The 55446-nt window shown below is 63.6% G+C and carries 61 protein-coding genes (2 of these 61 running past the window's edge); 43 read left to right on the top strand and 18 right to left on the bottom strand.

The features are described from left to right. From FHP91_RS06115 to FHP91_RS06015, 21 genes are all read left to right on the top strand, one after another. Nucleotides 1-1207 carry the 3' portion of a hybrid sensor histidine kinase/response regulator gene (locus FHP91_RS06115; RefSeq protein WP_222105126.1) on the top strand. It extends 278 nt beyond the left edge of the window, so the window shows 1207 of its 1485 coding nt (coding positions 279-1485); the start codon falls outside the window, past its left edge; its stop codon occupies nt 1205-1207. Next, nucleotides 1204-1845, top strand: a complete 642-nt coding sequence (locus FHP91_RS06110; RefSeq protein WP_144308752.1) for a response regulator — start codon at nt 1204-1206, stop codon at nt 1843-1845. The genes FHP91_RS06115 and FHP91_RS06110 overlap by 4 nt, the downstream gene beginning before the upstream one ends. A gap of 189 nt (nt 1846-2034) precedes the next feature. Then, entirely contained in the window at nt 2035-3768 is a 1734-nt protein-coding gene (locus FHP91_RS06105) for a GGDEF domain-containing protein (RefSeq protein ID WP_186301458.1), read from the top strand. Between the two features lie 65 nt (nt 3769-3833). Then, a complete protein-coding gene (locus FHP91_RS06100; protein WP_144308750.1) occupies nt 3834-4481 on the top strand; it encodes an HAD family hydrolase in 648 nt (215 codons plus the stop codon). A 97-nt stretch (nt 4482-4578) separates the two neighbouring features. Then, nucleotides 4579-5352 (top strand): glucose-1-phosphate cytidylyltransferase, encoded by a 774-nt coding sequence (gene rfbF, locus FHP91_RS06095; protein ID WP_144308749.1) that lies wholly within the window; start codon nt 4579-4581, stop codon nt 5350-5352. Then, a complete protein-coding gene (gene rfbG / locus FHP91_RS06090) occupies nt 5340-6455 on the top strand; it encodes a CDP-glucose 4,6-dehydratase (RefSeq protein ID WP_144308748.1) in 1116 nt (371 codons plus the stop codon). The genes rfbF and rfbG overlap by 13 nt, the downstream gene beginning before the upstream one ends. After that, a complete protein-coding gene (locus FHP91_RS06085; RefSeq protein ID WP_144308747.1) occupies nt 6452-7039 on the top strand; it encodes a dTDP-4-dehydrorhamnose 3,5-epimerase family protein in 588 nt (195 codons plus the stop codon). The genes rfbG and FHP91_RS06085 overlap by 4 nt, the downstream gene beginning before the upstream one ends. Next, nucleotides 7036-8262, top strand: a complete 1227-nt coding sequence (locus FHP91_RS06080) for a class I SAM-dependent methyltransferase (protein ID WP_144308746.1) — start codon at nt 7036-7038, stop codon at nt 8260-8262. The genes FHP91_RS06085 and FHP91_RS06080 overlap by 4 nt, the downstream gene beginning before the upstream one ends. After that, nucleotides 8259-9176, top strand: a complete 918-nt coding sequence (locus tag FHP91_RS06075; protein WP_144308745.1) for an NAD-dependent epimerase/dehydratase family protein — start codon at nt 8259-8261, stop codon at nt 9174-9176. Before FHP91_RS06080 ends, FHP91_RS06075 begins: the two co-directional genes overlap by 4 nt. After that, entirely contained in the window at nt 9176-9904 is a 729-nt protein-coding gene (locus FHP91_RS06070; RefSeq protein WP_144308744.1) for a cephalosporin hydroxylase family protein, read from the top strand. Before FHP91_RS06075 ends, FHP91_RS06070 begins: the two co-directional genes overlap by 1 nt. A 23-nt stretch (nt 9905-9927) precedes the next feature. Next, nucleotides 9928-13677 (top strand): glycosyltransferase, encoded by a 3750-nt coding sequence (locus FHP91_RS06065; protein WP_144308743.1) that lies wholly within the window; start codon nt 9928-9930, stop codon nt 13675-13677. A gap of 283 nt (nt 13678-13960) precedes the next feature. Next, entirely contained in the window at nt 13961-14755 is a 795-nt protein-coding gene (locus tag FHP91_RS06060; protein WP_144308742.1) for a flagellin N-terminal helical domain-containing protein, read from the top strand. 67 nt (nt 14756-14822) lie between these two features. Further along, on the top strand, nt 14823-15617 hold the full coding sequence (locus FHP91_RS06055; RefSeq protein ID WP_144308741.1) for a flagellin N-terminal helical domain-containing protein: 795 nt from the start codon (nt 14823-14825) through the stop codon (nt 15615-15617). Nucleotides 15618-15675: 58 nt separating this feature from the next. Then, nucleotides 15676-16470, top strand: a complete 795-nt coding sequence (locus FHP91_RS06050) for a flagellin N-terminal helical domain-containing protein (RefSeq protein WP_144308740.1) — start codon at nt 15676-15678, stop codon at nt 16468-16470. 95 nt (nt 16471-16565) lie between these two features. Further along, complete coding sequence (locus FHP91_RS06045; protein ID WP_144308739.1) at nt 16566-16985, top strand: flagellar protein FlaG; 420 nt, start codon at nt 16566-16568, stop codon at nt 16983-16985. A 14-nt stretch (nt 16986-16999) separates the two neighbouring features. Then, nucleotides 17000-18346 (top strand): flagellar filament capping protein FliD, encoded by a 1347-nt coding sequence (fliD, locus tag FHP91_RS06040; RefSeq protein ID WP_144308738.1) that lies wholly within the window; start codon nt 17000-17002, stop codon nt 18344-18346. A 36-nt stretch (nt 18347-18382) separates the two neighbouring features. Continuing rightward, nucleotides 18383-18793, top strand: a complete 411-nt coding sequence (gene fliS, locus FHP91_RS06035; protein ID WP_144308737.1) for a flagellar export chaperone FliS — start codon at nt 18383-18385, stop codon at nt 18791-18793. Between the two features lie 11 nt (nt 18794-18804). Then, nucleotides 18805-19116: a flagellar protein FliT gene (locus FHP91_RS06030; protein WP_144308736.1), complete on the top strand. Its 312-nt coding sequence runs from the start codon at nt 18805-18807 to the stop codon at nt 19114-19116. A gap of 60 nt (nt 19117-19176) precedes the next feature. Then, nucleotides 19177-20256 (top strand): flagellar hook-length control protein FliK, encoded by a 1080-nt coding sequence (fliK, locus tag FHP91_RS06025; RefSeq protein WP_144308735.1) that lies wholly within the window; start codon nt 19177-19179, stop codon nt 20254-20256. Next, nucleotides 20253-20552, top strand: coding sequence for an EscU/YscU/HrcU family type III secretion system export apparatus switch protein (locus FHP91_RS06020; protein ID WP_144308734.1), 300 nt, complete (start codon nt 20253-20255; stop codon nt 20550-20552). The genes fliK and FHP91_RS06020 overlap by 4 nt, the downstream gene beginning before the upstream one ends. A 75-nt stretch (nt 20553-20627) precedes the next feature. Next, the gene (locus tag FHP91_RS06015; RefSeq protein ID WP_144308733.1) at nt 20628-21401 is read left to right on the top strand and encodes a flagellar brake protein; all 774 of its coding nucleotides are present in this window, start codon (nt 20628-20630) and stop codon (nt 21399-21401) included. A gap of 66 nt (nt 21402-21467) precedes the next feature. Here the strand turns inward: FHP91_RS06015 and FHP91_RS06010 are convergent, their stop codons facing one another. Continuing rightward, nucleotides 21468-23267: a methyl-accepting chemotaxis protein gene (locus FHP91_RS06010; protein WP_144308732.1), complete on the bottom strand. Its 1800-nt coding sequence runs from the start codon at nt 23265-23267 to the stop codon at nt 21468-21470. Between FHP91_RS06010 and FHP91_RS06005 the strand changes: the two genes are divergently transcribed. The 7 genes from FHP91_RS06005 to FHP91_RS05975 all read left to right on the top strand — a co-directional run bounded on the left by FHP91_RS06005 (nt 23260) and on the right by FHP91_RS05975 (nt 28895). After that, nucleotides 23260-23796, top strand: coding sequence for a DUF938 domain-containing protein (locus FHP91_RS06005; RefSeq protein WP_246116233.1), 537 nt, complete (start codon nt 23260-23262; stop codon nt 23794-23796). The genes FHP91_RS06010 and FHP91_RS06005 overlap by 8 nt on opposite strands. 86 nt (nt 23797-23882) lie before the next feature. Next, nucleotides 23883-24485: a cytochrome c oxidase subunit 3 family protein gene (locus FHP91_RS06000; RefSeq protein ID WP_144308730.1), complete on the top strand. Its 603-nt coding sequence runs from the start codon at nt 23883-23885 to the stop codon at nt 24483-24485. A 9-nt stretch (nt 24486-24494) separates the two neighbouring features. Continuing rightward, on the top strand, nt 24495-24776 hold the full coding sequence (locus FHP91_RS05995) for a cytochrome C oxidase subunit IV family protein (protein ID WP_144179709.1): 282 nt from the start codon (nt 24495-24497) through the stop codon (nt 24774-24776). A gap of 28 nt (nt 24777-24804) precedes the next feature. Further along, a complete protein-coding gene (locus FHP91_RS05990) occupies nt 24805-25602 on the top strand; it encodes a CbbQ/NirQ/NorQ/GpvN family protein (protein ID WP_144308729.1) in 798 nt (265 codons plus the stop codon). 65 nt (nt 25603-25667) lie between these two features. Next, nucleotides 25668-26066: a hypothetical protein gene (locus tag FHP91_RS05985; RefSeq protein WP_144308728.1), complete on the top strand. Its 399-nt coding sequence runs from the start codon at nt 25668-25670 to the stop codon at nt 26064-26066. A gap of 1 nt (nt 26067) precedes the next feature. Beyond that, nucleotides 26068-27051, top strand: coding sequence for a 4Fe-4S binding protein (locus tag FHP91_RS05980; RefSeq protein ID WP_144308727.1), 984 nt, complete (start codon nt 26068-26070; stop codon nt 27049-27051). After that, on the top strand, nt 27051-28895 hold the full coding sequence (locus tag FHP91_RS05975; RefSeq protein ID WP_144308726.1) for a nitric oxide reductase activation protein NorD: 1845 nt from the start codon (nt 27051-27053) through the stop codon (nt 28893-28895). Before FHP91_RS05980 ends, FHP91_RS05975 begins: the two co-directional genes overlap by 1 nt. A 233-nt stretch (nt 28896-29128) precedes the next feature. Here the strand turns inward: FHP91_RS05975 and FHP91_RS05970 are convergent, their stop codons facing one another. The 3 genes from FHP91_RS05970 to FHP91_RS05960 are packed head-to-tail and all read right to left on the bottom strand — an operon-like array spanning nt 29129 to nt 31207. After that, on the bottom strand, nt 29129-29812 hold the full coding sequence (locus FHP91_RS05970; RefSeq protein WP_144308725.1) for a GNAT family N-acetyltransferase: 684 nt from the start codon (nt 29810-29812) through the stop codon (nt 29129-29131). 36 nt (nt 29813-29848) lie between these two features. Beyond that, nucleotides 29849-30694 carry an alpha/beta hydrolase gene (locus FHP91_RS05965; RefSeq protein WP_144308724.1) on the bottom strand — a complete coding sequence of 282 codons (846 nt, stop codon included), beginning with the start codon at nt 30692-30694 and terminating at the stop codon, nt 29849-29851. 30 nt (nt 30695-30724) lie between these two features. Beyond that, on the bottom strand, nt 30725-31207 hold the full coding sequence (locus FHP91_RS05960) for a YbaK/EbsC family protein (protein WP_144308723.1): 483 nt from the start codon (nt 31205-31207) through the stop codon (nt 30725-30727). Nucleotides 31208-31407: 200 nt separating this feature from the next. Here FHP91_RS05960 and FHP91_RS05955 point away from each other — a divergent pair, with 200 nt between their 5' ends. Together FHP91_RS05955 and FHP91_RS05950 are read left to right on the top strand one after the other, a co-directional pair. Continuing rightward, nucleotides 31408-32730: a sulfite oxidase gene (locus tag FHP91_RS05955; RefSeq protein WP_144308722.1), complete on the top strand. Its 1323-nt coding sequence runs from the start codon at nt 31408-31410 to the stop codon at nt 32728-32730. 3 nt (nt 32731-32733) lie between these two features. Next, complete coding sequence (locus FHP91_RS05950) at nt 32734-33078, top strand: hypothetical protein (protein ID WP_144308721.1); 345 nt, start codon at nt 32734-32736, stop codon at nt 33076-33078. Between the two features lie 107 nt (nt 33079-33185). Here the strand turns inward: FHP91_RS05950 and FHP91_RS05945 are convergent, their stop codons facing one another. The 9 genes from FHP91_RS05945 to FHP91_RS05905 form a co-directional block, all read right to left on the bottom strand. After that, nucleotides 33186-33608 carry a VOC family protein gene (locus tag FHP91_RS05945; protein ID WP_186301457.1) on the bottom strand — a complete coding sequence of 141 codons (423 nt, stop codon included), beginning with the start codon at nt 33606-33608 and terminating at the stop codon, nt 33186-33188. A gap of 73 nt (nt 33609-33681) precedes the next feature. Beyond that, complete coding sequence (phnE, locus tag FHP91_RS05940) at nt 33682-34470, bottom strand: phosphonate ABC transporter, permease protein PhnE (protein WP_222105125.1); 789 nt, start codon at nt 34468-34470, stop codon at nt 33682-33684. Next, nucleotides 34470-35288 carry a PhnE/PtxC family ABC transporter permease gene (locus FHP91_RS05935; RefSeq protein WP_144308720.1) on the bottom strand — a complete coding sequence of 273 codons (819 nt, stop codon included), beginning with the start codon at nt 35286-35288 and terminating at the stop codon, nt 34470-34472. Before FHP91_RS05935 ends, phnE begins: the two co-directional genes overlap by 1 nt. Next, complete coding sequence (locus FHP91_RS05930) at nt 35285-36094, bottom strand: phosphonate ABC transporter ATP-binding protein (protein WP_144308719.1); 810 nt, start codon at nt 36092-36094, stop codon at nt 35285-35287. Before FHP91_RS05930 ends, FHP91_RS05935 begins: the two co-directional genes overlap by 4 nt. 6 nt (nt 36095-36100) lie before the next feature. Continuing rightward, entirely contained in the window at nt 36101-37015 is a 915-nt protein-coding gene (locus FHP91_RS05925) for a putative selenate ABC transporter substrate-binding protein (protein ID WP_246116232.1), read from the bottom strand. A 112-nt stretch (nt 37016-37127) separates the two neighbouring features. After that, nucleotides 37128-37580, bottom strand: coding sequence for an RDD family protein (locus tag FHP91_RS05920; RefSeq protein ID WP_186301456.1), 453 nt, complete (start codon nt 37578-37580; stop codon nt 37128-37130). Continuing rightward, complete coding sequence (locus tag FHP91_RS05915) at nt 37577-38008, bottom strand: DUF3106 domain-containing protein (protein WP_144308718.1); 432 nt, start codon at nt 38006-38008, stop codon at nt 37577-37579. The genes FHP91_RS05920 and FHP91_RS05915 overlap by 4 nt, the downstream gene beginning before the upstream one ends. Then, complete coding sequence (locus FHP91_RS05910) at nt 37972-38358, bottom strand: DUF3619 family protein (protein WP_144308717.1); 387 nt, start codon at nt 38356-38358, stop codon at nt 37972-37974. The genes FHP91_RS05915 and FHP91_RS05910 overlap by 37 nt, the downstream gene beginning before the upstream one ends. Then, nucleotides 38355-38855 carry an RNA polymerase sigma factor gene (locus FHP91_RS05905; RefSeq protein WP_246116231.1) on the bottom strand — a complete coding sequence of 167 codons (501 nt, stop codon included), beginning with the start codon at nt 38853-38855 and terminating at the stop codon, nt 38355-38357. The genes FHP91_RS05910 and FHP91_RS05905 overlap by 4 nt, the downstream gene beginning before the upstream one ends. A 192-nt stretch (nt 38856-39047) precedes the next feature. Here FHP91_RS05905 and FHP91_RS05900 point away from each other — a divergent pair, with 192 nt between their 5' ends. From FHP91_RS05900 to FHP91_RS05875, 6 genes are all read left to right on the top strand, one after another. Beyond that, nucleotides 39048-40757, top strand: coding sequence for an acetolactate synthase 3 catalytic subunit (locus tag FHP91_RS05900; protein ID WP_144308715.1), 1710 nt, complete (start codon nt 39048-39050; stop codon nt 40755-40757). Between the two features lie 147 nt (nt 40758-40904). Next, a complete protein-coding gene (gene ilvN, locus FHP91_RS05895) occupies nt 40905-41396 on the top strand; it encodes an acetolactate synthase small subunit (protein ID WP_144308714.1) in 492 nt (163 codons plus the stop codon). Nucleotides 41397-41489: 93 nt separating this feature from the next. Next, on the top strand, nt 41490-42506 hold the full coding sequence (ilvC, locus tag FHP91_RS05890; RefSeq protein ID WP_144308713.1) for a ketol-acid reductoisomerase: 1017 nt from the start codon (nt 41490-41492) through the stop codon (nt 42504-42506). A 74-nt stretch (nt 42507-42580) separates the two neighbouring features. Then, nucleotides 42581-43228 (top strand): phosphatidylserine decarboxylase, encoded by a 648-nt coding sequence (locus tag FHP91_RS05885; RefSeq protein ID WP_144308712.1) that lies wholly within the window; start codon nt 42581-42583, stop codon nt 43226-43228. 90 nt (nt 43229-43318) lie between these two features. Further along, the gene (gene pssA, locus FHP91_RS05880) at nt 43319-44092 is read left to right on the top strand and encodes a CDP-diacylglycerol--serine O-phosphatidyltransferase (protein WP_144176417.1); all 774 of its coding nucleotides are present in this window, start codon (nt 43319-43321) and stop codon (nt 44090-44092) included. A gap of 235 nt (nt 44093-44327) precedes the next feature. Continuing rightward, nucleotides 44328-45863 (top strand): 2-isopropylmalate synthase, encoded by a 1536-nt coding sequence (locus tag FHP91_RS05875; RefSeq protein WP_144308711.1) that lies wholly within the window; start codon nt 44328-44330, stop codon nt 45861-45863. Between the two features lie 37 nt (nt 45864-45900). On the opposite strand, the gene FHP91_RS05870 is transcribed toward FHP91_RS05875, so the two are convergent. Continuing rightward, the gene (locus FHP91_RS05870; RefSeq protein WP_144308710.1) at nt 45901-46257 is read right to left on the bottom strand and encodes a DUF2069 domain-containing protein; all 357 of its coding nucleotides are present in this window, start codon (nt 46255-46257) and stop codon (nt 45901-45903) included. Further along, entirely contained in the window at nt 46254-46853 is a 600-nt protein-coding gene (gene wrbA, locus FHP91_RS05865; RefSeq protein ID WP_144308709.1) for an NAD(P)H:quinone oxidoreductase, read from the bottom strand. The genes FHP91_RS05870 and wrbA overlap by 4 nt, the downstream gene beginning before the upstream one ends. A 122-nt stretch (nt 46854-46975) precedes the next feature. On the opposite strand from wrbA, the gene FHP91_RS05860 reads away from it, so the two are divergent. Next, a complete protein-coding gene (locus FHP91_RS05860; RefSeq protein WP_246116230.1) occupies nt 46976-48199 on the top strand; it encodes a YihY family inner membrane protein in 1224 nt (407 codons plus the stop codon). Here FHP91_RS05860 and FHP91_RS05855 read toward each other — a convergent pair. Then, nucleotides 48187-49698, bottom strand: coding sequence for a hypothetical protein (locus FHP91_RS05855; RefSeq protein ID WP_144308708.1), 1512 nt, complete (start codon nt 49696-49698; stop codon nt 48187-48189). The two genes, FHP91_RS05860 and FHP91_RS05855, sit on opposite strands and share 13 nt — an antisense overlap. Nucleotides 49699-50081: 383 nt before the next feature. On the opposite strand from FHP91_RS05855, the gene pyrF reads away from it, so the two are divergent. From pyrF to rplS, 5 genes are all read left to right on the top strand, one after another. Further along, nucleotides 50082-50819 carry an orotidine-5'-phosphate decarboxylase gene (gene pyrF, locus FHP91_RS05850; RefSeq protein WP_144308707.1) on the top strand — a complete coding sequence of 246 codons (738 nt, stop codon included), beginning with the start codon at nt 50082-50084 and terminating at the stop codon, nt 50817-50819. 81 nt (nt 50820-50900) lie between these two features. Then, the gene (gene rpsP / locus FHP91_RS05845; RefSeq protein ID WP_144176423.1) at nt 50901-51149 is read left to right on the top strand and encodes a 30S ribosomal protein S16; all 249 of its coding nucleotides are present in this window, start codon (nt 50901-50903) and stop codon (nt 51147-51149) included. Nucleotides 51150-51172: 23 nt separating this feature from the next. Then, entirely contained in the window at nt 51173-51679 is a 507-nt protein-coding gene (gene rimM, locus FHP91_RS05840; protein ID WP_144308706.1) for a ribosome maturation factor RimM, read from the top strand. Continuing rightward, nucleotides 51627-52472, top strand: a complete 846-nt coding sequence (trmD, locus tag FHP91_RS05835) for a tRNA (guanosine(37)-N1)-methyltransferase TrmD (protein ID WP_144308705.1) — start codon at nt 51627-51629, stop codon at nt 52470-52472. Before rimM ends, trmD begins: the two co-directional genes overlap by 53 nt. A 79-nt stretch (nt 52473-52551) precedes the next feature. Then, the gene (rplS, locus tag FHP91_RS05830; RefSeq protein ID WP_144176426.1) at nt 52552-52923 is read left to right on the top strand and encodes a 50S ribosomal protein L19; all 372 of its coding nucleotides are present in this window, start codon (nt 52552-52554) and stop codon (nt 52921-52923) included. 79 nt (nt 52924-53002) lie between these two features. On the opposite strand, the gene lptG is transcribed toward rplS, so the two are convergent. Continuing rightward, a complete protein-coding gene (lptG, locus tag FHP91_RS05825) occupies nt 53003-54079 on the bottom strand; it encodes an LPS export ABC transporter permease LptG (RefSeq protein WP_144308704.1) in 1077 nt (358 codons plus the stop codon). Then, on the bottom strand, nt 54076-55158 hold the full coding sequence (lptF, locus tag FHP91_RS05820) for an LPS export ABC transporter permease LptF (RefSeq protein ID WP_144308703.1): 1083 nt from the start codon (nt 55156-55158) through the stop codon (nt 54076-54078). Before lptF ends, lptG begins: the two co-directional genes overlap by 4 nt. 104 nt (nt 55159-55262) lie before the next feature. Between lptF and FHP91_RS05815 the strand changes: the two genes are divergently transcribed. After that, on the top strand, nt 55263-55446 hold the 5' portion of the coding sequence (locus tag FHP91_RS05815; protein ID WP_144308702.1) for a leucyl aminopeptidase. 1310 nt of this gene lie beyond the right edge of the window; the window shows 184 of its 1494 coding nt (coding positions 1-184); the start codon lies at nt 55263-55265; its stop codon lies off the right edge, out of view.

Genomic DNA, 55446 nt, shown 5'->3' with positions numbered 1-55446 from the left:
CGGCGCCCACGACTATCTCTCCAAAAATCAACTCGAACGCCTGATACCGGCCGTGGAGCGTGAGGTCCGCGAAGCGGAGAACCGCCGCCAAAGCCGGCAGGCGCTCGCCGCGCAGCACGAAGCCGATGCGCGATTTCAGGCAGTGGCCGCGAGTACGCCGGGGGTGATCTTCCAGATGACCCGACACGCCAGTGGCCAGTTGAGCTTTGCCTACGCGAGCGACGCCACGGACATGCTGCTGGGGGTGTCGGCGCAACAGCTTTGCGAAGACGGGGCGCACTTCTCCCGCATGTTGCTCCCCGACGACCACCAAGCCCTGGATGACGCGCTCGCTTCATCGGCAAACACGGGCGGACGCCTCAACTGGGAGGGCCGCATCCAGACGGGCGCAGGGGACACCAAATGGATCAACGTGCGTGGCTCGGTGCGCCATGGCCCCATGCACGAGGCGATCTGGGAAGGTGTGATGTGGAACATCACCCACAGCAAGCAGACGGAAGCTGAGCTCAGGGCGTCGCAGGCGCACCTCAAGGCCTTGTCAAACCACTTGCAACACGCCAAAGAGGAGGAGCGCGAGCGAATCGCACGTGACGTGCATGACGTGCTGGGCGGTCATCTGGTCGCGCTCAAGTTCTCGGCATCGCTCATGGCCTCACGACTGGACGCGCCCGCAGAGCAACGCCTGGCGCAAGTAACAAGCATCGAGGCACTGATTGATGAAGCCATCGATACCGTCAGCCGGGTGACCCGCGAACTGCGGCCCGGCATCCTCAAGGATTTCGGGCTTGCCGCGGCGATCGAGAGCCACGCGGAAGACTTTTCCAAGCGCACCGGCATCCGTTGTCATGTGTTGTGCGCAGACGATGACATCGAGCTGCCTGAGGCGGAATCCATCGCCTTGTTCCGGATTTTTCAGGAGTCGCTGACCAACGTCAGCAAGCATGCCAAGGCCGAGCATGTTGAAATCCGCCTAGTCCACACGGGAGACGGCGTCAGCCTTGAGGTCGGCGACGATGGCATTGGCCTCGCGGACACGGATCTGGCCAAGCCACATTCTTTCGGGCTGCGAGGCGTTCGTGAGCGGGTCACCAGCCTGGGAGGTTGTGTCGATTTTTCGCGCAGAATGCCTAAGGGGACGCGTTTGCAAGTCGTCCTGCCCCTCTCGGACATATCCACCGTGTCTTCGGACCAGGAACTTTCTTCATGAGCAAACGCATCCGCGTCATGATTGCCGATGACCACGCCATCGTCCGTCAGGGACTGCGCCAGATCCTGTCGGGCATCGAAGACATGGAAGTCGCCGGCGAAGCCTGCAACGGCGTCGAAGCCCTGCAACTGAGCCGGGACGGTCAGTGGGATGTGGTGCTGATGGACGTCTCCATGCCCGACCGCAATGGCATCGACGCACTGAAGCTGATCCGCAAAGAGCAACCCAAGCTGCCCGTGCTGATTCTCAGCATGTATCCGGAAGAGCAATACGCCATTCGCGCCCTCAAGGCCGGCGCGGCGGGCTATCTGACCAAGCAGAGCGCACCCGAACAACTCGTGACGGCCATTCGGCAGGTGGCCAGCGGCAAAAAATATGTGAGCGCCTCACTCGCCATGGAACTGGCCGACGCGATCGGCGAAGACACCGACCGCCCGCTGCACGAGAAACTCTCTGATCGCGAATACCAGACCCTGTGCATGATCGCCTCGGGCAAGACACTGACCCAGATTGCCGACGAACTGAATCTCAGCGTCAAAACCATCAGCGTTTACCGGGCACGCCTACTGGAGAAGATGCGCTTGCGGAACAATGCCGAACTCACCCACTACGGACTGAAGTTCGGCCTGGTCGAATAATCGGCGCGCCGCGGGCACACATTCTGACACTGCGCGCCGGGCTGGCCGCGCCAGAAACGCTAAAGATGTCCTGCTTGAATCCGATGTAGACCTGTACCGTCGGCACTTCATTTCAAAGGCGCAATCGCACTCATGGCGGATTTTTCCACTCCCTCCGAAATTGCACGTGAGTCCCTCAAACGACTCGCTATGGACCGCGTCGCACCAACGCCCGACAACTACCGCGCCTACTACCACCGCATTGCCGGCACCAAAAGCATCGACGGATTTCCTGATGAGGCTTTTCGCGGCATTGCGTCCGAACTGCCAAAGACCTCCCCTGCTCAACAACGCTTTGCCCGACGCTTCGACGAAGCCATCAGCAGCCAGTCCTGGCCCGCCGTTCGTGCCGCTCTGCGCGAAGTTTCGGAGGCCACCGGCGCACCGGATGTGCCTTGGGCGCCGCTGATACAGCAGATCATCGATCACATGGACCGACACCACGCCGCGTTCACCAAAGCACGCAAAAAAGAATCGCTCAAGCATGTGCTGGATGCCTCAAGCACCGCCGCACCGATTCTTCACAGTCGCCTTAGCAATCTGATCAAACACTGGTCATCAAGCGCCAGCGATGACGACACCGCGGGCATTAAGCCCGCCGAACCGGCAGACCAAATCCCCGACACTGCACCTGCACCGGCGCCCGGGCCGGCATCGCTGCCGAGCAGCACAGTGGTGCACGCCGGCATCCCGCCGGAAGTGTCGGGCGCGCTCGATGAACTCATGCGACGAGGCGTCGGCGCACTCTTGGCTGACGCCCCCGAACTTCAAACCTGCGTCACCCACTTCGGCGCACGGCTCAACCCGTGGCCCGACCACAGCGCACAACCCGCCCTGCTGACAGATCTGCATGAGCTCATCCTCAAACTCGAATGGAGTGGAGAAGACCTATCCGGCATCCGGCGGGCGCTCATTGCTTTAGTGCAGTTGTTGATCGACAACATCAGCAAGCTCGTCATCGACGACAAATGGCTCACCGGGCAGCTCAGCGTGGTCAGCGAAGCCTTTGCGCAACCGCTGGACATCCGAATCCTTGATGAAGTCGAGCGCCGCCTGCGCGACGTCATCGACCAGCAAGGCCGCCTCAAGCAAGAACTGACCGACGCGCAGTTTCGCCTCAAACAGATGCTTGCCGGCTTCGTCGACCGACTCGCCGACATGAGCGAATCCGCCGGCAGCTTCCATGACAACCTCGAGCGCTCCTCGATTCGCATTGCCGAAGCCAAAGACATCAGCGAACTCAGCAACGTCGTCGAGGACATGCTGCGCGAAACCCGCGTTGCCCAAGAAGACGCCCGCCGCTCCCGCGACGACCTCACCTCACTGCAACAACAAGTCGAACAAGCCAACGTCGAGATCGGCAAACTCCAGAACGAGCTACATCACACCAGCGAACTCGTACGCCACGACCCGCTCACCGGCGCACTCAACCGCAAGGGGCTCGACGAAGCCCTGGAGCGCGAAATCTCCCGAGCACGGCGCCGCGATGTTCCGCTCTGTGTCGGCCTGCTCGACGTCGATAACTTCAAGCGCATCAACGACACCCACGGCCACCACGCCGGGGACGCCGCGCTTCAGCACCTCGCTGAGGTCATTCGCGGCAATCTTCGCCCGCAAGACAGCCTCGGGCGCTACGGCGGCGAAGAGTTTGTGGTCATCCTGCCCGACACCGACGTCGAACACGCCGTCGCCGCCGTCACGCGGCTACAGCGCGCCCTGACCACCCGCTACTTCCTGGCCGAAGGACAAAAACTGCTGATCACCTTTAGCGCCGGCGTGGCCCGCCTTGAAGCCGACGAAGCCGCCGCGACCGCCATCGACCGCGCCGACAAGGCCATGTATCGCGCCAAGCGCGCCGGCAAGAATCGCGTCATGGTCGCCTGAAGCCGCGCACACCCGCCGCGCGTGCCAAAATGGCGGCCCGACCACCCCCCGCGACCACCTCGCCCATGCCTCGTTACGCCCACATCATTTTCGATCTCGACGGCACGCTGATCGACTCCGCCCCAGCCATTCTCGCCAGTTTTCAGGCCGCCTTTGACGCCGCCGGCAAAACGCCGATCCGACCCATCACGGCAGACATCATCGGCCCACCGCTCACGGAAACCCTGCAACTGCTCAGCGGGAGCGACAACGCCGACACCATCGCTACACTCACCGAGCACTTCAAGGCCGCTTACGACGGCGAAGGGCTCAAGCAAACCACCGCCTACGACGGCGTCGGCGACATGCTCGCCAGTCTTCACAGCCAGGGCATCACCCTGCACATCGCCACCAACAAACGCCTCGCGCCCACCCTCAAGATTCTCGACCTGCTCGGCTGGCGCGCGTATTTCGACGCTATCTACGCGCTCGACATGGTCACCCCACGACTCCCCAACAAGGCCGCCATGATCGCTCGCCTGTTGTCCGACCTGACCATCTCCACCGACACCGCCGCCTATGTCGGCGACCGCCTCGAAGACGGCGAATCGGCCAGCGCCAACGCGCTGCCCTTCTTTGCCGCCACTTGGGGCTACGGCGCGATCACGCCCGATGCACTGCGCGCCGGCTGGACGCACCTGCCAACGCCGTCCGCACATCTGCTGGTCGACTGACCCAAACCCGAAAAAGGGGGGAAACCACCGCCTGTTTTGACCATCGTCGGCGGCCGATGCAGCTACCATAGTCCCAACATTCCACAGGCACGCGCGTATGAAAGCAGTCATCCTCGCCGGCGGGCTGGGCAGCCGACTGGCCGAAGAAACCCATCTCAAGCCCAAACCGATGGTCGACATTGGCGGCCGGCCGATCCTGTGGCATCTGATGAAGATCTTCACCTGCCACGGCGTCACCGAGTTCATCATCTGCCTCGGCTACAAGGGCTATGTGGTGAAGGAATACTTCGCCAACTACTTCCTGCACACTTCCGACGTCACCTTCGACATGCGCGACAACCGCATGGAAGTGCACGAACAGCACACCGAGCCCTGGCGCGTCACCCTGGTCGACACTGGCGAGCACACCATGACCGGCGGTCGCCTGGCCCGGGTGCGGCGCTATCTTGAAGACGAAGAGGCCTTCTTCTTCACCTACGGCGACGGCCTCGGCAATGTCGATCTCACGGCCCTCGCCCGTCACCACAAGGCGCACGGCAAGCTCGCGACGGTCACCGCCGTCGCACCACCGGGGCGCTTCGGCACGCTGGCGCTCGACGGCGACACCGTCAGCGGCTTCAAGGAGAAACCCGCCGGCGACGGCAACCTGATCAATGGCGGCTTTTTCGTTCTCTCACCCAAGGTCATCGACACCATCGCCGACGACGCCACCACCTGGGAGAACGAACCGGTGGCGGAGCTCATCCGCCGCGACGAGCTGCGCGCCTTCCGCCACAGCGGCTTCTGGCAGCCGATGGACACGCTACGCGAAAAGAACCTGCTCGAAACACTCTGGGCCTCAGGCAAGGCACCCTGGAAATGCTGGGGTTGATCCGCAAAGCCTTCGCTGGCCGGCGGGTCTTCCTGACCGGCCACACCGGCTTCAAGGGCGGCTGGCTGAGCCTGTGGCTCAAGCACCTCGGCGCCGAGGTGTACGGCTACGCGCTGGCGCCAGACACCACCCCCAACCTGTTCACGCTGGCCAAGGTCGGCGATCACCTTGACTCGACCGTCGGCGACATCCGCGATGCCGACGCCCTGCACAGGGCCTTGGTTCGCGCCCGGCCCGACATCGTACTGCACCTGGCCGCCCAGCCGCTGGTGCGCCTGTCCTACCGCGAACCGGTCGCCACCTTCGCCACCAATGTCATGGGCACGGCACACCTGCTCGACGCCGTTCGCACGGTCGACTCAGCCCGCGCCGTGCTCGTGGTCAGCAGCGACAAATGCTACGACAACCGCCCCGGCAAATTGCCGCCCGACGGGTTTCGCGAAACCGACGCCATGGGCGGCACCGACCCGTATAGCGCCAGCAAGGGCTGCACCGAGCTGGTCGTCGAGAGCTGGCGGGCAAGCTTTTTCCCGCCCGAGCGGATCGCCGAACACGGCGTGGCGGTGGCCTCGGCCCGCGCCGGCAATGTCATCGGCGGCGGCGACTGGGCCGAAGACCGACTCATCCCCGACATGATCCGCGCCTTCGCGCAAGACCAGTCAGCGCTCATCCGCAATCCTGCCGCCGTGCGCCCCTGGCAGCATGTGCTTGAACCGCTGTGGGGCTATCTGCTGCTGACCGCGCGCCTGCTGCAGCACGATCCGGCCGATGCCACCGGCTGGAACTTCGGCCCCGACAATCGCGACGCCCTGCCGGTGGCCAAGGTTGCCGACGCACTGTGCCGTCACTGGGGCGACACCGCCCGCTGGCACACCGACACGCCGACGGGTGCGGTGCTGCATGAAGCCGAACAACTTCGCCTCGACTGCACCCAGGCCCGCGCTCGCCTCGGCTGGCAGCCGGTCTGCCCGCTGCCCGACGCCCTCGAGCGCACCGCGCAGTGGTATCGCGAGGTCCGGCACGGCGCCGATGCCGCGGCACTGTGCCTGGCGCAGATCGCCGCGCAGGAAGCGGCCATCGCCACACTCGGAAGACCCGCATGACCGGCCCCGACGGTCGCGTCGCCAACGGGCGCTTTCTGGTCGAAGACACGCCGCTGGCCGGGCTCAAACGGGTCCAGCGCTTTCCGCTGGAAGATGCGCGCGGCGCGCTTGAGCGCCTGTATTGCAGCAGTCTGTTTACTGCCTGCGGCATCGACGCGGCGATTGCCCAGATCAACCGGACCCGCACCTACGCCGCCGGCACGGTTCGTGGCCTGCACTTCCAGCACCCTCCGCACGCCGAGGTCAAGTTCGTGCAGTGCCTGCGCGGCGCGGTGTTTGACGTCGCGGTCGATCTGCGCGCCGGCTCGCCAACCTTCCTCCAGTGGCATGCCGACGTGCTGTCGCGGGACAACCTCACCGGCCTGCTCATCCCAGCCGGTTTCGCCCACGGTCTGCAAACACTCAGCGACGACACCGAGTTGCTCTACCTGCACACCGCCGCCTACACACCCGAGGCCGAAGACGGTATCGACGCACTCGACCCGCAACTCGCGATCGACTGGCCGCTGCCCATCGCCGAGCGCTCCGAGCGCGATCTCGCGCTGCCCCACATTCACCCGGATTTCACAGGTCTGAGCGCATGAAATGCCGCCACTGCCAAAGTCCGCTTCAGCTATCGCTGGTTGACCTGGCCACCTCGCCCCCGTCGAACGCCTATCTGCGCACCGACCAGCTCGACAGCCCCGAGCGCTGGTATCCGCTGCGCGTGCTGGTCTGCGAGCACTGCTGGCTGGTGCAGACCGAAGACTTCACCCAGGCCGACCAGCTGTTCGACGCCGACTACGCCTACTTCAGCAGCTTCTCGGACGCCTGGCTGAAGCACGCGCAAGCCTATGTCACGACGATGATCGAACGCTTCGGCCTCAGCGCAGCGCATCGCGTCGTCGAAATCGCCTCCAACGACGGCTACCTGCTCCAATACGTGCAGGCCGCCGGCATCCCCTGCTACGGCATCGAGCCCACCGCCAGCACCGCTGCCGCCGCGCGCGCCAAGGGCATCGAGAGCATCGAGCGCTTCTTTGGCACCGCTCTGGCGAATGAACTGGCAACGGCAGGCCGGCAGGCGGACCTGATCGCGGCCAACAATGTGCTTGCCCATGTGCCCGACATCAACGACTTCGTGGCCGGCTTTGCCCGGCTGCTCACACCAGCCGGCGTCGCCACCTTCGAGTTTCCGCACCTGCTCAAGCTGCTCGAACACTGCCAGTTCGACACCATCTATCACGAACACTTTTCCTATCTGTCGCTGACCGCCGTGGCGCGCATCTTCAAGGCCAATGGCCTGCAGGTGTTCGATGTCGAGGAATGGCCCACGCATGGCGGCAGCCTGCGGGTCTTTGCGCAACGCACTGGTGGGCCACACGAAGTGTCGCCCGCGGTCGCGGCGATGTTGGCGCGCGAGACGCAGGCCGGACTCACGCAGCGCGACACCTATCACAGCTTCCAGGCGCGCGCCGAGGCCATCAAGAACGCCTTTGTCGGCTTCTTGCTCGAGTGCAAGGCGCGTGGCGAGCGGGTCGCCGCCTACGGGGCGGCCGCCAAGGGCAATACGCTGATCAACTTCGCCGGCATCCGCGCCGACCTGCTGGCCTACGTCGTCGACCGCAACCCCGCCAAGCAGGGCAAGTTTCTGCCCGGCAGCCGCATCCCCATCGTGTCACCCGAGCACCTGATCGCCGACCAGCCGGCGTGGATCGTGATCCTGCCCTGGAACCTGCGCGATGAGGTCATTGGCCAGATGGCCGAAGCCCGCCAGTGGGGCGCGCGCTTCGTCACCGCCATCCCCGACCTGGCGGTGCACGCATGAAGCATGTGCTGGTCACCGGCGCAAACGGCTTCATCGGCCGCGCGGTGCTGCCGCTGCTGGCCGCACGCGGATGGCGGGTCAGCGCCGTCAGCCGGCAGCCGCAGGACACCGATAGCGCGTTGGCCTCCTGGCACACCGCCGATCTGTTCGACACCGACGCCACCGCCCAACTGCTCGGCCACCTGCGCCCCACCCACCTGCTGCATCTGGCCTGGAACACCGAACACGGCCGCTTCTGGCAAGCACCGGACAATCTGGATTGGATGAGCGCCAGCCTGTCGCTGCTGCGAGCCTTCGCCGAGAATGGGGGCAAGCGCGCCGTCGTCTCCGGCACCTGTGCCGAATACGACTGGAGCCACGGCTTCTGCCGGGAGGACGTCACCCCCTGTGCCCCGCGCAGCCTCTACGGCGAAGCCAAGCTCGCCACCCACCACCTGGCCCGCCACCTGCTGGCCGGCACTGACACGCAACTGGCCTGGGCGCGGGTGTTCTTCCCCTACGGCCCGGGCGAGGCAGCCGGCCGGCTGATCCCCTCGGTGATGCGGGCGATGGACGCCGGTGAGCCGGTTCGCTGCAGCCATGGCCAGCAATATCGCGATTTTCTGCATGTGGATGATGTCGCGGCGGCCTTCGCGCACCTGCTCGACGTGGCCGACGACGGGGTGTTCAACATCGCCTCGGGCATCCCGGTGCAGCTGCGCCACCTCGTGCTCACCCTGGCGCGGCTGATGCATTGGACCGGCACCCCCGACTTCGGCGCCATCGCCGTGCCCGCCGACGATCCGCCCCTGCTCGTCGGCGACATCACCCGGCTGCGCGCGACTGGCTGGCAACCAACGGTCACGCTTGAAGACGGCCTCATTCACACGCTTGCCGACTGGCGCCAGCCGCGCCAGCACCACAGGAGTTCGTAATGGACGACCACCAACAGTTCGCCGCCGACTGCGCGAAAGAAATCCAGGCCCAGGCGGACGACGCCGAATTCCGGCAGCTGTCCCGCGCCTGGATGGACCGCGCCCAGCAGTTGCGCTATTCCTACCACTTCGAGTGGATGGGGCGGCCGATCATCCAGTACCCGACCGACATCCTCGCCATGCAGGAGCTGATGTGGCGCATTCAGCCCGAGCTGGTGATCGAGACCGGCATCGCCCGCGGCGGTTCGCTGATCTTCTACGCCTCGATGATGCAGATGCTCGGACGCGGCGAAGTGCTGGGCATCGACATCGACATCCGCGCCCACAATCGCGAGGCCATCGAATCGCACCCCATGGCCCGCCGCATCCGCATGATCGAAGGCTCCAGCCTGGATGCCGCCATCGTCGCCCAGGCCGCAGCCGCGGCCGAAGGCAAGAAGGTGATGGTGGTGCTCGACTCCAACCACACCCATGAGCACGTGCTCGGCGAACTCGAACGCTACGCCCCGCTCACCTCGCCGGGCAGCTACTGCGTGGTGATGGACACTGTGGTCGAAGACATGCCGGCGTCGCTGTTCGGCGACCGGCCCTGGGCGCCCGGCGACAACCCGAAAACCGCCGTGCACGCCTGGCTCAAGACGCACCCCGAATTCGAAATCGACCACGCCATGGACGCCAAACTGGCCGTCTCCGTCGCGCCGCACGGCTATCTGCGCCGTCGCGCCTGACCCGCTCATTCAAGGACGCCCTCATGGCCGAGCACCGCATCGACATCATCATCCCCTGCTACAACTACGCCCACTTCCTCGACGAATGTCTGGCGGCCATCGCCGCGCAGACCCGGGGCGACTACCAGGTGCTGGTGATGGACAACGCCTCGACCGACGACACCCCCGAGGTCGCCGCGCGGTGGATGGCGCAGGACAGCCGCATCCGCTATCACCGCAACGACACCAATCTCGGCGCGGTCGGCAACATGAAGCGCGGCTACGAGCTGACGGCAGCAGAGTACGTGGTGATCCTGCCGGCGGACGACCTGTGGGGCCCGACCTTTCTCGAGGCCACCTGCAACGGACTCGACGCCTACCCCGAGTGCAGCTACGCCTACACCGGCTGGCACACCACGCATGGCGGGCGGGACGCCCCCGAACAGCCAATGACCTGGATTCCGCATGATCGCAGCGGCGTGGTCGAGGACATGGCCTCGCTCATCATCCAGAACTACATCCCGCTGTCCTTCGGGGTGTTCCGTCGCAGCATGTGTGAAAAGGTGGGCGGTGCCTATCCGCTGTTCCTGCCCATGCTCGGCGACCTGTATCTGTGGATGCGCCTGGCCGCCGTCGGGCCGGCCTATTACGTTAACGAAAACATCTGCCGCCTGCGCATGCACGGTGCCAATGAGTCCTTCGCCCTGCATGCCACCGGCCGCAGCGCCTTCGACCACATCCACCTGCTCGATCTCGTCTTCCAGTCCGACCAATGGCCGATGTCGCTGCGCCTGCTCGCCAAGGCGCGACAGATGCAGCTACTCACCGGCGCCAAGCTCACCGACATCGTCAACAGCCTCGGCAGCAAGGAGGCCATACCGATCTTCAAGGAGTACGTCGACGGCGCCCGTGACGATCTCATCGTGGTCACCGCCATGGCGATTCGCGCCTGCAGCGGCCGCGCCGCCGGCTTGAGCGACACCTTGCATGACGCCAACGCCATGCTCGCGCGCATGGCCGCCGAAAAGACCGGCACCCAGGCGCTGAACCTCCTTGGCCAGACACCAGACAGTCAGTCTGGCGCCATGAATCGCGACTACGAGAGCTTTCTGAACGCGCGCAACTATCTCGAGACCGATCACACTCTGCTCCAGCGCGTCATGCGCCACTGGCCACAGGAACCGCGCATTCACCTCCTGGTGCACGCAGTCGCCGCCGACTATGGTCTGCTCGCCGACACTCTCGACAGCGTCGCCCAACAACCGTACCCGCTGTGGACCCTGACCGTACTGGCACCCACGCCCTGCCCCGATCCCGCGATCGAAGACGTTGCCAATATCGAATGGCGGATCGCCCCGACGCACCGAGACGTCAAAGCGATCAGCGATGCGGCCGTTGCCGAAAACGGCTGCGACGTCGTCGCCCTCCTGCCCCCGGGCAGCCGCCTCGACCCGTTCTGTCTGTGGCGGATCGCGCATGAGTTCGCCACCAACACCTCCATCGGCGCGTGCTACTGCGATGACGACGTCAGCCGACACGGTGACGACCGGGTCGAACCGCGCTTCAAGCCAGACATGCTCCCCGACATGCTCACCGCAACCGATTACGTCGGCCCACTGTGGATGCGTCGCACGGCGTACGCCGCCGCCGGGGGATGCAGCGAACTGCCGGGCGCGCATTTCTACGACCTGACGCTGCGCGTCCTCGACCAGATCGGCGCCCCGGCCATCGGCCACATTCCCGACCCCCTGCTGAGCCTGCCGGTCTCGCCGCATGTGCTCATTTCCGACGGCGACGCGATGGCCGCGGTGCAGGCCCATCTGGCACGGCGCGAGGTATCGGGACGGGTCCGCCCCGGCCATCTTCACGCCACCTGGCGCATCGAATACCAGCACAGCACGACGCCCTCGGTCGACATCATCATTCCCTTCCGCAATCACCTCGAGTACCTGTCGCCCTTGCTCGAGAGCCTGCTAGACAAGACAGACTACGCCGAAGCCCGCATCACGCTGGTCAACAACGCCTCGGACGACCCGGACATGCTCGCCTGGCTGGCCACCCAGATCGCCACGCACCCCGACCGCCTGAGGCGCATGGACATCGACGGCGAATGGAATATCTGCCGACTGTTCAACACCGCCGTTTCGGCCAGCGAAGCCGAATTCGTCGTGCTGATGCATAACGATGTACAAGTGCTGAACGGCAACTGGCTGTCCCGACTGCTCAACCACGGCCAACGCCCCGAGGTTGCCGCCGTTGCGCCACGGCTGGTCACCCCGGGCAGCCAGGCACTCGACTTCACCGGCAGCGTTGTAGGTCTCGCGCCCTTTATTGGCTCACCAGACACCGGAGAGCGAACAATGCTTCATCCCGGCTATCTGGGACGACAGCAGACCGACGTCAATTGTTCGGTACTCGACAGCGCGGTGCTCCTGCTGCGGCGCTCACATTTCAATGCCATTGGTGGCATGGACGAATCACAGCATTTGAGCTACCCCACCGCCGAACTGACCCTGAGGCTCGCGGCCCACGGCCGCCTGGTCTGGACCCCATGGAGTACGGTCGCCCACTACGATGACGACGCACCGCCGCGCGAGGCCATCGCCATCGTCGAGCACGAGGTCGAACAAGCAAGCAACGAACTGGCGCGATTGAAGCAGGAGCGCCAGCTGATCACCCGTTGCCTGCCCCTGATCCGTCACGATCCGGCCTGGAACCCGAACTTGCTGCTCGGCCACCAGGACACCCGGATCGACACCGGCTGTGCGGTGGGCTGGCGACATCTACCCATGACCGACATGCCACGCATCATCGCCGACCCGGTCAGCGGCGCGGGCGAGTATCGCGTCACCGGGCCACTACGCGCCGCGCGCCGGGCCGGCAAGGCGCTGGGCGCCTTCTTCAGCTATCCGGACTCCCGCAAACGGCGCATTCCAACCCTGGCCGATTTGGTCCGGCTCGACGGCGCCCGCAGCTTTATTCTCCATCACGGCTTTTCCAACCAGCACATCCAGCTGCTCCAGCAACTTCAGACCTACGCGCCTGAACTATTGCGTGTCGCTTCAATGGACGATCTGGCCACTGCCGTGCCGGAGAAGAGCAATCTGTTCGATCACTGGTCGCGCGACACCCGCTCCCGGGTGCGCAACGCCATCGGTCTGTGTGACCGGCTCATTGTGTCGACCGAACCGCTGGCCGAGTTCGCCCGGCACATGATCGACGACATCCGTGTCGTTCCCAACCGGCTCGAATGGGCACGCTGGGGGCATGTCGCATCACAACGCCGGGTCAGCACCAAACCACGGATCGGTTGGGCCGGCGCCATGCAGCACGCCGGCGATCTGGCCTTGATCCGGGACGCGATCATCGAAACCCACCAGGAGGCCGACTGGGTCTTCTTTGGCATGTGCCCGGAGGACATCAAACCCTATGTCCGAGAGGTGCATGACTGGGTGAATTTCGATGACTATCCGGAAAAACTCGCCAGCCTGAATCTGGATCTGGCAGTCGCGCCATTGGAAATCAATGCGTTCAACGAGGCCAAGAGCAACTTGCGTTTATTGGATTACGGCCTGCTCGGCTGGCCCGTCGTGTGCACCGATGTCGAGCCCTACCGCAGCGCGCCTGTTACACGGGTTAACAATTCCACCCGCGAGTGGGTCGACGCCATTCGCGCACACTTAAACGACCTTGACGCCACCGCGAAAGCCGGTGACCGCCTGCGCGACTGGGTGCTCGCCGACTACATTCTTGAGCATCACGTGGACGACTGGCTGGCCCAGCACCTGCCCTAAAACCAAGCGAACACGGGGGATGCAGACCATGCAATCCCCTTCTTCCTTTTAGGCAAAGTCGCCCGGCATTGCCACCGCACCGCAGCATTCGGCGCCGACGTCCCTCAAGGGCGCGGCGCCGAAATCCTTTGCGGCAGGGCGATTGACGCCTATCGCCAAATAAAAAATCAGTCTTCAGTTTTTTACTGCGTCGCCGTAGGTAGGGCCATGGGGACTGGCACATCAATGCCAAACAGATCCTCAGTCAGACCAGAGCTGAACCAGTTGAATCAGGAGATTTACCATGGCACAAGTTATCAACACCAACGTGTACTCGCTGAATGCCCAGCGGAACCTTAACCGCAGCCAGGAAGGCTTGGCCACGTCGCTGCAGCGCCTGTCCTCCGGCCTGCGCATCAACAGCGCCCGTGACGACGCCGCCGGCCTCGCCGTCGCTCAGCGCATGGAAGCCGATGCCCGCGGCCTGACTGTCGCCATGCGTAACGCCTCTGATGGTATCTCATTCGCCCAGACCGCTGACGGCGCTCTGGCAACGTCCGCCGACATGCTGCAACGGATGCGCGAACTGGCCGTCCAGTCGCTCAACGGCACCATCTCCGACACCGAACGCGGCTACCTCAACGCCGAATTTGGCCAACTGGATGCCGAGCTGGGTCGTCTGCAAGGCGCAGCCAAACTCAACAACCAGTCGGCATTCGGCGCCTTTACTTTCCAGATCGGCGCAGCAGCGGCCGACAGCATGGCCGCCACCTTTACCAGCGTGGCCTCCATCGGCGGCGCGGTCAGTACCGCCGCAGCGGCGGCACTGGCCATTGCCTCAATCGACAACGCACTCAACAGCGTCGCCAGTAACCGCGCCACCGTCGGCGGCGTGATGGGCCGGATGCAATTCACCATTCAGCAACTCGAAACAGCGCGTGAGAACCAATACGCCGCACGGAGCCGGATCATGGATGCAGACTTCGCGATGGAAACGGCCAGTCTGACCCGCGCGCAGATTCTGCAGCAGTCGGGTACCGCGATGGTGGCCCAGGCCAACAGCGTGCCGCAAAACGTGCTCTCGCTGCTGCGCGGCTAACAACATCTATCGACGGGCTGAGCCATTCGGCTCAGCCCCAGCAACATCGATCGCCAAGGAGATCGTCATGGCACAAGTCATCAACACCAACGTCTATTCGTTGAACGCTCAACGTAACCTCAATCGCAGCCAGGAAGGCCTCGCCACCTCCCTCCAGCGTCTGTCTTCCGGCCTGCGCATCAACAGTGCCCGTGACGACGCCGCCGGCCTGGCCGTGGCTCAACGCATGGAAGCCGATGCCCGCGGCCTGACCGTGGCAATGCGTAACGCCTCCGACGGCATCTCCTTTGCACAGACGGCTGACGGCGCATTGTCAACATCCGCCGACATGCTGCAGCGGATGCGCGAACTGGCCGTCCAGTCGCTCAACGGCACCATCTCCGACACCGAGCGCGGCTACCTCAACGCCGAATTCGGCCAACTGGATGCCGAGCTGGCTCGCCTCCAAGGTGCGGCAAAACTCAATAACCAATCGGCGTTTGGCGCCTTCACCTTCCAGATTGGCGCGGCAGCGGCCGACAGCATGGCGGCCAACTTTGCCAGCGTTGCTGCCGTCGGTGGTGGCGTGGGCACCTCGGCCACCGCGTCCGCCGCCATCTCCGCGATCGACAATGCGCTGAACAGCATCGCCAGCAACCGCGCCACCATCGGCGGTGTGATGGGCCGGATGCAATTCACCATCCAGCAGCTCGAAACGGCACGTGAGAATCAATACGCTGCACGTAGCCGGATCATGGATGCAGACTTCGCCTCTGAAACCGCCAACCTCACGCGGGCACAGATTTTGCAACAGTCGGGTACCGCGATGGTAGCGCAAGCGAATAGCGTCCCGCAGAACGTGTTGTCGCTGCTACGTGGCTAATCCAACCAATTTGGGATCGTCCGGCTGAGCAAAGGCCGGACGCCAAAAGGAGGCCGTCATGCCGCAAGTCATCAACACAAACGTCTACTCGCTGAATGCTCAGCGCAACCTCAACCGTAGCCAGGAAGGTCTGGCCACATCGCTCCAACGGCTCTCGTCCGGCCTGCGCGTCAATAGCGCCCGCGACGATGCTGCCGGTCTGGCGGTGGCTCAACGGATGGAGGCAGACGCACGTGGTTTGACCGTTGCCATGCGCAACGCTTCGGATGGCATCTCCTTTTCCCAAACCGCCGATGGCGCTCTCGGCACATCGGCGGACATCCTGCAACGTATGCGAGAACTGGCGGTGCAATCGCTCAACGGCACCATTTCCGACACCGAGCGCGGCTATCTGAATGCAGAATTTTCGCAGCTCGATACTGAACTCGGCCGCCTGCAAGGTGCCGCCAAACTCAATAACCAGTCGGTCTTCGGTACTTTCACCTTCCAGATTGGCGCAGGCGCCGCCGACAGCATGTCGGCCACTTTCACCAGCGTGGCCTCAATTGGTGGCGCGGTCAGCACGAGTGCCGCAGCCGCACTGGCGATCGCCTCGATTGACAACGCGCTGAACAGCGTCGCCAGCAACCGCGCCACCATTGGCGGTGTGATGGGCCGGATGCAATTCACGATTCAGCAACTTGAAACCGCGCGCGAGAACCAATACGCCGCACGCAGCCGCATCATGGACGCCGACTTCGCTGCCGAAACCGCAGCGCTGACCCGCGCCCAGATTCTTCAGCAATCCGGTACCGCCATGGTGGCCCAGGCCAACAGCGTGCCGCAGAGCGTTTTGTCTTTGTTGCAAGGTTAAGCCTTGTTTAGCGCCGAACGACCGGCAAAGCCTGCCGGTCGGATCTGCCGGCTACGGCAAACGATGCCACCGGCCCCGGCAATCAGGAGAACACCATGAGCATCCAGCCCGTCACCTCTACCGCTGCACAGTTTGTGTCACCGCAAGCCGCGTCTGGCGGCCGGGCAGGATCCGCTCCAGGACAACCCAATGCAGCCGAGCAGATTCAGCAGACTCAGGCCCTGGAAAAGGCCAACGCGGCACGCGACGCGCAGGCCAAGGCAGCACTTGAGCAGGATCCGGCTAAACTGAAAGAGGCCGTCGAGCGAGCCCAGGCGTCACTGCAAGCCATCGCTCGTGACATCACCTTCAGCCTGAACGACAAATCAGGAACGGTGGTGATCAAGGTCATTGAACGCGAGTCCAAAGAAGTGATCCGACAGATTCCGTCGGAAGAGTTTCTGAAAATCGCAGAAATGCTCAACGACAACATTGCCGACATTCGCGCCGGCTTGCTCGTCGAGCAAAAAGCGTAACGAGGAGGCACATCATGGCCACCGGCAGCATTTCATCACTGGGTATCGGCTCCGGCCTCAACTCAAATGACATCGTCAGTCAGCTGATGGCGCTTGAGCGTCGTCCGCTGACCGCGCTGACCCAAAAAGAATCGTCCTACTCGGCCAAGATTTCGGCGCTGGGCTCGGTCAAAAGCAAGTTGTCTGAGCTGCAAACCGCCTCCAAGACACTGAGCGACCCCAACAAACTGGCGGCGTTCGCGGCCACGGTTGGCGATGGTGATGTAATCTCGGCCACCGCCGACACCTTCGCCAAGACCGGCAGCTACGCGATCGATGTAGTGCAGTTAGCCAAAGCGCAAAAGTCCTTCTCAGCGATTCAAGCCGGCGGCGCGACTTTTGGCGCCGGCACACTCAGCTTTTCGATCAACGGCAGCACCCAGGACGTGGTGCTCGCCAGCGGCGGCAACAGCCTGCAGGATGTGGCCAACGCCATCAACGACGCAGGCATCGACGTACGGGCGACAGTGGTTACTGGCGATGCCGGCAGCCGCCTGGTGCTCACCTCGAAAGAGACCGGCACCGACAACGCCTTTACGCTGTCGGTCAGCGGCGGCGACCCCAACCTGACCGGTCTGGCGACCTTCGATGGCGCACACCCGAGCGCGACGGCGGCGCTCAACTCGATCATCACGATCGAAGGCGAAACGGTCACCTCGCAAAGCAACACCGTCACCAGCGCCATCTCCAACGTCACCGTCACGGCGAAAGCAATCGGGTCCAGCACACTCGACGTGGCGCGGGACAGCACCGGCATCGAAACCGCGGTCAAAGCCATGGTCGACGCCTACAACAGCCTGCGCCTCGACATCGGCACCAAGAGCGCCTACAACGCCGAGACCAAGGTCGGCGAGCCGCTCAACGGCGACTCCGTCACCCGCACGCTGCTCGGCCGCATGCGCGACACCATGGGCACCGTGCCCACCAGCATTGCCGGCAGCGACTATCAATACCTGTTCAGTATCGGCGTCTCCTTTGCGCAAGACGGCACGCTGACGCTCGACAGTACCAAGCTCAACAACGCGGTCGCCACCGATTTTGACGGCGTCGTCAATACACTCGGCGCCTACGGCACAGCCATCGACACGATGGCCACCGCCTTCACCCAGTCCGACGGCCTGATCGACAACAGCGTCACCGGCATCGAATCTTCGATTTCAAACATCGACAGCCAGCGCGAACGGCTGGAGCGCCAGTTTGATCTCACCGAAGCGCGTTTGCGCGCGCAATTCACCGCGCTCGACACCCTCGTGGCCAGCCTCAACACCACAAGCACTTACCTCACACAGCAACTGAGCAGCTTGAGCAACCTGAACCAGTAGTAATCAACACGATCGGGACAACAGGAAAACAGCCACATGTTCACTCATACCACCAACCCCGCTGCTGCCTATCGCTCTGGCGGCATTGAAGCCGAAGCCCTGGGCTCATCGCCCCATGGCCTGATCGTCATGCTGTTCAACGGCGCCCTGCTGTCCATCAATCTCGCCAAAGCCCACATGCTTGAGGGCAAAACCAGCGCAAAGGCCGAATCGATCAACAAGGCCATCGACATCATCGGCAGCGGATTGCGCGCCGCGCTGAACATCAAGGAAGGCGGCGAACTGGCGCAGAACCTCGACGATCTCTACGAGTACATCGTCATGCTGCTGCTCAAGGCCAACCTGAACAACGACGCCACCATCCTCGACGAAGCCTATCGCCTGCTCGCCGACATCGGCAGCGCCTGGACCGAACTGGGTCAGAAACAGGCCACAGCCAAGCCCTGAGGAGACGCACCATGACCGCTCCGATCACTGACTTCACCCGTTTGGCAGCCACGCTGGAAGCGCTCTCCAGCGCTGCCGAGAAAGGCGATTGGGAGCAGATGAGCACGCTCCAGACCCAGCAGGAGCAATTGCTCGAAACGATTCGCCAACGACCGCGCGCCCCGCAAGATCGCAGCCAGACGGCAGCCTTGGCCGCGGTGATCGAGCGCGCCTTGGCCAGCATCCGTGCTGCCCAGCCGCACATCGACACCCTGAGACAACACACCAAAAACGAAATGGCCGGCACCAACAACCACCGCAAACTGTCACAAAGCTATCGTTAACACTTCTGGCCGCGGGCACATGCTCGGCGGCCAGACAACCCACGGTCGGACGGACAGATCATGATTCCAGGTGACCTCGCAGCACGCCTGAGACTGCTGACCGAGGCCAGTTTCTTTGCCGACGAACCCCCGCTCGAGCCGCTGCAGCCGGCTCGCGCCGTGCCGTCGCAACTGCCGGAGTATCGTGCCGGCGACAAATTCAGCGCGCTCATCCAGAAAGCCCTCCCCGACGGCACCTTCGAGGCCGTTGTCGATGGCCGCACCATCAAACTCGCCCTGCCGCAGCAAGCACAGGTCGGCGAACGGCTGGCACTCGTCGTTGCACGCAACACGCCCCACGCCGTCATCGCCAATCCCGCTGCGGCCGCACCAACCGACACCGCCGCCCGTGCCGCGCTGAGCCCCACCGGACGATTGATCAGTTTTCTACTCACCGGCCAGCCCGCACCCGAGCCCCCAAGCATCGCCCGCGGCCAGCCCCTGCAAGCCACGGCCGGCCCGCCCAGCCCCGCGGCGCTTGCCGCAGCGCTGCGCCAGGGCATCAGCGAAAGCGGCATGTTCTACGAGTCTCACCTCGCCCGCTGGAGCACCGGCAAGCTGGATACCGAAGTGCTTCTCCGGGAGCCACAGGCACGCCAGAGCCTCGCACAGACCAGCGGCCAGACCACGCAAAACACACCGGCGCCGCAAAGCAGTGCGGCAACGGACAGCAGCGTCACGGCCCGCTCCGCCGCGGCGACCGCCCAGGCGGCGGTCGGCGCACGCGCCGATGTCATCCCGGACCGCCTGCTACCGGTCATGCACCAGCAGCTCGACGCCCTCGCCACCCAGAACTACACCTGGCTTGGGCAAGCCTGGCCGGGCCAGGCCATGGCGCTGGAAATCGAGGACCCGCAGGACGATGGCGGCGAAGCCACGGCCGAAGACACCCCCTGGAAAACCACCCTGCGCCTCAGCCTGCCTACGCTCGGCGGCGTCGAGGCACGCATCGCCCTGGATGCCAGCGGGATCCGCATCAAACTGTCGGCCGACAACCCCGACACCACCGACACCTTGGCCAGGCATCGCGACGCACTCTCCGAGGCCATGGGCAAGGCCAACATCACCGTAAAAGAACTTCGGGTAGGCCCCGGCTCATGAGCGCCGACCCGGCCGACCTCCTCGACGACGCCCCGCGTGCCGAAGCCGTCGCACTGGCCTACTCGGCCGGCGAGGCCGCACCGCGCGTGGTCGCCAAGGGGCGCGGCCTGATTGCCCGCCAGATCATCGAGCAAGCCAAAAAAGCCGGCGTCTACGTACACGAATCGCCCGAAATGCTCGCCTTGCTGATGCAGGTCGACCTTGACGACCGCATTCCCCCGCAGCTCTATGTGGCGGTGGCCGAGCTTCTCGCCTGGCTCTACCGCATGGAACACGACGAAAACGTAAAAAGCTGATGAAGCGCGTTCTGCCCCACCCGCCGCCCGTGCTATAACAACGCTTTGACCGACACCTGTGTTGCCGCCCTACGAATGACTCAAACCGACAACGCCGCACTCAAGTTCGAACTTCTGCAGTCCGACGACTTTGGTCGTTATCTGCTGCGCGATCGCAACGAGATCATTCAGGTCCTGCGCCAGCTGATCGCCAAGCGCGCAATGGTTACGGCCTATTTGAGCGGCGGTCGCGACTTCCTTCTCACCACGGTGCTGGCCATCGAGGATGAGGACCTGATCCTCGACGTCGCGCCCGACGAAAACCGCAACCGCCAGGCCGAAGCCGCCGAAGAACTGATCTGCATCACCCAGATCGAAAACGTCAAAGTGCAATTTCCGATCATGGGATTGACCAGCACGCAGTTCGAAGGTGCGCCTGCATTCAAGACACCACTGCCCGATCGCCTGCTGCGTTTGCAGCGCCGCGAGTACTACCGCCTGATCGCACCCGTGGCGCATTCGCTGATCTGCCAGATTCCGGTGCCCGCCGAAGACGGCCCCACCAACACCTTTGAAGCCCGTGTGCTCGACATCTCCGGCGGCGGCGTGGCAGTGATCGTGCCGCCCGAAGGCGTCGAATTCAAACCCGACACAGAATTCACCCAGTGCCAGATCCAGCTCCCCGAGATCGGCACGGTGCAAGCCCGACTGCGCGTGCGCAACCTGTTCCGCGTCACCAACCGCAACGGCATCTCGATGCTACGTGCCGGCTGCGAGTTCGTTGACCTGCCCGAGCGCGTGGCCTCGGTGATTCACCGCTACATCCTCAAGGTCGAGCGCGATCGCAACTCGCGCGAGCGGCGTCTTTAATAATCTGCCACCGCATGACAATGGCCACCCGAGGGTGGCCATTTGCTTGTATGAGCCGACGATGCCTCAAGTCCGGAAGCGGTCGATCAGCTGCTTCAACTCACTGGCGGTACCCTCCAGCACCGCGGTGGCATCGGCGTTGCGCTCGGTGGCTTCGGTACTGCGACCGGCCATCTCGGTAATCGCCTCCATGTTTTTGGCAATCGCATCCGCGCCCGCGCTCAATTCCTTCATCGACAGCGCCACATCGCTGACGCGCTGCATGGTGCCGCGGGCGCTGTCCTGAATCGAGCGCAGCGAACTGGCAGCCTGCGCCGACAATTCACTACCTTTTTGCACCTTGGGCGTAATCGCCTCAATACTTTCGACGGCGATGTTGGTCTCTTTCTGAACAGCAACGATCACTTCCGAAATCTTCGAGGTTGCAGCCCCCGTGCGCTCCGCCAGGCCGCGCACCTCATCCGCCACCACCGCAAACCCCCGGCCCTGCTCGCCAGCGCGGGCCGCCTCGATGGCGGCGTTGAGTGCCAACAGATTGGTCTGATCGGCAATCTCGCGAATCACCTGAGCGATGGTGCCGATCTCGCTCGAACGGGATTTGAGTACCTGAATCTGGGCAGCCGCTTGTACCACCGTCTCGGAAACGTTGGCAATGCTCTCGGACGCCACCGACGATTGCTGCTCGCCCTCACTTGCCGCTGCACACGTGCGCTCGGAGTTGAACTGCGACTCTTCGGTATTCGCCGCCACATGGGCAACACTGACCGCAATCTCTTCCACCGCAGCCGCCGTCGACTCTGCCGCCGACGCCTGACCGCCCGCGGCCTCGCGAACCGTCGCCGACGCCTGCGCCACCGCTTGCGCGGAGACGGCTATCTGATCAGCCTGTCGACGCACTGCCTGAATCATGGTTTTGAGATCCGCCTGCATCCTGTGAATCGCGAATACCACACTGCTGCTATCCCCTTTCGGCACCACCACATCGCCGCTGAGATCACCCGACGCAATTCGCTGCGTCACCTTGGCCAGCATATCGGGCTCACCGCCCAACGCACGCAAAATGCTGCGACCGATCAACCAGCCAACACCCAGCGTAACGATGAATCCAAGCGCCACCAGAATGAGGGAACTCGACGCATGCGACCAAAAGATGGTCTTCAGGTCGCTCACATACACGCCGGTGCCGATCACCCAGTTCCACGGTGCAAAGCCCTTCACGAACGAAATCTTCGGCTGTGGCGCGTCCTCACCCGGCTTGGGCCAAAGGTAGTCCACAAAGCCCTGTCCCTTTTGGCTTACAGCCGCCACCATATCCTTGAAGATCAGCTTGCCATTGGCGTCCTTGAGTGCTGACAAGTCCTTGCCATTGAGGTCCGGCTTGACCGCATGCATGACCATGGCCTGGTTCATGTCGTTGATCCAGAAGTACTCGCCATCACCGTAGCGCATCGCGCCCACCGCGGAAGCCGCCTGCGCCTTGGCGTCGTCCATACTCATCTGCCCCTTTTCAGCCAGGCCATGGAAGTACGCAACAGTGGCATGCGCCGACTCGGTGAGCCGCTCAATGCTGCTGCGCCGCTCAGCAGTTAACAGCTCATCCAGCGAACGAAGTGCGCCGGCCGCCACAACGGCAAGCGACACCAGCGACACCAGCGACAGCACGAACAAGCGCACCGACAGCTTCATCCGGTTAAAAATCTGCATGTCTATCCTCACATATCCGGCATAAGTTATAAGACTGGTAACGTCTTCCAGCGGGTCAACTTGAGTCCAGACCTGACGACAATCCACATTGGAATCCCTCATGCAAAAGCCCTTTTCCCAAGCCTGCGAGCGAAATCGCGAACCGATCTGCCAGGTGCTCACAACGCACTTCTCGGATCGCCGTCATGTACTTGAAATTGGCGCTGGCACTGGGCAGCACGCGATTCACTTCGCCGCGGCATTGCCACACCTGACCTGGCAGTGCTCTGATCGTGCGCAGAATCTTCCTGGCATTCGCGCATGGCTCGACGAAGCGGCGCTGCCAAACACACCTGCCCCGCTGATGCTCGACGTGTGCGACACATGGCCGCAGCTTCAGGTCGACGCGGTGTATTCAGCCAACACGCTCCACATCATGGGCTGGCCTGAAGTCGAGCAGCTGTTTGCCGGCCTGCCCGCCATACTTGCACCAGGTGCACGTGTGCTCATTTACGGTCCTTTCCGTATCGGCGGCCAGCACACCAGTGACAGCAACGCCCTGTTTGACGCCCATCTGAGGGCCGAGGCGCCACACATGGGCATCCGCGATTTCGAAGCCGTCAATGCGCTGGCCCACGCCGCGGGTTTGCGCCATCTGGCCGACATCCCCATGCCCGCCAATAATCGCTGCCAACTCTGGGAAACCATCTGACGCATGTTTGGTTCACATCAAGGTCGACAAGGCCGAACCCAATTAGCCTTCGCTGATCTGTTGATCCACTACTACAAGACAGAACAATGACCCCAACAAGTACCGCACTCACAGAGTCGGCGGACGAGCTGCATATTGCGCCGCCCGGCGATCTCGCCATCTGGTTTTTCATCCTCGCCGAACTGCTGGCCTTCGCGGTGTTCTTCGCCGCCTACGCCTTCGCGCGTGCGAAAAACCCCGAGCTGTTCGACGAAATGCAGCGCACTCTCAACCGGGACGCAGGCGCCGCCAACACCTTGCTGCTGATCACCGCCAGTTGGTGCGTGGCACGCGGCGTACATGCCGTCGTCAAGTACAACGACAGCGCCAAGGCGAGCCGCTGGTTGCTCGGCGGCATCGCCGGGGGCGCCGGCTTTCTGGTGATCAAGCTGTTCGAGTACTCGCATGTGTTCGGCGCCGGCATCACACTGTCGACCAACACCTTCTACATGTTCTACATCTCGCTCACCTTCTTTCACTTCATGCACGTCATTCTCGGCATGGTGATTCTGACGGTGTTGTGGGCACAAACCCGAAAAGGCCTTTACACGCCCGACAGCGCCAACGGACTGGAGAGCGGCGCGGCCTACTGGCACATGGTCGATCTGGTGTGGATCGTGCTGTTCCCGCTGGTCTACGTGATGCGTTAAGGAGCCGACATGAGCCCAATCATTCCCGCCCGAAAGATCGACCTCGCCTACGCCATCCTCGTCGCCGCCACCATCGCAACCTGGCTGATCGGCGACTGGTGGCAAGACCACAACGTGCTGCTGCCAGTCATGGGCGGCCTGCTCACGCTGACCTTCGTCAAGTGCCGTCTGGTCATCCTCGACTTCATGGCTTTGCGTCCCGTCAAATTCTTCTGGCGAGGCATCGTGATAGGGTGGGCGCTTCTGGTGTTGGGGCTGATCAGCCTCGCCTACCTGATCAGCCTGCCCTGATCCGAACCCTCAGAGAACAAGCCAAAAGATGGATACCCGCGTGAACACCGACCTGCCCTATTACGAAGCCTCCGGAAACGAAATCGAACTGTTCGAGCACGCCTGGAAGAATCGCTTGCCCCTGCTCATCAAAGGCCCCACCGGCGTCGGCAAGACCCGCTTCGTCGCCCACATGGCAGCCCGGCTCAAGCTGCCGCTGCACACCGTCGCCTGCCATGACGACCTCACCGCGGCCGACCTGGTTGGCCGGCACCTGATCGGCGACGGCGAAACCGTGTGGTGCGACGGCCCACTGACCCGCGCCGTGCGCGAAGGCGGCATCTGCTATCTCGACGAAGTCGTCGAGGCGCGCAAGGACACCACCGTGGTGCTCCATCCGCTGGCCGACGACCGCCGCGTGCTGCCCATCGACCGCACCGGTGAATTGCTCGAAGCCCCGCCGGGATTCATGCTCGTCATCAGCTACAACCCAGGCTATCAGAACTTCCTCAAAGGCCTCAAGCCCTCGACGCGACAGCGCTTCGTGAGCATGCGCTTTGACTTCCCGAGCGCCGAGCGCGAGCAGAAAGTGCTGATCGGCGAAACCGCCTGCGACCCGATGCTGGCCACCCGCCTGGTGAACATCGGCCGTAGCCTGCGCGCCCTCAAGGATGTTGACCTCGAAGAGGTCGTCTCCACCCGCTTGCTGGTTTACGCGGCAACACTGATTCGTGACGGACTCGATCCCGTTGAATCCTGCCGCGCCGCGATTGTCGAAAGTCTGACCGACGACATCGAGACGGCCGATGCCCTGATGGAAGTGGTCAACGCGACTTTCGGTCGCTGAGTCGCCCGCATCGCGCGGGCGGCCTGCTACGCTGAAAGCATTCCACCCGCCAAGCGAGCCCAGCCATGGATACCACGTCCCCCGCCGCATCCGAAGAAGGTCAGGCACTTGCCGTCGCCGCTGAAGCCCTCTACCTGGTCAATCTCATGATCGTGCCAGGCGTGGGTTTCATCGGCATCGTCTGGCTGTGGTTCACCAAGCGCAAAAACGCCACCGCGCTCGCGCGCTGCCACCTCGACCAGGTGTTCTTCGCCAGTCTGTGGGCCGGCTTCCTGCTGATCATCGCCAACGCAGCCATCATTTTTCTGGGCGGCTACCAGTCGGCCAACACCTGGGTGGTCGCCATTCTCTACTTCACCACCTGCCACACCACGCTGATCTTTTTCGGCGCGATCGGACTGGCCCGCGCGCTCGCCGGCAAGCCCTACCGCTTCCCGCTGGTCGGCCGACCCTGTGATACCTGACGTGTCTGAGCGCATCATCCCGATCATTCCGGCCGGCAGCGGCGCGCCCGATGGCGGCCGTCAGCGCACCCGGCTATGGGCGCAAATCAGCTTCTTTGTCCTCTTTGTGCTCGCCCCGGTGTTCGACCTGCTGCGCTACGACCTCGTTGCTGGCCATGCCTGGTTTCTCGGCATGGAATGGCGCGTCGGGCTGGCCGACTACAGCGCCGGCCTGATCGGCCTCGGCCAACTGTGGACCAACATCGGCCTGAAGATTTTTCTGCCCATTCTTGGCACGGGTGCCGTACTGATCTGGGTCTCGTGGAAATGGGGTCGGCTCTACTGCGGCTGGCTGTGTCCGCACTTCTCGGTGGTCGAAACCATCAACCAGTTCATGCGCCGCGCTACCGGCAAACCCAGCGTCTGGGAAAAGCGCGCGCTCCCCACGCGCGAGCCCGACGGCACCACCTGGCGCGCCGATCCACGCTGGTGGTTCATCACCGCCCCGCTCGCCGTCGGCTTTGCCTTCGTGTGGGCCGTCGTGCTGCTCACCTATCTGCTGCCGCCCTTCGAGGTGTACAGCAATTTGCTGGCTGGCACCCCCACCCGCAACCAGTTCATTTTCATCACCGCCGGCACCGTGGTGCTGTCGGCCGAATTCCTCTTTGCGCGACACCTGTTCTGCCGCTTCGCCTGCGCCGTCGGCCTGTTCCAGTCACTCGCCTGGATGGGCAACCGCGACGCCATGGTGGTCGGCTTCGAGCGCAAGCGCGGCGCCGATTGCAATGATTGCTATTCGGCCTGCGACCACGTCTGCCCCATGCGCCTCAAGCCGCGCAATATCAAGCGCCAAATGTTCACCTGCACCCAGTGTGCGCAATGCATCAGCGCCTGCGCCACAACCCAAAAAGACAACCCCAACGGCCCGCTGCTCTCATGGGTCAGCGGCGAAGCCGCAAGACAGAACGAAGCCGGCCTGCGCGCCAGCACAAAGGTAAGAAGCTAATGGAAGAATACGTCGGCGACCTCTGGCACAAATTCATCACCCGCAGTGCCCGGCGCGACTACCCGGACGCCATCGTGCATCTCGAAGACATCGAGAAAACCGCAGGCGTCCTGTTTCGCGCCCTCGGCGGCGACCCCGGCCTGCGCGTGGCCGCCGCAGCCGAAGTCGAGCACGGTGGCCGGCGCCGCTGGCTGGCCCGTGTCGCCCACATCGAAGACCGCGTCGCCCATGCCACGCGCGACGCCGAAACCCTCAACCTGCCGCCCAGCCTCTCGCTGTTCCCCGACCGCGCCGCCAACCGCGACCTCTACCTGTGGCTGATCGCCCAGGCCGCCGCCACCGGCCGCGCCACCGGCGACTGGCTCGTCGCCAACCAGCAGGCCACGCTGTTCACGCTGCAACGCTACCCCGGCTTCGAATCGCGTTACCGCCGGCTGGTCACCGCGTGCCTTGAACTGCGCCTTCCCCCCGAAAAACTGCCCAAGGACGAAGCCGCCGTCGAAACCGCCATTCGCCAGGCCCTCAACGACCCCGGCAGCATCGGCCCGCTGCCCGCCAGCAAGCGTCCGCCGCAACCGGTACCGCTGTGGCTCTACCCCTCGCCCGCGCAGATCGACCGCCGCACCCAGCCAGACGATGCGCAAAGCGATCCGCAAGACCCCGACGAAGCGCGCGACGAAACCGTCGACGCCACCCAGCAGCGCCAGCAAGCCACGCGCGAAGACATGCCCGACGGCGAAAACGGCTTCATCCTCCCCTTCCGCGCCGAGTCCCTGGTGTCGTGGGCCGAGTACGTAAAGGTCAATCGCGCGCTGGACGAAGACACCGATGACGACGCGGCCAAAGCCGCACCCGACATGGACAAGCTCGCCGTCGCCCGCGACGGCAAAACCATCGCCTCACGCGTGCGTTTCGACCTCGACCTGCCCTCGGCCGCGGCCGACGACATCCCCCTCAAAAGCGGCATTCTGCTACCCGAATGGGACTGGAAAAAACGCATTCTCAAGAAAGACCAGTGCCGGCTCGATCTGCTCGACGCTCGCGACGCCCCGCCCATCGAGGTGCCCGAGCGGCTGCGCAAGCCGGTACGCAAGGTGCGCCAGCAGCTCGAAGCGCTCGCCCCCTCGCGCCGCTGGTTCAAGAACCAGCCCGACGGTTCCGAACTCGATGTCGACGCCTGCGTGCGTAGCTGGTCCGACCGCCGCGCCGGCCATAGCGACAACGACTTCGGCAGCTACCTCAAGCTGGAGCGCCATGAACGCGACATGGCCTGCCTGGTGCTCGCCGACCTCTCGCTATCGACCGACGCCTGGGTCAGCGACACCGCCCGCGTCATCGACGTGATCCGAGACAGCCTCATGATGTTCTCCGAAGCGCTCGGCGCCACCGGCGACAACTTTTCGCTCTACGGCTTCTCCAGCCGGCGGCGCGAGAACATCCGCTTCCACCAGATCAAGACCTTCGAAGAAAAGCACGGCGCCCCCACCCGTGGCCGCATCGCCGCGCTCAAGCCCGGCTACTACACCCGCATGGGCGCCGCCATCCGCTACGCCAGCCGCATCCTCGAAAAACAGCCCAACGCCCTGCGTCTGATGCTCATCCTCTCCGACGGCAAGCCCAACGACCTCGACCAGTACGACAGTCGCTACGGCATCGAAGACACCCGCATGAGCCTCATCGAAGCGCGCACCGCCGGCCTCAAACCCTTCTGCGTCACCATCGACAAGGAAGGCGAAGGCTACCTGCCCCACCTCTTCGGCCCCGCCGGTTTCACCGTCATCCGCAAACCCGAAGACCTGCCGTCGCGGCTGCCGATGCTGTATGCGCAGCTTACGGCGATGTAGGGCCGGACTCATCCGGCGGCATGCCCACTCAAGTAAAAAAAGCCCCGCTCACCGAGCGGGGCTTTTTTGTTTGGTAACCATACTTTCCTGTTACCGCCAATTTTTCCTCGGCGGCCACTTAGGGGCGTAGCCCGAATGCGGCGCAGCGGAATCCGAAATCCGTTGCCACACGCGCAACCTGCAGCGAGGACAGTTCAACCGCCATCCCGGATTCCGGCCTGCGGCCTACGAACCTACAGCCGCGAAATCACGCGCACCGGCACTTCACAGTAGTCCTCGAAGCCCATCCGCTGATACAAGCCGTGGGCCGTGGCGTTGTCGCTCATCACATGCAGAAACGGCGTTTCGCCATGCTGCAGTTGTCGGCGGATCAAGGCCAGCATCAAGCGCCGTGCCAAGCCCTTCGCCTGGAAATCGGGATGGGTACACACGCCGCTGATCTCGTGAAACTCACCCGCCTGCATGCGCTCGCCGGCCATAGCGACGAGCTGACCATTTTCAAAACTGCCGAAGTACTCACCCAGTTCGAGGGTCCGCAGCCCGAACGGGCCGGGGTTGGTGAGCGTGGCGAGCGCGAGTGCTGCCTCGGCGTGCTCGGCGGTGAGGGGCACGATCCCGGCGTCGCCACGCACGTCTTCTGCCGGCACCTCGGCCGCCCAGACCATACGAAACATGCTCGCTTCGGCCTCCAGCCGCCAGCCCGCTGGCACCACGCCGGTCCAGCCCGCGCAGTAGAAATGCTCACCAGATTGGCAAAATGGTTTCAGCGCCACCAGATCCGGCTGCAACTCATCGGCAAAACCGATGATCGGCGAAAAGCCGGGGGCATATCGGCGCACGGTTTGCGTGCCCACCGAGAACCGGGCATGCGGCCCCGACAGCGTGTGCCAGAGAATATTGTCGAGAATCGAATTCATCAGTGGTTCCAATATCAACCAAACCGGCCGGTGCGTTCAGTCGCTCAGCCAGCCCAAGCTGGCCAGAAACGCGGCGACGCGTTGGTTGGTGGCATCGAAGTACGCCCGGTCATTCTCGCGCAGATTGAAGAATCCGTGCTTCGCGCCCTCATACAAGGCCAGCTCGCAGCGCCCGCCGTGGCCGATCACCGCATGGCAAAACGCCTGCGCACTGACCACCGGCACCTCGCGATCTTCGGTGCCGAGCAAGATCACATTTGGCGGCACGACGGAATCGACCAACTGCAAAGGCGACACGTCCTGCCAGAACTCCGCCACCAGATGATGGTCCGGTTTGCCCGGCGACAAATCCAGCATGGGGTTGTATAGCACCATGGCGGCAGGCCGCAGCGCCTCATCCGCGGCCACGCCGAGCATGGCGGCCAGATGTCCGCCTGCCGAACCGCCGCCCGCGGCAATACGCGCGGCGTCGATACCCAATGCCCCCGCATGGCCCCGCACATAGGCCAAGGCCGCATGCGCGTCCTCAACAGCCGCGCGCGGATCGGTGTCATGTCGCGAGGCAATCCGGTATTCGGCGCTGATACAGCTCACGCCGCGCGCCGCAAACACCCGGCATTGCGGGAAGAAGGCCTCGGGGCTGCCGTACTGCCACGCCCCCCCATGAAACAGCAGCAGCGCTGGCGCCCCAGTCGACGGCCGCTGTCCTTTTGCCGAGAATACATGCAGGTGCAAATCGTGCCCATCAAGCGTCCGATAGACCATCACCCGATCCGGCCCCTCCAGCGCGCTGACCACGCGCCGGACCACCGCCGGGCCAAAGGCCAGCGCGAGCCCGAGTGTCAGCCCGGCAACAAAGTAGAAAAGTTTGTGATCCAGCATTGGTCGATGTGCTCAGCCGCCTGAAAAAGCCTAGACCCGGATATCCGCCCAATCCGCGCCCGTCAGTGCCGGCAAGAGCTCCGGTCGCAAAGGGAATACCGAAAACGGCGTCCCCGCCGCCGCCCACACCGTCTCGAAGCGCTGCAGATCTTCATCCAGCAACAATTTCACTGGCTGAGCATGGCCCAGCGGCGCCACGCCGCCGATGGCATAGCCGGTGGCGCTACGGACGAAGTCGGCACCGGCGCGGGCCAGCGCTTCGCCGACCGCCTCGGACACCTTCGCTTCACTGACGCGATTGTCACCACTGGCCACCACGATCACGGCCAGGCCACTACTTTCACCACGGAACACGATGGATTTCGCTATCTCAGCGATCGAGCAACCGATGGCCGCTGCGGCCTCGGCGCTGGTGCGTGTGGGGCGTTCGAATTCGACAACCTGTGTATCAACGCCGGCCTCATTCAGAAGCCTGCCGATGCGCAGGGCAGAGGGATGTTCAGCGGGTTTCATGAGCGCATCTCAAATCGATCCTCGGCAAAAAACAAAACGAGAACTATCTTTAATAAACAGCAACTTAAAAAACACAACCAACAACCCACTGGACCAATACATCGCAGCCAGCTTTGGCACTCAGTTTGCATTGACCGGAATAGCTGGCCGTTCTAGCACTGCGAGTGCAACACCCCCCAACAGCGTTTGGAGAACACATAATGACAAAAAAGAAACAAGAGCGCGGCATCCACGAGCTTTACGCTCAAGATCCGCAGCAGGCTGACTGGTTATTGTGGGGCCGCAAGGTGGACAGCACCAGCCGTCGCGGCTTTCTCAAAAAGACGGGGCTGCTGGCCATGAGCGCGGCAGTCGGCGCGCACATTCCGTTCTGGGAGAAGATGCCCGGCGGTCTGATACCCGCCGCGCTCGCCGCCTCGCCCGAGCCCTTCGTGATCCCCGGTCGCGATGGCCTCATCGTCCATAACGACCGCCCGATCAACGCCGAAACCCCGGCACATCTGCTGGACGACAAGATCACGCCGGCCCACCGCATGTTCGTGCGCAACAACGGCATCCCGCCGGTCGAATCGTCGGTCGATCCGGCCACGTGGACGCTGGAGATCGCCGGCGAGTCCTGCGTCACCCCGATGAGCTTCACCATCGCCCAGCTCAAGGAGCGCTTCGAGCATCACACCTATCAGTTGCAGATCGAATGCGGCGGCAACGGGCGCAGCGAGTTCAACCCACCCGCCAAAGGCAACCAGTGGGTGGTGGGCGCGATCGCCTGCCCGACCTTCACCGGCGTGCGCCTGCGCGACGTGCTCAAGGCCTGTGGCATCAAGGATGACGCGGTCTATGTCGGCTACTACGGTGCCGACACGCACTTGAGTGGCGACCCCGACAAGGTCGTCATTTCACGCGGCGTGCCCATGGAAAAAGCCCTGCGCGACGAAACCCTGATCGCCTGGGCCATGAACGGCGAAGACATCCCTGCACTCAATGGTCACCCCCTGCGTCTCGTGGCCGGCGGCTGGCCGGGCTCGACCTCCGGCAAGTGGCTGAAAAAGATCGTGATCCGCAACAAGGAGCACGACGGCCCGAAAATGACCGGTCAGTCGTATCGCGTGCCCTGCACCCCGGTCGCCCCGGGTGCCGAGGTCGCCGATGAGAACATGTGCGTCATCGGCTCGATGCCGGTCAAGTCGCTGATCACCTTCCCCGAATCCGGCATCGTGCATCCCCAGAACAAACCGCTTTCGATCCGCGGGCATGCCTGGGCAGGCGACCTCGACGTCGATGAGGTGCTGGTGTCCATCGACTTTGGCGCCACCTGGCAAAAAGCCAGTCTGGAACGGCCTGCCAACTCGATCGCCTGGCAGCACTGGTCGGCCGACGTTACGCTGCCGAGCATTGGCTACTTCGAGATCTGGGCGCGCGCGATCGACAGCACCGGGCGCTCACAGCCGATGGTCATGCCGGGCTGGAATCCGCGCGGCTACCTCAACAACGCATGTCATCGCGTTGCGGTGAAGGCGGTATGAGCGATGAACACGATTCTCAAAAAAACGGTGTTCGCCGCGCTGTGTAGCGTGAGTCTGGGCGCGGCGGCCAAAGACGTGGACCCCGAGTCGGGCTTCATCATCGCGCCCGACTGGGAGCTGGTCAAAGCGCAGTGCACAGTGTGTCACTCGTCCAAGCTGGTCACTGCCCAGCGCGGCTCGCGTAAAACCTGGGAGAGCATCATCCGCTGGATGCAGGCCACCCAGGGTTTGTGGCAGTTCGAGCCCGAAATGGAGCGGAAAATCTTCGACTACCTCGCCGCCAACTACCCCCCCGGCGACGGCTACCGGCGCAAACCGCTGCCGCCCGAGTTACGGCCACCGCAGTAGGCGCCGTCACTCAAAGCCGCCCTTCACTCGTCAGCACACACGGCCACCGTTTACGGTGGCTGTTTTCTACACCAAGGAGCTACCTGGAACCCGGTAACCCACCGCCATCACTGTTTGGCAAACAAGCGCCCGATATCGGCAAAGGCCTTGAACTCCAGCGCATTACCCGACGGATCGAGAAAGAACATGGTCGCCTGCTCGCCGGGCAGACCGGCGAAACGAATATGCGGCTCGATGATGAAGCGCACGCCTGCCGTCTTCAGCCGTGCGGCCAGCGCGTCAAAGTCGGGCATCGCCAGCACCACGCCAAAATGCGGCACCGGCACATCGTCGCCATCCACCGCATTGCTCGCCTGGCGGCCACCGCGGCCCGGTGCGAGATGGGCAACGATCTGATGGCCGAAGAGGTCGAAGTCGATCCAGTGGTCCGACGAGCGCCCCTCGGGGCAGCCGAGCACGGCACCATAAAAACGACGAGCGGCGTCGAGGTCGTCGACAGGAAACGCAAGATGAAAGGGCTGGATAGCCATGGCGAGTCTCCGGTTGGGGAGCCTCATTGTGCCCTCTGGACGGGGGTAGGTTAAAGCCCCATCACGGCCGGCCTCACGCCACGACCAAGCGTCGCCGCAGCCAGCCACTGAGCGCATCGACGGCCAACGACAGCACCAACATGGCCACAATCAGCGTGGCCGCTTGCGCCTCATGGAACAGCGACAACGCGTAATAGAGTTGCGCGCCAAGGCCACCGGCGCCGACAAAGCCGAGGATGGCCGCCATACGGATATTCATTTCCCAGCGATACAGACCGTAGGCGACCCACTGCGGAGCGACCGCCGGCAAGGTGCCATACAAAAACGCCGCGGCCGCCCCGCTGCCGGCGCCACGCAGTGCGGCTTCGGGCGCGGGGGGTGCGTTCTCCAGCGCCTCGGCGTAGAGCCGGCCGAGCACGCCGGTGGTGTGCAGGGCCAGCGCCAGCGTACCAGCGAAGGGACCGAGACCGGCGGCGAGCACGGTGAGCGTGGCCCATACCAGCTCGGGCACCGAGCGCAGCAGGTTAAGAATAAAGCGCGATGCCAACTGACCGAGCCGCCCCAGTCGGCCGCTGGCCGGCAGTGCCAGCGCGACACCCCCGATCACCGCGAGCAAGGTGCCGATCAACGAGATAGCCAAGGTCTCGATGGCACCCTGCCCGACCTTGGCCAAAAAGGCTGGCGAGGTATCTGGCGCCGCAAAGCGCTGCAGGAAGCCGAGCAATTCCCCCAGACTGTCCTGCCCTTCGGCAAAGGCAGCGATCAGATCGAGCCGCCACACACTGGCCGCCACCGCCGCCAGCACCAGCGCGGTCAGCATCAGTCCGCGACGCGGCATCACCCGCGGCGTCACCGGTTGCATCAGCGTACCTGCCGGCGCAGCCAGGCGCTCAGGGCATCGGCCGCCATCACCAGCAGCAAAAAGGTGATCAGGATGCTGCAGGCCTCACCGCCGTTGAGCATCTTCATCGACTGGTCCATCAACTGCCCCAGGCCACCGGCGCCCACAAATCCCATCACCACCGAGGCGCGCACTGCGCACTCCCAGCGATAGACGGTGTAAGACACCAGCTCATCCGAGGCCACCGGCAGCAGGCCGTAGCCCAGCGCGGCGAGCCGACCGCTGCCCGCGGCGAGCAAGGCGCGGGTCGGCGACAGATCGCTGGACTCGAGAATTTCCGAGTACACCTTGGCCAGCATGCCGCCATAAGTGATGGCCAGCGCGGCCACGCCGGCGGCCGGGCCGAGGCCAAAAATACGCACGAACACCAGCGCCCACACCAGCTCGGGCACGCCGCGCAGCACCAGCGTGAGCCCGCGGGCGATCACACGAATCACTTCCGACACCGGGCGCAGGCGGCCGTCGAGCCGGCCAATCGACAGGCTACGGGTCGACAACAACGCCAGCGGCACGGCGATCAGCATGGCGAGCGCGATACCGATGGTGGCGATAGCGAGGGTGTCCAGCGTAGCGGAGGCCAGGTAGCCGAGAAAATTTGCGTCGGTCGCGGGCGGCAAGAAGGTGCCAAGAAAGCCGCCGAGCGTGGCGAGGTTACCGGCGTCGAACAAGACCGCGGGCTCAAACTGCGCGACCTGCAGCAAGGGCCACAGCACGCACACGGCCACCACCAGCGCGGTGGCCCGACCACGTGCGGCCGGGTCGTGCTGCGAGACACTCATGCGCAACGCGTCAGCCGCGGCTTGGCAGACGGCACGTGCTGGTCTGGCGTGTCATGAGCGGCAGCGTGCGACGCGCCGGCATACAGCGCATCAATGTCAGCGGTGAGCACCTGCGCCGCCGGACGATCGAAAACGATACGCCCCTCGCGCAGGCCGATGACGCGCGAGAACTCCGACAGCGCCAGATCCACCGCGTGCAGGCTGGCGATGAGGGTCACGTCGCGCCGTTTGGCATCTTCATTGAGCGCCACCGCCACTGACCGGGCCAACGCCGGGTCGAGCGCCGAAACGGGCTCATCGGCCAGCACGATTTCCGGTTTCTGATAGAACAGCCGCGCCAGCGCGACACGTTGCAGCTGCCCGCCCGAGAGCTGATCACAACGGTCGAACAGGCGCTCGGCCAGGCCCAGTGGCTCGAGCACGGCGCGGGTGCCGGCGATATCCAGCGGATAGACCAGCGAGGCCACGGCGCGCCACAGCGGCCATTGCCCCAGGCGCCCGGCCAGCACGGCGGTGATCACGCGCTGTCGCGGCGGGATCGGCGGCGCCTGGTGCATCTTGCCGATGCGCGCACGCAGCGCCTGCAACGGGCCGCTGCCCAACGCCCAGGGATCCACCCCGTCGAGTTGCAACTGGCCCGCCGTCGGCCGCAAGCTGGCGCCGATCACCCGCAGCAAGGTGGTCTTGCCGGCGCCGGAGGGGCCGATCAAGGCCACCCGCTCGCCGGGCGCGATCGACAGATCCAGATCGTCGAGCGCGCGCCGGCCATCGGCGTAGGCGACGCTGAGTGCCGCGAGCGTGATCATCCCGATTTACTTGAGCAGACCGGCTGCGCGTGCGGCGGATTCAATGCCGTCGTAGTTGGCCGGCTCGGTCGGGATGAAGCGTGCGGCGCGTTGCAGATCGAGGATGGCCTTGTGCTCGGCCTTTGCCGGGTCAAGCGCCAGGAAGGCGGCCTTGAGCTTGGCCTGCAGGCCGGCGTCGAGGTCGCCACGCACCGTCCAGTTGTAGTCGAAGTACGGCGGCGTGGTGGCAAACACGCGCACCTTGGTGGTGTCGACCTTGCCGCTGGCCACGAGCTTGTCCCACACCGAGGCGTTGAGCGCACCGGCGTCGACCTTGCCAGCGGCGACGAAGGCGGCGGTGGCGTCATGCGCGCCCGAGAAGGCGACGTTGGCGAAGTCGGTGTCGGGCGAGATGCCTTCCTTGCCCAGGAAGAAACGCGGCATCAGGTGGCCGGAGGTGGACGACGGCGAACCGAAGGCAAAGCGCTTGCCCTTGAGGTCGGCGAAGGTCTTGATGTCGTCGCTGGCGGTGATGAATTTGGAGGTGAAGCGGGCGTCTTCTTCGCGCTGCACCAGGGGCACGGCGGTGCCGTTGGTGCGCAGCTTGGCCTGCACATAGGTGAAGCCGCCCAGCCAGGCCAGATCGACCTTGCCCGCGCCCAGCGCTTCGACCACGGCAGCGTAGTCGGTGACCGGCACAAACTTGACCGGCATGCCGATCTGCTGCTCGAGGTAAGCACCCAGCGGTGCGAACTTGCGCTGCAATTCGGTCGGCGATTCGTCGGGGATGGCGGACACGCGGAGGGTGTCGGCCGCAAACACGGGACTTGCCGGCAACGCAAAAGCGAGACCGGCAGCGGTGAGCGCGCGCAGCATGGCGCGACGCATCGACAACTGCATCATGGTGGATTCCTTGTTTTCAACCGTCGGGGCGCGATCCATCACACCTCGACTTACGGTGGGCACTCAGGCCCGGGACAGCTCAAGCGGTAACGCAGACCGCGGCCGGACTATAGCTGCCGAAAGGCTTCAAAACAAGGAATCTATCGCGAAATCAGGCGCCCATTTTCTCGCCCGCGGGTAGCAAAATGATCGCGGTCCGCGCCAGTCGGTCGTGCGCGAACTGGCGATCACGGTCGATCAGCGCCCACCACAGGCCGGCACCGAACAGGCACACCGAGGGCCAGGCCAGCGCATAGCGCAGCAGGCCCTGCCGGAACGGCACGGGTTTGCCCTCGTCGGCCGTCACCAGCCGAAGCCGCCAGGTCTGCATGGCCAGGGTCTGACCGCTGCGACACCAGTAGAACAAGAAGTAGGCGCCGAGCACGATGACGATGTGCAGCCAGCTGAACCACCCGGCCGCCGCGTCTTCAAAGACCACGCCGTAAATCAGATGCGGGATGAGATAGAGCAAGGCCAGCACACCGACCAGCAACAGGGCTTCATACACCAGCGCGGCCAGCCGTCGGCGCAGGCCGGCCAGTTCGACTTGAGGGCGATCGGTCAATTGCGGTCCTTGTCTTTCTTCGAATTACGGTCTTTGCGTGAGTCTTTACGGGCGCGCTCGCGCGCTTCGGGCGACAGCTCCTGGTATTCCTGCCAGCGCTGTTGCAGCGCCTCGCGTTGTTCGGGCGGGATACGGCGCAAGGCGCGATATTGATCCACCGCGTGGGCCCGCTCCTTGGGCGACAGACTCGACCAGTTACGCATGCGCCCCTGCACACGGGACTGCTCCTCCGGGGTGAGCTGGTCGAACCGGTCGGTCATGCGCAGCCAGCGGTCTCTCGACCTGGCATCCAGTGACTGCCATTGTCCGGCCAGCGGCGACAGCGCGCGTTGCTGCTCGCGGCTGAGTTCTCGCCACTCGTTGCCCGCCAGGGCCAGCGAAGTGAACGCGCTCAGGAACGCGAAGAGGACGATTCGGCCAACAGCCATGCACGAAATCCTTGATCAAGATAGGCGTCAATTGGAAGATCGTCAGCGAGCAGCGCGGTTTCCACCTCGCCCTGCACCGCCTGCGTCCGCGCCGTATTCACATAGTCTCCGGCAAACAGCAGGCCCAACACCAGCACGGCTGCCGCCGCCGGCTTGGCGCCGGCCCACCAGGACATCCCGGTCCGCGGTACACGAAAACCGCCGAAATGCCGTTCGCTGGCCGCCGCCACCGCCTGCCGACGTGCGTCGGCCAGCGCGGCGCGGGTGTCCGGCCCGAGCTGCGCATTGCGCTGACTGAGCAGGCCGCCAATGCGCCGGCCCAGCCGTGCTTCGCTCGTTTCGTCGTTCATAAGCTGATTCCTTTTGCCCGGAGTGCCGCCGCCAGGGTGTGGGTTGCACGGGAACAATGGGTTTTCACACTGCCCTCGGAGCAGCCCATCGCGGCTGCGGTCTCTGCCGTACTCATATCTTCCCAGTAACGCAGCAAGAATGCCTCACGTTGACGTGTTGGCAAACGCGCCAGTTCGGCCTCGATCAGCGCCAGGGTCTCCTCCCGCCCGACCAGGGTTTCCGGCGAGAGATTGAAATTGCTGTCATCGGCGGCCACCAGGGTATCGAGCGGGTCATCTGCCTCCTCGGCATCCTTGCCGCCAAAGCCCGACCACATCGACACCCACAGCTGCCGCACCTTCTGCCGACGCAGCATGTCGCGGATCACGTTTTGCAGGATGCGCTGGAACAGGGGCGGCCATTCGTCGGCGCCGCGATCGGCGTATTTGGTCGCCAGCCGCATCATTGCTTCCTGGACCGCATCGAGCGCTCCCGCCTCGTTACGCAGCGCGAGCATCGCATGCCGAAAGGCGTGGCGTTCGACGCTGGCCAGAAAAACGTTCAGTTGAGTCGCTGAATCCAGGGGGAATCCTCACTGCGCCATGGCTTTTCAGCGCGTTGTGCTACGCACAAGATAGGCTTGACCTGCCTCAACCCGATGCGTACTGTTACGGGTTTCCCACGCAAATACAGAGAATTAGGGGCAGTAATGGTCTTGACTGGGGCGGAAATTGTAATCAGGTGCCTGCAGGAAGAAAAGGTCGACTATGTGTTCGGCTATCCTGGCGGTGCAGTGCTTTTTATTTATGACGCGCTGTTCCAACAAGAAAAGGTACGTCACGTCCTGGTACGCCACGAGCAGGCTGCCATTCACGCGGCCGACGCCTACGCCCGCTCGACCGAGACCGTCGGCGTCGCGCTGGTGACCTCCGGCCCGGGGGCGACCAACGCCGTCACCGGCATCGCCACGGCCTACTGCGACTCGATTCCGATGGTGATCATCAGCGGCCAGGTGCCGACCGCCGCGATCGGCCAGGACGCCTTCCAGGAAGTGGACACCGTGGGCATTACCCGCCCCTGTGTCAAACACAACTTCCTGGTCAAGGACGCGGCCGATATCGCCTCGACCATCAAAAAGGCCTTCCATCTGGCCAAGACCGGCCGTCCAGGCCCGGTGCTGGTGGACATCCCCAAGGATGTCTCCGCCCAGAGCGCCGAGTATCACTACCCGAAGTCGGTCGAGATGCGCTCGTACAACCCGGTGGTCAAAGGCCATCAGGGCCAGATCAAGAAAGCCCTCAAGCTGCTGCTCGAAGCCAAGCGCCCGATGATCTACACCGGTGGTGGCGTGATCCTGTCCGATGCCGCTGCGCCGCTGACCAAGCTGGTGCGCAAGCTGGGCATGCCGATCACCAACACGCTGATGGGCCTGGGCGGTTACCCCGCCACCGACAAGCAATACCTCGGCATGCCGGGCATGCACGGCACCTACGAAGCCAACATGTCGATGCACTTCTCCGACGTGCTGCTGGCCGTCGGCGCCCGCTTCGATGACCGCGTGATCGGCGACCCCAACCACTTCGCCGCCGAGCCGCGCAAGATCATCCACATCGATATCGATCCCTCATCGATCTCCAAACGCGTGAAGGTTGACGTGCCCATCGTCGGCGACGTCAAGGAAGTGCTCGAAGAGCTCGCCCGTCTGCTCGACGAGAGCAAGCACGAGCAGGACACCGCGTCGCTGGCCACCTGGTGGCGCCAGATCGACGAGTGGCGCAGCCGTGACTGCATGAAGTACAAGAACTCGGACGAGATCATCAAGCCGCAGTACGTGGTCGAAAAACTGTGGGAAGTGACCGGCGGCGACGCCTTCATCACCTCCGACGTCGGCCAGCACCAGATGTGGGCCGCCCAGTACTACAAATTCGACAAGCCGCGCCGCTGGCTCAACTCCGGCGGTCTGGGCACGATGGGCGTCGGCATGCCCTACGCCATGGGCGCCCAGCTGGCCCACCCCGACGCGCAGGTCGCCTGCGTGACCGGCGAAGCCTCGATCCAGATGAACATCCAGGAGCTGTCGACCTGCAAGCAGTTCCGCCTGCCGATCAAGATCTGCAACCTGAACAACCGCTATCTGGGCATGGTGCGCCAGTGGCAGGAACTGTTCCATGGTGGTCGCTACTCCGAGTCCTACATGGATTCGCTGCCCGACTTTGCCAAGCTGGCCGAAGCCTACGGTCACATCGGCATCCGGGTCGATCGCCCGGCCGACGTCGAAGGCGCGCTGCGCGAAGCTTTCTCACGCAAGAACGACCTCGTCTTCCTGGACTTCCAGATCGACCAGACCGAAAACGTCTATCCGATGGTTCAGGGCGGCAAGGGGCTGACCGAGATGATTCTGTCGGCCGAGGATCTGTAACGCGGCTTGATTGATGCGGGGCCCGGCATTCACCGATGTCGGGCCGTCGTCGGCGCTCACCGGTGCCAGCGACAGCGGATGCCGGCCTCCGGCAATCCGTACGGCAACACAAGCGGCTCTTCAACACTCTCCCAACGAGGGAACACCATGCGTCACGTCATCGCACTGTTGATCGAGAACGAATCGGGCGCCCTGTCACGGGTTTCCGGCCTGTTCTCGGCACGCGGCTACAACATCGAGTCGCTCACCGTTGCGCCCACCGAGGATGCCTCGCTGTCGCGCATGACCATCGTCACCTCCGGCTCGGACGACATCATCGAGCAGATCACCAAGCAGCTGAACAAGCTGGTGGACGTGGTCAAGGTGGTCGACATCTCCGAGTCAGCCCACGTCGAGCGCGAGCTCATGCTGATCAAGGTGCGTGCCACCGGCAAGGATCGGGAAGAAATGAAGCGCATGGCGGACATCTTCCGCGGTCGCATCATCGACGCCACCGACTCCAGCTACATCATTGAATTGACCGGCAACCAGACCAAGCTCGATTCGTTTATCGGCGCCATCGATAACGCCCTGATTCTGGAAACGGTACGCTCCGGTATTGTCGGCATTGGCCGCGGCGACCGCATCCTGAAGCTCTGACCCTGAACCCTGCCTCGCGCAGTTTTTGCGACCCTGCGGCCGGCCGGTTATCATGGCGGCCGCCAACGCGATTCCGCATCTGAAAGGACCATCATGAAAGTTTATTACGACAAGGACGCCGACCTCTCCCTGATCAAGGGCAAGAAGGTCACCATCGTCGGCTACGGCTCCCAGGGCCACGCCCACGCCCAGAACCTTAACGACTCCGGCGTCAAGGTCACCGTTGCCCTGCGCAAGGGCGGCGCTTCGTGGGACAAGGCCAAGAATGCCGGTCTCAAGGTTGAAGAAATCGCCAAAGCCGTCAAGACCGCCGATGTGGTCATGATCCTGCTGCCGGACGAGACCATCCCCGAGGTCTACAAGGCCGACGTCGAGCCGAACATCAAGAAAGGCGCTGCCCTGGCTTTCGCGCACGGCTTCAACGTGCACTACAACCAGGTCGTGCCGCGCGCCGATCTGGACGTGATCATGGTCGCGCCGAAAGGCCCCGGCCACACCGTGCGCTCCGAGTACCTCAAGGGCGGCGGCGTGCCCTCGCTGATCGCGGTGCACCAGGACGTCTCCGGCAAGGCCCGTGACATCGCCCTGTCCTACGCTGCTGCCAACGGCGGCACCAAGGGCGGCGTGATCGAAACCAACTTCCGCGAAGAGACCGAGACCGACCTGTTCGGTGAGCAGGCCGTGCTGTGCGGCGGCGCCGTCGAGCTGGTGAAGATGGGCTTCGAAACCCTGACCGAAGCCGGCTACGCGCCGGAAATGGCCTACTTCGAGTGCCTGCACGAGCTCAAGCTGATCGTCGACCTGATGTACGAAGGCGGCATCGCCAACATGAACTACTCCATCTCCAACAATGCGGAGTTTGGCGAGTACGTGACCGGCCACGAGGTGATCAACGAAGAGTCCCGTTACGCCATGCGCGAAGCACTCAAGCGCATCCAGAGCGGTGAATACGCCAAGATGTTCATCCTCGAAGGCAAGACCAACTACCCGTCCATGACGGCACGTCGTCGCCTCAACGCAGCCCACCCGATCGAGCAGGTCGGCGGCCAGCTGCGCGAAATGATGCCGTGGATCATGAAAAACAAGCTGGTCGACCAGTCCAAGAACTAAACCTGTTCGCCGCTTGACCGGGCCGGAATCCTCCACACGGCGGATTCCGGCCCGTTTTCATTGGAGCGCTGCTCATGTCCAATCTATATCCGCACCCCGTCATCGCGCGCGAAGGCTGGCCGTTCATCGGCATCGCCCTCGCCCTGGCCTTGCTCGTCAACAGCGTGGCCGGCTGGTTTCTGGCCCTGCCCTTCTGGGTTCTGTTCCTGATCGTGCTGCAGTTTTTCCGCGATCCACCGCGCACCATTCCGGCCGGCGCCCGCCAGGTGCTCTCGCCGGCCGACGGGCGCATCATCGCCATCGAGCGCGCACGCGACCCCTATCTCGACCGCGACAGCCTGAAGATCAGCATTTACATGAACATCTTCAACGCCCATTCCAACCGCAGTCCGGTCAGCGGCGAGGTCAAGCAACTGTGGTATCACCCGGGGCGCTTCTTCAGCGCCGCGCTGGACAAAGCATCAGGCGAAAACGAGCGCAACGCGATGTGGCTGCACACCGCCGACGGTGACGACATCACCTGCGTGCAGATCGCCGGGCTCGCCGCACGCCGCATTCTTTGCTACACCCGTGAGGGCGACACCCTGCAACGCGGCGAGCGCTATGGCTTCATCCGTTTTGGTTCGCGTGTCGACCTCTATCTGCCGATCGGCAGCAAGGCCAGCGTCACCATTGGCGACAAGGTACTCGCCTCGGCCAGCATCGTCGCCAAACTGCCCTGACTCCGCACCTCGCGACCCCGCACGGGGTGGCGAGGTGGGGTAGAATCGGGCTCATTGCCCCACTCGGCGGGCGTTTTCAAAGGTTTCACCATGGCCGACGTGCCTCCGCGCAAACCCCTCTTCGACCCCGAAAAGCGTCGCCGCGGCATCTACATTCTTCCCAACCTGTTCACCACCGCGGCTCTGTTCGCGGGTTTCTACGCCATCGTCCAGGCCATGAACGATCGCTTCGAGCACGCCGCCGTGGCGATCTTCATCGCCATGATCCTCGACGGCCTCGATGGCCGCATCGCCCGCCTCACCCATACGCAAAGTGCCTTTGGCGCTGAGTACGACTCGCTGTCCGACATGGTCTCCTTCGGCGCTGCCCCGGCACTGGTGGCCTACGAATGGGCGCTGCGCGGCATGGGCAAACTGGGATGGATCGCCGCCTTCATCTATTGCGCCGGCGCCGCCCTGCGCCTGGCACGCTTCAACACCAACATCGACGTGGTCGACAAGCGCTACTTCCAGGGCCTGCCCAGCCCGGCCGCCGCCGCACTCATCGCCGGCCTCGTGTGGGTCGGCATCGACAACGGCTTTAGCGGGCCGGACCTGCGCTGGGTGGTGTGTTTCTTCACCATCTTTGGCGGCCTGACCATGGTCAGCAACGTGCTGTATTTCAGCGGCAAAGAGTTCAACCTGCGCCGCCGGGTGCCGTTTTTTGCGGTGCTGGCGATCATGCTCGGCTTTGCGCTGATCTCGCTCGATCCCGCCTCGGTGCTGTTTCTGCTGTTCCTGATCTACGCCGCATCAGGCTATGTGCTGTTCGTCATGCACCGCTTCGGGAAGAAAATTCCCGGCCACGAGCCACCCGCCTCATAAGCCGGTTGTCAGATCACGCGCAACTGGCCTATATTCAAGGACATGCCCGCCTTCGAGCCGCCCTTTGACACCTATTCGCGCGATGCGTCCCCGCTCGCGCCGTGGCCGCTCGGCCCGCTGCTGCGCCCCGCGCGCTGATCATTACAAACACCTCCCGCCAACACGCTTTTCGCCTCGCCCTCACCGGCGGGCGACACCCTGAATCCCGAACTTCGGAACCCGACAGGAGCCGACCATGACTGACCAACTGATCATTTTCGACACCACCTTGCGCGACGGTGAGCAAAGCCCCGGCGCCTCGATGACGCGCGACGAGAAACTGCGCATCGCCCGTCAGCTCGAGCGCATGAAGGTCAACGTGATCGAAGCCGGCTTTGCGGCCGCATCGAACGGCGACTTCGAATCGGTGCGTGCCATCGCCGAAGTCGTCAAGGACTCCACCATCTGTTCGCTGGCCCGCGCCAACGAGAACGACATTCGTCGCTCGGGCGAGGCCATCAAACCCGCCGCCAGCGGCCGCATCCACACCTTTATCGCCACCAGCCCGATCCACATGGAGAAGAAGCTGCGCATGAGCCCCGACCAGGTGCTCGAGCAAGCCGTCAAGGCGATCAGCTGGGCGCGCGAATACACTGACGACATCGAGTTCTCGGCAGAAGATGCCGGCCGCTCGGAAATCGACTATCTGTGTCGCATCTTCGAAGCCGTCATCAAGGCCGGCGCCACCACCATCAACGTGCCCGACACCGTCGGCTACAACGTGCCCGAGCAGTACGCGGATACGATCCGCACCCTGATCGAGCGCGTGCCGAATTCCGACAAGGTGGTCTGGTCAGTCCATTGCCACAACGACCTCGGCCTCGCCGTCGCCAACTCGCTGGCCGCGGTGCGCGCCGGTGCCCGTCAGGTCGAATGCACCATCAATGGCCTCGGCGAACGCGCGGGCAACGCCTCGCTTGAAGAAGTGGTCATGGCCGTGCGCACGCGGCGCGATGTCTACGCCTGTGACACGCGCATCGACACCACCCAGATCGTGCCAGTGTCCAAGCTGGTGTCGGGCATCACCGGCTTCCCGGTGCAGCCAAACAAGGCCATCGTCGGCGCCAACGCCTTCTCGCACGAGTCCGGCATCCACCAGGACGGCGTACTAAAGCACCGCGAAACCTACGAGATCATGCGCGCCGAAGACGTGGGCTGGGGCACCAACAAACTGGTGCTGGGCAAGCACAGCGGCCGCAACGCCTTCCGTAGCCGCCTGATCGAACTCGGCGCAGCGATTGAATCCGAAGAACACCTCAACCACGCCTTTGCCCGCTTCAAGGAACTGGCGGACAAGAAACACGAGATCTTTGACGAAGACTTGCAGGCGCTGATCTCCGACGAGGCCGTCACGCCGGAGCTGGAGCACTACCGCCTGGTCGCATCCTGCTTCCACTCCGAAACCGGCGAGACCCCGGCCGCCCGCCTGACGCTGAACGTGGGCGAAAAGGAAATCCAGGCCGAAGCCGAGGGCTCCGGGCCAGTCGACGCTGCCTTCAAGGCGATCGAAACCGTGGCCAAGAGCGGCACCGAGCTGCTGTTGTATTCGGTCAATGCCATCACTACCGGCACCGACGCCCAAGGCGAAGTCACCGTGCGCCTGTCGCGCGACGGCAAGGTGGTGAACGGCCAGGGCGCCGACACCGACATCATCGTGGCCTCGGCCAAGGCTTACCTCAACGCACTGAACAAGCTGCACGGCAAGTTCGAAAAGCTCAACCCGCAGATCTGAGGCGGGTTCAACCGCCGCCCCGGCTCCGGGGCGGCGCTTACTGCGCCTTGGGCTGCCGCGACGGCGCGGTCATCCGCGCGTACCACACCATCACAAAAAAGGCCGAGAGCGTCAGCGCAATCTCGATACGCGCCAGCAAGGCCACGCCGCCGGGGTCGTTCATCCGCACCACACCTTCCATGAAGTAGATCAGCACGAACATGCAACCCCACTGATAGGTGTAGCGGCGGCCATGCAGTACGCCAAACAGCGGCACCAGCAAGGGCACCGCCTTCACCATCATCCACGAGCCACCCGGCCGCAAAGGCGCCAGCCAGGCCTCCCAGGCGACGCACAACACGATGAGCGCAATCCACAAGGCAGAGGCGAGCCACGCCACGGTCCGGGCCTTCATCGTGCCGCCTCCAGCGCCAGCGCAGCGCGTGCCAGGCGCTCGCCCTGCGCCATCGCCAACTTGCGCTCTTCGTCGCTCAGCAGCGGATTGCCATCCGAGCCCGCAACATGCGAGGCGCCATACGGCGTACCGCCACTGCGGGTAGAGGACAACAAATGCTCGGTATACGGCAAACCCATCATCAACATGCCGTGGTGCATCAGCGGCAGCATCATGCTCAGCAAGGTGCTCTCCTGACCACCGTGCTGGCTGCCGGTTGAGGTAAATACGCAGGCAGGCTTGCCAACCAGTGACCCGTTGACCCACGGCGCGATGGTGCCATCCAGAAAATACTTCATCGCCGCCGCCATATTGCCGAAGCGGGTCGGGCTGCCCAGCGCCAGGCCAATGCACTCGTCCAGGTCGGCGGTTTCGACATACGCCGGCCCCGCAGTCGGAATGGCGTCTTCAGCGGCCTCGCACACCGTGCTCACCGCCGGCACCGTGCGAACACGCGCGCCGACGCCCGGCACCCGCTCAATGCCTTCGGCAATCGCTTCGGCCAAGGCACGCACCGAGCCCTTGCGGCTGTAATACAGGACAAGCACTTCTTTCATGTTCAACTCATTGATAAGGCACAGCGGCCATTCGCTCGGGGGGTCGCTTTGTCCCCAAATGATTGGCAACAGACCCTACAATGGCGCGATTATAGCCAAAGCCGCTCCCGGCCCCGAACGCATTGCCCAAGCTCTTCATTCATCTTCGGGATTTTGCCCGCCTGCTCATTCAGCGTTTTGTCGATACGCGCTGCCCGGAAGTGGCCGGCAGCCTGACGTTCACGACGCTGCTGGCGCTGGTGCCCTTGCTCACGGTCACAATCGCGGTGTTCAGCAATTTCCCCGGCTTCTCGCATCTTGGCGAGGCCCTGAGCGATTTTCTGCTGCAGAACCTCTTGCCCGAAAAAGCTGGCCAGATCGTCGCGACCTACGCCCTGGAGTTCTCGCAAAAAGCCGCCAATCTGACGCTGATCGGCACCGCGTTCCTGATTGTCACCGCCCTGATGCTGATGCTCACCATCGACGGGGTACTCAACACCATCTGGGGGGTGCGCAAATCCCGCCCGCTGATGGCGCGCATTTCCATTTACTGGGTGGTACTGACGCTTGGCCCGCTGTTTCTGGGTGCCAGCCTGGCCGCAACGAGTTATCTGATCAGCACCTCACTCGGTCTGGTCAACGATCCGCAGTGGCTACGCATCATCGTGTTCCGCACGCTGCCTGTCTTGCTGCTTGGCCTGCTGTTCGCCTTTCTCTACTTCAGCATTCCAAACACCCGGGTCAATGCCTGGCACGCACTCATCGGCGGCATGTCGGCGGCGCTGGCCTTTGTGTTGATGCAACGCGCGCTGGGTCTGTATTTCGCGCGCTTTCCGAGCTATACGCTGATCTACGGCACCTTCGCCACACTGCCGATTTTCCTGCTCTGGCTATACGCATCGTGGGTGGTGATCCTGCTCGGCGCCATTCTCGCCGCGACATTCCCGGCCTACGCGTCGAGCGTACGTACGCTGCCCGACTTTCCGGGCGCGCCCGCCTACAGCGCCTTGATGATGCTCGAGCAGCTCACCCACGCCCAGCGTCGCGGCGAGACCGTCAGCGCCGACGATTTGTACCGCGCCGCGCGCCAGCCCACCGCCGTTGGCGAAAACCTGCTCGAACTGATGCGGGAGTTTGGCTGGGTTGCCCGGTCCGACGACGAAGCCTGGCTGCTGGCCAAGCGCGCCGAAGACATTTCCCTGTCGGACGTTGTTCGCCACCTCGCGCTTTGCCCCGGCATCGCCCACCCGCAAGTCGACGGCGAGCTGGCAAAACGCATCGACAGCCGCATCACCCATCTGCTCGCGACCGGCGACGTACCGATTACTGCCATGTTTTCAGACGAAACACCCGCTCAGAGCGGATAAGGATCGTATTCGAACTGGAACAGCTCGACGCTGGAGGTCTGCATATCGAGACTCAGCAAGCGGCCTTGTGCCACATAGATGCGCTCTGACTCATGAACCAGCAGGAAGCGGCGCGAACGATAGGCGCCGGCTGGCGCCAGAATGGCCTGGTGACGCCGCACGGCGGCAACGGGCGGCAACACCAGCGCCGGCACCATCTCGCCCGGCCCCTCTCCCCCCCGAAAACCAATCCGCACGGGTGTGGCGGCCGAACTGATGGTTTGCAGGCCCAGTTCGACCTGAGTGGGCGAGTCAGAACGCACCCAGCGCACCACGCAAATCGACCAGGCGCTATCCGTGGCCCGGCGTACCGCCATCGCCATGCCAGCTGACAGCGAGCCGGTGTTGGCCTCGATGCTCATGATTGCGTAACCACCCGGGCTCTCGTTCAACACGCGCCAGCTGACGATGTCCGCCGCGGACTCGCCAGCATGCTTAAGCTTCCAGATCGACCGCAGTCCAACGCAGACTTCAACGTCGTACTGGCAACGCCGCCGCAACTGCTCACGACGCGGCGGCATCGCCCAGCGCTCGCGCAGACAGCGCAACAGTTTGGAAATCTCGCCCGGCGGCAAGCCAGCGGGCAATTCGGGCAGGTCGGCGCCTGGCACCACCTCACCGCCGCCATCGAGCGCGGCTTCCAGGCGTTCCAGATGCCCCGTGGCGCCCCGCGCCAGTTCGGCCGCCGAAAAATACAGCATGCCATCGACGGGCGGCGGCGCGCGGCGCACCATGGCGATGGGGCCAACATCTTGCGCCGGATCGATCCAGTAGTCCCAGGTTTCAATGTCGGTACGCGGATTCGGCGAAAGTTCGGAACGCCAGGCGCACTGCTCAAGGTAGCGTACCGTCCAGTCAAGCTCGCGCGCGGTAAGTGCTTCGGGCTGTGCCGCGGCCAATGCCAGCAACCGCTTGTACGCCGTTTGCACCTGACCGCGCGGAATCTCGGCCGGCAGGGCCGCCGAGCCGGCCGTAATCGCGGCATTGCCAAAAATGCGGTGCGCCTCGCTCCACAAACCCGCCCGTGGCGTCGCGCCTTTCATGCCGGCCAGCCACAACACGTCACCCAGCAAGGTCAATGCCTGTGTGGCCAACACCTCGGGGCGGCGACGCTGCGTCACCACGCCGGTGCCCAGATCCGCCATCACCCGCTCATAGCCCTTGGCCAGCACCAGACAAATCGACTCGAGCCGACTCACGGCATTGAATATTTTGGAGGGCAGCGGCAGCGCGCGCTCGACAAGCCGAGGCACCAGCACCTCGCGCACATCGCGCACGCGCATGAAGAACAGCTCGACGCCCCGGTGCAACTGAACGGGGGTCAGCTCGGCGCGCATCAACTCATCGAGCTTGTCCGACAGCTCCTGCAAGCCCTCGACCGGGTCGTCAGCGGGCTCGCCGGCCAACCAGGCGAGGACTGACGCTGCGGGTCCGGCATCCTGCATGAGAGGTTCTGACATGAGTCGCGGGCTCGTCATTGATCCGATTCGTTTGCCATTCTAATGAAGAAACAGCCAGTTCTGGCACAATGCCAGCCTCCCGCCTCGACCGGATTGCCAAAGAAACGAGATAATCCTAGAAACCGTAGTTGGACGCGCCCGAGTGTGCGCCTGGCGGGCTGTCTGGCAAGGCGCGACGACGCACAGCCCGCACGCAGCAAGGAGGCGCAACGCAGCAAGGAGGCCCGCCAGGCGCGCAATCGGGCGCGTAGCGCGATCACCCACCCGGTGGTCGGCCTCGAAGCTGAAAAGGTTCGCATGTTCAATACCTTGCTCATGGGCACAAGCGGTCAACTGCGGTTTCTAGGATAATAGGTGCTACTTTCCCATTGACTGCCATCACAATGCAAACATCCACGCCAGATTACCGCTCATCCAAGGCCATCACCCCCGCCGACCGTCTGATCATGGCACTCGATGTCGCCGACGCCGCCGACGCCCGCGATCTGGTCGAACGCCTCGAAGACAGCGTCACCTTCTACAAGATCGGTCTCGAACTGTTCATGACCAGCGGCTATTTCGATCTGCTGGACTGGCTGGTAGCGCGCGACAAGAAAGTCTTTGTCGACCTGAAATTCTTTGATGTGCCTGAAACCGTACGCTCCGCCATCCGCGCCCTGTCCGGCAGTGGCGCCACGCTGGCGACCATCCACGGCAACCAGTCGATCATGGAAGCGGCCGTCAAGGACAAGGGCGATCTCAAAGTCCTCGCGGTCACCGCGCTGACCAGTCTCGACCAAGGCGACCTGGACGACCTCGGCTTCCAATGCAATGTTGACGAGCTCGTCCTGTCCCGTGCCCGCCGCGCGTTGGAAACTGGCATCGACGGCATCGTCTCCTCCGGACTCGAAGCGCCGATGATCCGCCGCGAGTTGGGCGATCGCCTGCTGGTGGTCACGCCCGGCATCCGCCCGGTGGAGAACCGGCCGGCCGATGACCAGAAGCGCACGGTTGATGTCGCCCAAGCCTTCCGCAACGGCGCCGACTACATCGTGGTCGGTCGCCCGATCCGCCAGGCAGCCGATCCACTGGCCGCCGCCCGGGCCATTCAGCAAACAATTGCGGAAGTCTTTCCGTCCTAAGCCCCAAAGAGATTGTTTTCCTTGGGGAAATCGCTTAAAATTCCGCCCTTTTCTCGATTCATTAGTCAGGACGAACACAACATGGTGGTTATTCGCCTTGCCCGCAGCGGCGCCAAGAAGCGCCCGTTTTACAACATCGTTGCCGCCGATTCGCGTAATCGCCGCGACGGCCGCTTCATCGAGCGCGTTGGCTTCTACAACCCGATGGCGCCGGAAGCCGTTCAGGGTCTGGTGATCGACACCGAGCGCCTGGCGCACTGGCAGCAACACGGCGCCCAGCTGTCCCCGACGGTTGCCCGTCTGGTCAAGCAGGCCGCCAAAGCCGCCTGAACGGCCACATCGGAAAGCATCCGATGATCATACTGGGGCGCATCGTCGCCCCTTTTGGCGTCCAGGGCTGGGTCAAGATTCATCCCTTCGGGGACGATCCCCTGTCCTGGAAAAAGATGCCGCAATGGTGGCTCTCGCCAGATGACACGGCCGAGGCGCCGGCATGGAAAGCCTACAAGCTAACCGGTTGCCGGGCGCACGGAAAAGGCTGGATCGCCGCATTCGAAGGCGTCGCCGATCGCAATGGCGCGGAAGCGCTGACACGGCAGTACATCGCCGCGCCGCGCGAAGCGATGCCGGCGACCGACAGCAACGAGTACTACTGGGGCGATCTGATCGGCCTGCAGGTTGAGAACGAAGCGGGCGAAGCCTTGGGCACCGTCACTTCCCTGCTCTCGGCCGGCGCGCATGATGTGCTCCAGATCGCCGACGGCGAAGACGAGCATCTCGTTCCCTTCGTCGCCGCCTATGTGCTCGATGTCGATCTCGCTGAAAAGCGGATTCGGGTCGTGTGGCAGAAGGATTGGTAAGCGGGTGCGTCGATACGACGTCATTACCCTGTTTCCGGAGATGTTCTCCGCGCTGACAGGCAGTGGCATCAGCCGGCGAGCCCAGGAACGCAGCCTTTACGCGCTGCAATGCTGGAATCCGCGCGACTTTGCGCACGATGTACACCGCACGGTGGATGACCGGCCTTATGGCGGTGGCCCCGGCATGGTGATGCAGGCGCCGCCACTGGAAGCGGCCATTGCGGCGGCCGGCACGGCGCAGCAAGAAGCGCTCGGCCAGGCCGGACGCGTGATCTATCTGTCCCCCCAGGGGCGACCGCTCGATCACGCCAAGGTGATGGAATTGGTACAGACGCCGACACTGACACTGTTGTGCGGGCGTTATGAAGGGGTTGATCAACGCTTGATCGACCACTGTGTGGATGAAGAAATATCGCTGGGCGACTTTGTGTTGTCCGGCGGCGAACTGCCGGCGATGGTGCTGCTCGATGCCATCATCCGTCAGTTGCCCGGGGCGCTGAACGATGCGGACTCGGCAGTCGAAGACTCGTTTGTTGATGGTCTGCTCGATTGCCCGCACTACACCCGCCCCGAGGTGGATGTCCACGGCCAGGCCGTGCCGCCCGTGCTCCTGTCGGGAAACCACGCCGAGATCCGGCGCTGGCGACTCAAGATGGCGCTGGGGCGCACCTGGCTGCGGCGACCGGAATTGCTGGCTCAGCGCAAGCTGGGCCGTGACGAGATGAAACTGCTTGAAGCTTTCAAGCAGGATCATGAGGCGGCCTCCCCGACGCTGTCGGACGAGGTCGAATGAAAAAACGCATGCATCAGGTGGCGACCTGCTCTGCCTGCAAGGCCACAGGCCATCGCGAACTGACCAAGGAGTCACGCACATGAATCTGATCGAACAACTCGAGCAAGAAGAAATTGCTCGCCTGACCGAAAACAAGACCCTCCCCGATTTCGCCCCGGGCGACACCGTGGTGGTTCAGGTGAAGGTCAAGGAAGGTACGCGTGAGCGTCTTCAGGCATACGAAGGCGTGGTTATCGCCAAACGCAACCGTGGTCTCAACTCCAACTTCATCGTGCGCAAGATTTCGTCCGGTGAAGGCGTTGAGCGCACGTTCCAGACCTACTCGCCGCTGGTCGCCAGCGTTGAAGTGAAGCGTCGTGGCGATGTGCGCCGCGCCAAGCTTTACTACCTGCGCGGTCGTACCGGCAAGTCGGCACGTATCAAGGAAAAGCTCACCCGCAAGAAGGGCTGATCCTGGTAGTCGCTGGAAAAGAGAACGGGACCTTCGCGGTCCCGTTTTTTTTATGTCAGGCCCAACGGCGCTACGCCGATCAGCGCCGATCAACACCATGCAGCATGACCGCCGCCGCGATCAGGAAGAGCGTACTCGGCGCCAGTGCCGCCACCGCCGGCGGCCAGGCGTTGATCACGCCCAGGTTCGAGAACAATCCGTTGAGCAGATGGAAGGCGACGCCGAGCATGATGCCGGCGAACACTTTCACACTGACGCCACCCATGCGGTCATGGGTGTAGGCGAAGGGCAGCGCCAGCGCCATCATCACCAGCACGGCAAAGGGATAGACAATCTTCTTCCACAAGGCGATCTCGTAACGGTCGGTCTTTTGGTTGTTGTCGATCAGATGGCGCAAATAGGCGTACAAGGTCGTCACCGACATGCGCTCGGGTGTCACCATCAGCACACTGAGCACTTCGGGCGTGAGCTCGGACGCCCACGACAACTCGTCGAGCGTCGCCACCCGGGTGCGATCGGCCTCGAAAATGGTCTGCGCGATGTCGGTCAGGCGCCAGCCGACACCCTCGACAAACAGGCCATGCTTGGCGTCGCTGATGGTCCGCAGCGTGAGCTTGTCGTCAAACTCATAGATGCGGATGCCCTGCAACTCGCGCTGCGGCGTCAGTGACTGCACGTTGATGAAGCGATGACCATCCCGCACCCACAGCCCCGAGCGCAACTCGTTCGACACGGTCGATCCGGTGGCGGTCAGTCGCCATTGCTGTGCGGCCTTTTCGGCGGGCGGCGCGACATATTCGCCAAACACAAAAGTCAGCACGACGAAAAGCACACCGATCAGTGACAACTCGCGCAGCAGGCGGGACGTCGACAGTCCAGAGGCCCGCATGACCGTGATCTCCGAGTGTCGCGCCAAGGTGGTCAGGGCAAACAGGCTGCCGATCAGCACGGCAATCGGCATCAATTCGTACACCCGGCCCGGCAGAATCAGGGCCACGTAGATCAGCGCGTGATGCACCTGATAGCCGTCCTTGCCGATCGAATCGAGTTCATTGATGAAGTCGAAGAAGGCGAACAGGCCAAGGAAAGCCAGCAGCACCATGAAGGTGGCGCCGATGATTTCCCGTGCGAGATAGCGGCGAAGAATACGCATCAGGCCCGCCGCCTCCGCCAGATCGAGTACACCGCCAGACGGCGATAGAACAACGCGGCCAGCACCGCCACCATCACCAGATGCGGCGCCATGGCGCCGACCAAAAAGCTCACCTTGCCCTGGGCAATCCAGGCCTGACTCACACTGATGGCATTGCTATAGATGAGATAGGTCAGAATCGCCACGATCAGATTATTGGTACGCCCGGCCCGTGGGTTCACAAACGACAGCGGAATCGCCAGCAGGGCCAGAATCAAGGAGGCCACCGGCAGGCCCACCCGCGAGGCCAGCTCGCCGAGGTTGGCCGGATTCGGGTCATCCAGCAGCGTCTTGAGCGGCAGCATGCGATTGCGCACCGGCACATCGGTGGCGCCTTGTGCGGCCATCTGCAGGGTATAGCGGTCGAAACGCATCACCCGATAGTCGGGCGAGCCCGGCGTGCCGTCATAACGCCGGCCACGTTCAAGCACCACAAAGCGCTCACCGTTTTCGCCGGTGCGCAGGTAACCCTCTTCGGCCACCATCACCCCCAGCTTGCCGTCCTGCACCGAGCTAACGAACACGTTGCGCACACGCCCGTCCTCGCCCGCGCCGACTTCGACGAAAAACACCCGCCGCGCCCCCGCCGACTCACGAAAAACACCCGGCGCGACCCGCGCGGCATCGTCCTGATTATTCAGCCGTTCCTTGTATTCCACGCTCTTGTACTGCGCCCAGGGCGCCAGCACCAGCGTGACGCCAGCGATCACCACCGCCACCGGCACGGCAAAGCGCAGCACGGGCGAGATCCAGCGGGTCAGCGGCACGCCCGCGGCGAACCACACCACCATCTCGGAGTCGCGATAGCTGCGGGACAAGCTCATCAAAACGGCGATGAAGACCGTCAAGGACAGCACGATCGGCAATTGCGCCAGGGCGCCAAAGCCGATCAGCGCCAGCACGGCATCGGACGGCACACGCCCACCCGCCGCCTGTCCGAGCAGGCGGATCAGCACCGTGGTCACCAAAATGGCGAACAGGGCGACGAACACCGCCATGGCGGTGTTGGCGAATTCTCGCTGAGCGGCGCGCAGAAAGATCATTGCGCTAATGACGGTTGAATGATGGGGTGCATTTTGACGGCGTATTGCGGAGAGGCCATAATCGTTGCCACCCTGACCGAGACGTCGTCTTAAAGGAATAGCCCGTGGAATTTACCATAAAGACCGGATCCCCTGAAAAACTCAAGCGCGCCTGCATCGTCGTCGGCGCCTACGCTGAGACGCGTCTGACGCCTTCAGCCGAAGCAGTGGATCAAGCCAGCGGCGGCGTGCTCAGTGCGCTTCTTGCGCGTGGCGACCTCGACGACAAGGCCGGCGCCACCATGCTGC

The organism is Denitromonas halophila (assembly GCF_007625155.1).
Lineage (GTDB): Bacteria > Pseudomonadota > Gammaproteobacteria > Burkholderiales > Rhodocyclaceae > Nitrogeniibacter > Nitrogeniibacter halophilus.
The sequence above is the reverse complement of the archived record's forward strand: the minus strand, read 5'-3'. Positions and strand labels throughout refer to the sequence as shown.

Coding starts and splice junctions, on each gene's coding strand:
- FHP91_RS05965 (WP_144308724.1), bottom strand. CDS start 30,694: ATGCTGGATCACAAACTTTTCTACTTTGTTGCCGGGCTGACACTCGGG.
- FHP91_RS05855 (WP_144308708.1), bottom strand. CDS start 49,698: ATGTCAGAACCTCTCATGCAGGATGCCGGACCCGCAGCGTCAGTCCTC.
- FHP91_RS05885 (WP_144308712.1), top strand. CDS start 42,581: ATGTCCAATCTATATCCGCACCCCGTCATCGCGCGCGAAGGCTGGCCG.
- FHP91_RS06065 (WP_144308743.1), top strand. CDS start 9,928: ATGGCCGAGCACCGCATCGACATCATCATCCCCTGCTACAACTACGCC.
- FHP91_RS05995 (WP_144179709.1), top strand. CDS start 24,495: ATGAGCCCAATCATTCCCGCCCGAAAGATCGACCTCGCCTACGCCATC.
- fliK (WP_144308735.1), top strand. CDS start 19,177: ATGATTCCAGGTGACCTCGCAGCACGCCTGAGACTGCTGACCGAGGCC.
- trmD (WP_144308705.1), top strand. CDS start 51,627: ATGTCGATCTCGCTGAAAAGCGGATTCGGGTCGTGTGGCAGAAGGATT.
- FHP91_RS05875 (WP_144308711.1), top strand. CDS start 44,328: ATGACTGACCAACTGATCATTTTCGACACCACCTTGCGCGACGGTGAG.
- FHP91_RS05970 (WP_144308725.1), bottom strand. CDS start 29,812: ATGAATTCGATTCTCGACAATATTCTCTGGCACACGCTGTCGGGGCCG.
- FHP91_RS05985 (WP_144308728.1), top strand. CDS start 25,668: ATGGATACCACGTCCCCCGCCGCATCCGAAGAAGGTCAGGCACTTGCC.
- FHP91_RS05930 (WP_144308719.1), bottom strand. CDS start 36,094: ATGATCACGCTCGCGGCACTCAGCGTCGCCTACGCCGATGGCCGGCGC.
- ilvC (WP_144308713.1), top strand. CDS start 41,490: ATGAAAGTTTATTACGACAAGGACGCCGACCTCTCCCTGATCAAGGGC.
- FHP91_RS06105 (WP_186301458.1), top strand. CDS start 2,035: ATGGACCGCGTCGCACCAACGCCCGACAACTACCGCGCCTACTACCAC.
- lptF (WP_144308703.1), bottom strand. CDS start 55,158: ATGATCTTTCTGCGCGCCGCTCAGCGAGAATTCGCCAACACCGCCATG.
- rfbF (WP_144308749.1), top strand. CDS start 4,579: ATGAAAGCAGTCATCCTCGCCGGCGGGCTGGGCAGCCGACTGGCCGAA.
- FHP91_RS06015 (WP_144308733.1), top strand. CDS start 20,628: ATGACTCAAACCGACAACGCCGCACTCAAGTTCGAACTTCTGCAGTCC.
- FHP91_RS05870 (WP_144308710.1), bottom strand. CDS start 46,257: ATGAAGGCCCGGACCGTGGCGTGGCTCGCCTCTGCCTTGTGGATTGCG.
- wrbA (WP_144308709.1), bottom strand. CDS start 46,853: ATGAAAGAAGTGCTTGTCCTGTATTACAGCCGCAAGGGCTCGGTGCGT.
- FHP91_RS05975 (WP_144308726.1), top strand. CDS start 27,051: ATGGAAGAATACGTCGGCGACCTCTGGCACAAATTCATCACCCGCAGT.
- FHP91_RS06110 (WP_144308752.1), top strand. CDS start 1,204: ATGAGCAAACGCATCCGCGTCATGATTGCCGATGACCACGCCATCGTC.
- rpsP (WP_144176423.1), top strand. CDS start 50,901: ATGGTGGTTATTCGCCTTGCCCGCAGCGGCGCCAAGAAGCGCCCGTTT.
- fliD (WP_144308738.1), top strand. CDS start 17,000: ATGGCCACCGGCAGCATTTCATCACTGGGTATCGGCTCCGGCCTCAAC.
- FHP91_RS05925 (WP_246116232.1), bottom strand. CDS start 37,015: ATGGATCGCGCCCCGACGGTTGAAAACAAGGAATCCACCATGATGCAG.
- FHP91_RS05915 (WP_144308718.1), bottom strand. CDS start 38,008: ATGGCTGTTGGCCGAATCGTCCTCTTCGCGTTCCTGAGCGCGTTCACT.
- FHP91_RS06020 (WP_144308734.1), top strand. CDS start 20,253: ATGAGCGCCGACCCGGCCGACCTCCTCGACGACGCCCCGCGTGCCGAA.
- fliS (WP_144308737.1), top strand. CDS start 18,383: ATGTTCACTCATACCACCAACCCCGCTGCTGCCTATCGCTCTGGCGGC.
- rfbG (WP_144308748.1), top strand. CDS start 5,340: ATGCTGGGGTTGATCCGCAAAGCCTTCGCTGGCCGGCGGGTCTTCCTG.
- FHP91_RS06080 (WP_144308746.1), top strand. CDS start 7,036: ATGAAATGCCGCCACTGCCAAAGTCCGCTTCAGCTATCGCTGGTTGAC.
- FHP91_RS05960 (WP_144308723.1), bottom strand. CDS start 31,207: ATGAAACCCGCTGAACATCCCTCTGCCCTGCGCATCGGCAGGCTTCTG.
- FHP91_RS06045 (WP_144308739.1), top strand. CDS start 16,566: ATGAGCATCCAGCCCGTCACCTCTACCGCTGCACAGTTTGTGTCACCG.
- FHP91_RS05955 (WP_144308722.1), top strand. CDS start 31,408: ATGACAAAAAAGAAACAAGAGCGCGGCATCCACGAGCTTTACGCTCAA.
- FHP91_RS06030 (WP_144308736.1), top strand. CDS start 18,805: ATGACCGCTCCGATCACTGACTTCACCCGTTTGGCAGCCACGCTGGAA.
- phnE (WP_222105125.1), bottom strand. CDS start 34,470: ATGCAACCGGTGACGCCGCGGGTGATGCCGCGTCGCGGACTGATGCTG.
- FHP91_RS06060 (WP_144308742.1), top strand. CDS start 13,961: ATGGCACAAGTTATCAACACCAACGTGTACTCGCTGAATGCCCAGCGG.
- FHP91_RS05905 (WP_246116231.1), bottom strand. CDS start 38,855: ATGCTCGCGCTGCGTAACGAGGCGGGAGCGCTCGATGCGGTCCAGGAA.
- FHP91_RS06050 (WP_144308740.1), top strand. CDS start 15,676: ATGCCGCAAGTCATCAACACAAACGTCTACTCGCTGAATGCTCAGCGC.
- FHP91_RS06075 (WP_144308745.1), top strand. CDS start 8,259: ATGAAGCATGTGCTGGTCACCGGCGCAAACGGCTTCATCGGCCGCGCG.
- FHP91_RS06070 (WP_144308744.1), top strand. CDS start 9,176: ATGGACGACCACCAACAGTTCGCCGCCGACTGCGCGAAAGAAATCCAG.
- FHP91_RS05900 (WP_144308715.1), top strand. CDS start 39,048: ATGGTCTTGACTGGGGCGGAAATTGTAATCAGGTGCCTGCAGGAAGAA.
- rplS (WP_144176426.1), top strand. CDS start 52,552: ATGAATCTGATCGAACAACTCGAGCAAGAAGAAATTGCTCGCCTGACC.
- pssA (WP_144176417.1), top strand. CDS start 43,319: ATGGCCGACGTGCCTCCGCGCAAACCCCTCTTCGACCCCGAAAAGCGT.
- FHP91_RS05990 (WP_144308729.1), top strand. CDS start 24,805: ATGGATACCCGCGTGAACACCGACCTGCCCTATTACGAAGCCTCCGGA.
- FHP91_RS05935 (WP_144308720.1), bottom strand. CDS start 35,288: ATGAGTGTCTCGCAGCACGACCCGGCCGCACGTGGTCGGGCCACCGCG.
- FHP91_RS06055 (WP_144308741.1), top strand. CDS start 14,823: ATGGCACAAGTCATCAACACCAACGTCTATTCGTTGAACGCTCAACGT.
- ilvN (WP_144308714.1), top strand. CDS start 40,905: ATGCGTCACGTCATCGCACTGTTGATCGAGAACGAATCGGGCGCCCTG.
- FHP91_RS06000 (WP_144308730.1), top strand. CDS start 23,883: ATGACCCCAACAAGTACCGCACTCACAGAGTCGGCGGACGAGCTGCAT.
- FHP91_RS06100 (WP_144308750.1), top strand. CDS start 3,834: ATGCCTCGTTACGCCCACATCATTTTCGATCTCGACGGCACGCTGATC.
- FHP91_RS06085 (WP_144308747.1), top strand. CDS start 6,452: ATGACCGGCCCCGACGGTCGCGTCGCCAACGGGCGCTTTCTGGTCGAA.
- pyrF (WP_144308707.1), top strand. CDS start 50,082: ATGCAAACATCCACGCCAGATTACCGCTCATCCAAGGCCATCACCCCC.
- rimM (WP_144308706.1), top strand. CDS start 51,173: ATGATCATACTGGGGCGCATCGTCGCCCCTTTTGGCGTCCAGGGCTGG.
- FHP91_RS05910 (WP_144308717.1), bottom strand. CDS start 38,358: ATGAACGACGAAACGAGCGAAGCACGGCTGGGCCGGCGCATTGGCGGC.
- FHP91_RS05950 (WP_144308721.1), top strand. CDS start 32,734: ATGAACACGATTCTCAAAAAAACGGTGTTCGCCGCGCTGTGTAGCGTG.
- FHP91_RS05945 (WP_186301457.1), bottom strand. CDS start 33,608: ATGGCTATCCAGCCCTTTCATCTTGCGTTTCCTGTCGACGACCTCGAC.